Annotated in this window: 50 protein-coding genes and 4 pseudogenes (2 of these 54 running past the window's edge); 5 read left to right on the forward strand and 49 right to left on the reverse strand. The window is 38.7% G+C overall.

Features of this window, described 5'->3' with window-relative positions; all coding sequences use genetic code 11:
• From ACFVS1_RS11710 to ACFVS1_RS11885, 36 genes and pseudogenes are all read right to left on the reverse strand, one after another.
• A protein-coding gene (locus ACFVS1_RS11710; protein ID WP_387547469.1) for an AMP-binding protein crosses the window boundary here: on the reverse strand, positions 1-1029 show its 5' portion. Its footprint begins 540 nt before the window's first position; 1029 of the gene's 1569 nt are visible here — the first part of the coding sequence; the start codon lies at positions 1027-1029; its stop codon lies off the left edge, out of view.
• A 42-nt stretch (positions 1030-1071) separates the two neighbouring features.
• Positions 1072-1530 (reverse strand): SRPBCC family protein, encoded by a 459-nt coding sequence (locus tag ACFVS1_RS11715; RefSeq protein ID WP_260399857.1) that lies wholly within the window; start codon positions 1528-1530, stop codon positions 1072-1074.
• Between the two features lie 466 nt (positions 1531-1996).
• Positions 1997-3262, reverse strand: coding sequence for a benzoate/H(+) symporter BenE family transporter (locus ACFVS1_RS11720; RefSeq protein WP_387547472.1), 1266 nt, complete (start codon positions 3260-3262; stop codon positions 1997-1999).
• Positions 3263-4246: 984 nt separating this feature from the next.
• Entirely contained in the window at positions 4247-4609 is a 363-nt protein-coding gene (gene hxlR, locus ACFVS1_RS11725; RefSeq protein WP_352920981.1) for a transcriptional activator HxlR, read from the reverse strand.
• Positions 4610-4906: 297 nt separating this feature from the next.
• Positions 4907-5341, reverse strand: coding sequence for an OsmC family protein (locus ACFVS1_RS11730; RefSeq protein ID WP_387547476.1), 435 nt, complete (start codon positions 5339-5341; stop codon positions 4907-4909).
• A 337-nt stretch (positions 5342-5678) separates the two neighbouring features.
• Positions 5679-6569 carry an aldo/keto reductase gene (locus ACFVS1_RS11735; RefSeq protein ID WP_387547479.1) on the reverse strand — a complete coding sequence of 297 codons (891 nt, stop codon included), beginning with the start codon at positions 6567-6569 and terminating at the stop codon, positions 5679-5681.
• Positions 6570-6813: 244 nt separating this feature from the next.
• Positions 6814-7530: an SDR family oxidoreductase gene (locus ACFVS1_RS11740; protein ID WP_387547482.1), complete on the reverse strand. Its 717-nt coding sequence runs from the start codon at positions 7528-7530 to the stop codon at positions 6814-6816.
• Between the two features lie 99 nt (positions 7531-7629).
• Positions 7630-8142 (reverse strand): type 1 glutamine amidotransferase domain-containing protein, encoded by a 513-nt coding sequence (locus tag ACFVS1_RS11745; protein ID WP_063597012.1) that lies wholly within the window; start codon positions 8140-8142, stop codon positions 7630-7632.
• Between the two features lie 74 nt (positions 8143-8216).
• Positions 8217-9383, reverse strand: coding sequence for an iron-containing alcohol dehydrogenase (locus ACFVS1_RS11750; RefSeq protein ID WP_387547486.1), 1167 nt, complete (start codon positions 9381-9383; stop codon positions 8217-8219).
• Between the two features lie 107 nt (positions 9384-9490).
• The gene (locus tag ACFVS1_RS11755) at positions 9491-9994 is read right to left on the reverse strand and encodes a hypothetical protein (RefSeq protein WP_387547489.1); all 504 of its coding nucleotides are present in this window, start codon (positions 9992-9994) and stop codon (positions 9491-9493) included.
• Between the two features lie 78 nt (positions 9995-10072).
• Entirely contained in the window at positions 10073-10969 is an 897-nt protein-coding gene (gene gnd, locus ACFVS1_RS11760) for a phosphogluconate dehydrogenase (NAD(+)-dependent, decarboxylating) (RefSeq protein WP_387547492.1), read from the reverse strand.
• 29 nt (positions 10970-10998) lie between these two features.
• Positions 10999-12519 (reverse strand): glucose-6-phosphate dehydrogenase, encoded by a 1521-nt coding sequence (gene zwf / locus ACFVS1_RS11765; RefSeq protein WP_387547495.1) that lies wholly within the window; start codon positions 12517-12519, stop codon positions 10999-11001.
• A gap of 893 nt (positions 12520-13412) precedes the next feature.
• A pseudogene (locus ACFVS1_RS11770) lies at positions 13413-13562 on the reverse strand (YitT family protein); the annotation flags it as partial.
• Between the two features lie 194 nt (positions 13563-13756).
• A complete protein-coding gene (locus ACFVS1_RS11775) occupies positions 13757-14017 on the reverse strand; it encodes a hypothetical protein (RefSeq protein WP_387547498.1) in 261 nt (86 codons plus the stop codon).
• A 15-nt stretch (positions 14018-14032) separates the two neighbouring features.
• Entirely contained in the window at positions 14033-14791 is a 759-nt protein-coding gene (locus tag ACFVS1_RS11780; protein ID WP_387549321.1) for a response regulator transcription factor, read from the reverse strand.
• Positions 14778-16037, reverse strand: a complete 1260-nt coding sequence (locus ACFVS1_RS11785) for a sensor histidine kinase (RefSeq protein ID WP_387547501.1) — start codon at positions 16035-16037, stop codon at positions 14778-14780. Before ACFVS1_RS11785 ends, ACFVS1_RS11780 begins: the two co-directional genes overlap by 14 nt.
• A 75-nt stretch (positions 16038-16112) precedes the next feature.
• Positions 16113-16370 carry a hypothetical protein gene (locus ACFVS1_RS11790; protein ID WP_387547504.1) on the reverse strand — a complete coding sequence of 86 codons (258 nt, stop codon included), beginning with the start codon at positions 16368-16370 and terminating at the stop codon, positions 16113-16115.
• A 109-nt stretch (positions 16371-16479) separates the two neighbouring features.
• Positions 16480-16914: a GlcG/HbpS family heme-binding protein gene (locus ACFVS1_RS11795; protein ID WP_387547507.1), complete on the reverse strand. Its 435-nt coding sequence runs from the start codon at positions 16912-16914 to the stop codon at positions 16480-16482.
• Entirely contained in the window at positions 16901-17266 is a 366-nt protein-coding gene (locus ACFVS1_RS11800) for a glycerol dehydratase reactivase beta/small subunit family protein (RefSeq protein WP_387547510.1), read from the reverse strand. The genes ACFVS1_RS11795 and ACFVS1_RS11800 overlap by 14 nt, the downstream gene beginning before the upstream one ends.
• The gene (locus ACFVS1_RS11805) at positions 17263-19101 is read right to left on the reverse strand and encodes a diol dehydratase reactivase subunit alpha (RefSeq protein ID WP_387547513.1); all 1839 of its coding nucleotides are present in this window, start codon (positions 19099-19101) and stop codon (positions 17263-17265) included. The genes ACFVS1_RS11800 and ACFVS1_RS11805 overlap by 4 nt, the downstream gene beginning before the upstream one ends.
• Before the next feature lie 4 nt (positions 19102-19105).
• Positions 19106-19549, reverse strand: a complete 444-nt coding sequence (locus ACFVS1_RS11810; RefSeq protein ID WP_387547516.1) for a diol dehydratase small subunit — start codon at positions 19547-19549, stop codon at positions 19106-19108.
• Between the two features lie 10 nt (positions 19550-19559).
• Positions 19560-20138, reverse strand: a complete 579-nt coding sequence (locus ACFVS1_RS11815) for a propanediol/glycerol family dehydratase medium subunit (RefSeq protein WP_387547519.1) — start codon at positions 20136-20138, stop codon at positions 19560-19562.
• A gap of 14 nt (positions 20139-20152) precedes the next feature.
• A complete protein-coding gene (locus ACFVS1_RS11820; protein ID WP_387549323.1) occupies positions 20153-21817 on the reverse strand; it encodes a propanediol/glycerol family dehydratase large subunit in 1665 nt (554 codons plus the stop codon).
• Between the two features lie 257 nt (positions 21818-22074).
• Complete coding sequence (locus ACFVS1_RS11825) at positions 22075-22326, reverse strand: hypothetical protein (protein WP_387547522.1); 252 nt, start codon at positions 22324-22326, stop codon at positions 22075-22077.
• Between the two features lie 762 nt (positions 22327-23088).
• Complete coding sequence (locus ACFVS1_RS11830; RefSeq protein ID WP_387547525.1) at positions 23089-24780, reverse strand: L-lactate permease; 1692 nt, start codon at positions 24778-24780, stop codon at positions 23089-23091.
• Between the two features lie 598 nt (positions 24781-25378).
• Complete coding sequence (locus tag ACFVS1_RS11835; protein WP_387547528.1) at positions 25379-26155, reverse strand: IclR family transcriptional regulator; 777 nt, start codon at positions 26153-26155, stop codon at positions 25379-25381.
• A 72-nt stretch (positions 26156-26227) separates the two neighbouring features.
• Positions 26228-27007 carry a fumarylacetoacetate hydrolase family protein gene (locus ACFVS1_RS11840; protein ID WP_387547531.1) on the reverse strand — a complete coding sequence of 260 codons (780 nt, stop codon included), beginning with the start codon at positions 27005-27007 and terminating at the stop codon, positions 26228-26230.
• A gap of 16 nt (positions 27008-27023) precedes the next feature.
• On the reverse strand, positions 27024-28220 hold the full coding sequence (locus ACFVS1_RS11845) for an NAD(P)-dependent malic enzyme (protein WP_387547534.1): 1197 nt from the start codon (positions 28218-28220) through the stop codon (positions 27024-27026).
• 186 nt (positions 28221-28406) lie between these two features.
• Positions 28407-30587 (reverse strand): malate synthase G, encoded by a 2181-nt coding sequence (locus ACFVS1_RS11850; RefSeq protein ID WP_387547537.1) that lies wholly within the window; start codon positions 30585-30587, stop codon positions 28407-28409.
• A gap of 294 nt (positions 30588-30881) precedes the next feature.
• Positions 30882-32348 carry an FAD-linked oxidase C-terminal domain-containing protein gene (locus ACFVS1_RS11855; protein WP_387547540.1) on the reverse strand — a complete coding sequence of 489 codons (1467 nt, stop codon included), beginning with the start codon at positions 32346-32348 and terminating at the stop codon, positions 30882-30884.
• On the reverse strand, positions 32349-33707 hold the full coding sequence (locus ACFVS1_RS11860; protein WP_352920999.1) for a (Fe-S)-binding protein: 1359 nt from the start codon (positions 33705-33707) through the stop codon (positions 32349-32351).
• Between the two features lie 2 nt (positions 33708-33709).
• The gene (locus tag ACFVS1_RS11865; protein ID WP_387547544.1) at positions 33710-35038 is read right to left on the reverse strand and encodes an FAD-binding oxidoreductase; all 1329 of its coding nucleotides are present in this window, start codon (positions 35036-35038) and stop codon (positions 33710-33712) included.
• 72 nt (positions 35039-35110) lie between these two features.
• Positions 35111-35797 (reverse strand): FadR/GntR family transcriptional regulator, encoded by a 687-nt coding sequence (locus ACFVS1_RS11870; RefSeq protein ID WP_387547547.1) that lies wholly within the window; start codon positions 35795-35797, stop codon positions 35111-35113.
• 702 nt (positions 35798-36499) lie between these two features.
• Positions 36500-37072, reverse strand: coding sequence for a DJ-1/PfpI family protein (locus ACFVS1_RS11875; RefSeq protein WP_336866263.1), 573 nt, complete (start codon positions 37070-37072; stop codon positions 36500-36502).
• A 54-nt stretch (positions 37073-37126) separates the two neighbouring features.
• Positions 37127-37840 (reverse strand): iron-sulfur cluster assembly protein, encoded by a 714-nt coding sequence (locus ACFVS1_RS11880; RefSeq protein WP_387547550.1) that lies wholly within the window; start codon positions 37838-37840, stop codon positions 37127-37129.
• Between the two features lie 75 nt (positions 37841-37915).
• On the reverse strand, positions 37916-38941 hold the full coding sequence (locus ACFVS1_RS11885) for an amidohydrolase family protein (RefSeq protein ID WP_048689574.1): 1026 nt from the start codon (positions 38939-38941) through the stop codon (positions 37916-37918).
• Positions 38942-39464: 523 nt separating this feature from the next.
• Between ACFVS1_RS11885 and ACFVS1_RS11890 the strand changes: the two genes are divergently transcribed.
• Positions 39465-41483 (forward strand): sigma-54-dependent Fis family transcriptional regulator, encoded by a 2019-nt coding sequence (locus tag ACFVS1_RS11890; protein WP_387547553.1) that lies wholly within the window; start codon positions 39465-39467, stop codon positions 41481-41483.
• Positions 41484-42096: 613 nt separating this feature from the next.
• Here ACFVS1_RS11890 and ACFVS1_RS11895 read toward each other — a convergent pair.
• The 6 genes from ACFVS1_RS11895 to ACFVS1_RS11920 form a co-directional block, all read right to left on the reverse strand.
• The gene (locus ACFVS1_RS11895) at positions 42097-42243 is read right to left on the reverse strand and encodes a hypothetical protein (protein ID WP_387547556.1); all 147 of its coding nucleotides are present in this window, start codon (positions 42241-42243) and stop codon (positions 42097-42099) included.
• An 18-nt stretch (positions 42244-42261) separates the two neighbouring features.
• Complete coding sequence (locus ACFVS1_RS11900; RefSeq protein WP_352921010.1) at positions 42262-43287, reverse strand: LLM class flavin-dependent oxidoreductase; 1026 nt, start codon at positions 43285-43287, stop codon at positions 42262-42264.
• A 156-nt stretch (positions 43288-43443) separates the two neighbouring features.
• Positions 43444-44451: an LLM class flavin-dependent oxidoreductase gene (locus ACFVS1_RS11905; RefSeq protein WP_387547560.1), complete on the reverse strand. Its 1008-nt coding sequence runs from the start codon at positions 44449-44451 to the stop codon at positions 43444-43446.
• Between the two features lie 31 nt (positions 44452-44482).
• On the reverse strand, positions 44483-45448 hold the full coding sequence (locus ACFVS1_RS11910; protein ID WP_387547563.1) for a TIGR03571 family LLM class oxidoreductase: 966 nt from the start codon (positions 45446-45448) through the stop codon (positions 44483-44485).
• 20 nt (positions 45449-45468) lie between these two features.
• On the reverse strand, positions 45469-45792 hold the full coding sequence (locus tag ACFVS1_RS11915; protein ID WP_352922566.1) for an ArsR/SmtB family transcription factor: 324 nt from the start codon (positions 45790-45792) through the stop codon (positions 45469-45471).
• A 472-nt stretch (positions 45793-46264) separates the two neighbouring features.
• On the reverse strand, positions 46265-46630 hold the full coding sequence (locus tag ACFVS1_RS11920; protein WP_387547566.1) for a winged helix-turn-helix transcriptional regulator: 366 nt from the start codon (positions 46628-46630) through the stop codon (positions 46265-46267).
• A 222-nt stretch (positions 46631-46852) separates the two neighbouring features.
• Here ACFVS1_RS11920 and hxlA point away from each other — a divergent pair, with 222 nt between their 5' ends.
• From hxlA to ACFVS1_RS11935, 3 genes are all read left to right on the forward strand, one after another.
• Positions 46853-47500: a 3-hexulose-6-phosphate synthase gene (gene hxlA, locus ACFVS1_RS11925; protein ID WP_387547569.1), complete on the forward strand. Its 648-nt coding sequence runs from the start codon at positions 46853-46855 to the stop codon at positions 47498-47500.
• Between the two features lie 6 nt (positions 47501-47506).
• Positions 47507-48064: a 6-phospho-3-hexuloisomerase gene (gene hxlB, locus ACFVS1_RS11930; protein WP_387547572.1), complete on the forward strand. Its 558-nt coding sequence runs from the start codon at positions 47507-47509 to the stop codon at positions 48062-48064.
• Between the two features lie 137 nt (positions 48065-48201).
• Positions 48202-48918, forward strand: a complete 717-nt coding sequence (locus ACFVS1_RS11935) for a 3-ketoacyl-ACP reductase (RefSeq protein WP_387547575.1) — start codon at positions 48202-48204, stop codon at positions 48916-48918.
• A gap of 172 nt (positions 48919-49090) precedes the next feature.
• Here ACFVS1_RS11935 and ACFVS1_RS11940 read toward each other — a convergent pair whose 3' ends face one another.
• The 5 genes and pseudogenes from ACFVS1_RS11940 to ACFVS1_RS11960 all read right to left on the reverse strand — a co-directional run bounded on the left by ACFVS1_RS11940 (position 49091) and on the right by ACFVS1_RS11960 (position 54173).
• A complete protein-coding gene (locus ACFVS1_RS11940; protein WP_387547578.1) occupies positions 49091-49222 on the reverse strand; it encodes an IS3 family transposase in 132 nt (43 codons plus the stop codon).
• A gap of 388 nt (positions 49223-49610) precedes the next feature.
• Positions 49611-49799 (reverse strand): annotated as a pseudogene (locus ACFVS1_RS11945) (IS3 family transposase); the annotation flags it as partial.
• Positions 49800-50414: 615 nt separating this feature from the next.
• A complete protein-coding gene (locus tag ACFVS1_RS11950; RefSeq protein WP_387547581.1) occupies positions 50415-51503 on the reverse strand; it encodes a GerAB/ArcD/ProY family transporter in 1089 nt (362 codons plus the stop codon).
• Between the two features lie 26 nt (positions 51504-51529).
• A complete protein-coding gene (locus tag ACFVS1_RS11955) occupies positions 51530-52609 on the reverse strand; it encodes a Ger(x)C family spore germination protein (RefSeq protein ID WP_387547584.1) in 1080 nt (359 codons plus the stop codon).
• Positions 52610-52637: 28 nt separating this feature from the next.
• Positions 52638-54173, reverse strand: coding sequence for a spore germination protein (locus ACFVS1_RS11960; protein WP_387547587.1), 1536 nt, complete (start codon positions 54171-54173; stop codon positions 52638-52640).
• A gap of 377 nt (positions 54174-54550) precedes the next feature.
• Here ACFVS1_RS11960 and ACFVS1_RS11965 point away from each other — a divergent pair.
• Positions 54551-55082 (forward strand): annotated as a pseudogene (locus ACFVS1_RS11965) (MDR/zinc-dependent alcohol dehydrogenase-like family protein); the annotation flags it as partial.
• Between the two features lie 267 nt (positions 55083-55349).
• On the opposite strand, the gene ACFVS1_RS11970 reads toward ACFVS1_RS11965, so the two are convergent.
• Both ACFVS1_RS11970 and ACFVS1_RS11975 read right to left on the reverse strand, forming a co-directional pair.
• Complete coding sequence (locus ACFVS1_RS11970) at positions 55350-56330, reverse strand: SDR family oxidoreductase (RefSeq protein ID WP_352921031.1); 981 nt, start codon at positions 56328-56330, stop codon at positions 55350-55352.
• 1107 nt (positions 56331-57437) lie between these two features.
• Positions 57438-57671 (reverse strand): annotated as a pseudogene (locus ACFVS1_RS11975) (VOC family protein) (it continues 122 nt past the right edge of the window).

Raw genomic sequence — 57671 nt, forward strand, 5'->3', positions numbered from 1 at the left:
ACCGTCTGGATCTGCTTTTACCAGGCGAATATTTTGATGAATCCCCGGTTTACCTGCACTGCCTGGCTTTTCATGTACATCAGGGCAGATGGTAAACGTATATACCTCCGTACTGCCGTAATGATTTACAAACAGTTTTGGTTTAAGTAACTCCACACATTGATTTACTAATGTAGTGGTCATTGCGGCACCAGCATACCCGATTTTTTCAAGCTTGGTAAGGTTATACCTGCCAAAATCCGGGTATGATAACATATCATGAAAAAGCGTCGGAACTAAATAAAGGGATGAAATTTCTTCTCTTTCTACAATTTCAAGCGCCTCACCAGCATCAAAGTCTAAGTTTGATAAAAGAGCAAACTTTCCATTTAAAAAAGTCATAGAGAGCAACGAACGAACACCCATTGTATGATAAAGCGGCATTACTCCTAATGTACTTTCCCACAACTGGTACTGGTTTTGGACGATATGTGCCATAGCCGAGGCATATTCATTCCTATGCGTTCGTGGCACTCCCTTTGGACGTCCTGTTGTACCGGATGTGTATAGCATTATCGATATATCATTCTCATCTAGAATTGGCCTTTGATAGCTTCCTGGGCTTCTGTCTACTAGTTCCGGATAAGAAATATCCATACCATTATCATTATCAACACCAATTAAGATTGGTCTTTGGAGAAAGTTCGCACCTGCCACAGCACTTTGACTGGTTGATTCAAAGATGATGGCCTTCGCTTCTGAATCGTTTACACAATACTCGACCTCTTTGGCGGATAAGCGGTGGTTTATTGGAGTATAGATTGCACCAATCTGTTGTATTGCCCAGTAAACCATAACATTTTCCTGTCTGTTCTTTAAGATGACAACAACACGGTCCTGTTTTTGAATGCCTAAACGCTGCAGAGAGGCAGCAACTTTTTCTACTTCATTTTGTAATTGGGCATAAGTATAAGATTTCAGGCCTTGAACGAGAGCGATTTGATTTGGATAGCGTTCCACCGCAAAATCCAATAATGTACCTAAATTCATAAAAAAATCTCTCCTTTCTCCCCTTGATGGTTCACTACTTATTTAATTGGTAACTTCATCCTTTTTTAATTCTTTCCCAAATTTTTTGAAGAAGTCTTTAATAACCAGTTTAGATACGCCTCCTAGCATTCGTTGACCGACCATCGCAACTTTTCCTCCCACTTCTGCTTCAAAGCTGTAAGAGAGAACAGTGTTGTTTTCATCTACTGATTCAAGAGTAATATCTGCGACGGCTTCTATGCTTCCAGGCCCTCCCTCACCTTTAACGATCATTTGATAAGAGATCGGTTTATTAATATTCGCTAATTCAATTGTTGTAGAGTAATCACCTTTCACCGATGCAACACCCATTGATATTTCAGCTTCATATTTATTTTCTTCAACTAACTCCAATTTTTTGCACCCCATGATGCATCTCTTAAGCACCTCTGAATCTAATAACACATCCCAAGACTGTTCAATTCCTGCTGGCAAATTCAAACTCCCTTTACCTTCCATCATAAACTCCTCCTATCCTATCTTTAACAACGTTTTCAAGAAAGCGGTTTCAAATAATGATAAATAATAAATGAAAAAAAAGTATTGCATTAATAAATGGATTGTTTTAATAGTGATTTTACCTTCCATTACTAGCATAATAATCTATAAACTTACTTTCCATTTTCAAAATCTTGTTTAAATCACTTAAAATATTTCTTATTATTTTGAAAATTCCATATTCACCTTCTGGAATTCCGCACAGGCTTTTGGCTTTAAATTTTTTTTAGCTTAATATAAACCAGCCTTGGCGAATACCATTTACGCCAAAGTTTTTCACTATGCCAATATGTTCCCATAACCAATGGAAATTAAAGAAAAGACTCCAGTTCAATTACCATTATTCTGATAGAGTACCTCTTTTTAATTTGTCCCTTTTAATGGATATAGTCCAAAGGGGAGCTTCATAAATCCCAAGCCCTTTATATTACTATGCAATCTTTGCTCCATCTTTTTTTGAATCCATTTTACTTTTTGCTTGGCTGTAGTCGTCTCGATCAAGTAATAATGAAACGACAAATCCTACCAATAGAGCCCAGAAAGCTGAACCAACAGTAAATACTGTTACATTAGAAATGGCTATAAGAAATGCTACCATGGCTCCATTTTTAAATTTCCCGTTGAAAGCTCCGGCAAATGTACTTATAAACACGTTAAAAATAGCAAGACCGCCGAGCACTGAAAGCAATTGACCAGGAACCACCGCCGAAACTGCAATAACCATCCCGGCTACTAAACCAAAACATATCCAAAGTAATCCATCAAAAGTTGCTGCTACATATCTCAATTGTTTATCCTCACCTGCAGCATCGCTAGAAACCATAGCAGTACTTGGTCCAGCTATAACAGTTGGGTGTCCTCCAAAAAGGGAGTTAATGATTGTACCAATACCTGGAATAGTAAACATTGCATTGATAGGAGGTTTATATCCTGTAGCAAATAGCACCCCGACAGCCTGCATATTCTGAACACCAATTATCAGTATAATTAAGGGCAACGTTAGTTCTAATGTCGCTTGAATACTAAAATGAGGTACTACAAATATAGGATGAGCAAATGAAGGTTGTATCGACCCCCAGTTCGTTTGCCCAAGAGCTGTAGCGATTATCCCTCCTATTATTATTGCTCCTAGAATAGGCGGGAATTTTCTTGAGAATTTTTTCATCGCCATCAAGAGGAAGAAGACTGCAAAAGAACTCCCTGCAACTGCTGGTGCCTCTATAACAGCCTGTATTGCTTTGATACCAAAAGATAGCAGAACACCAGCAATCATTCCTAACATTACCGGAAGAGGAATTAATTCTATTACCTTCTTGATTACCCCTGACAATCCAAGAATTGTAACTACTATTCCAGCAATAATAGATGCGCCAACTGCCTCATTAAAGGGTATATGATTTAAGGAATTACCTATTAATATTGCGCCAGGTATGCTATAGGCCACCACAATAGGTATACGATAGCGGAGTGACAAGATAATCGTAAATATACCTCCCGCCGTATAAATAATAAACAACCAAGAAATTGCCTGCTCAACAGAAAGATTCCCTTCTTTAGCTGAATTCATTACAATTAAACCTGGCCCCATAATGCTAAACAATGCAGCAACCAAACCCGTTCCAAGAGCAGCGGGGGTTAAATTACCAAAAAAATCAATAATGTTTTTCCTAACGTCTGTACCTCTTTCGATACTCATTTTGGAAACCTCCTTTTTTATCATTTCATTGGATAGAAAAAGATTCTGTCCCCAGACCAGCTCCTCGGACGGAATCTAAAACGGAAGACGATTACTTTTGGTCATTAGCTAACGAGATAGTGCCCAGAGATATACGTTTTCCTTTTATCGTCCACGTTGTCATCCCTCCTATTTAATGAATCCCCCCCAAAAAAAGAAAGCGTTTACAAACAAAGGCAAGGAAAATCTTATAAAGATATTTGAAGCAGAGTTAACCTTCCCTAATAACAGAATAATCAATTAATATATATCAGTCTTTTAAAATCTTACTTTTCTTATTTCAAAATAAATCTGTCAAACAAAACTTTCCTCTTCTTTAGTACGCTATTACTGACAGTACGTGAAAAACATACTTCTCGCTTTGATCAGAGCACTCTAGTAATAAAGGTTTTTCCTATTACACAGCTTCTTATCATAGTATTAATAGACAACTTCTTGAATTATTGAGTTCTAAATTATTATGTAAATACCAGTTATATATATATATCTAAAGGCATTATAAAATGGTACTCAGCCGACGTAATTACATATTAGCTTTTTTTCTTCGTCTACAATTTTGATATCCAATACCCTTGTAGTACGACCCTTATGCAACGAATCAAGGTAAAATTAAAAGCTATGAGACCAGTAGATTACCGGGTTCATGTGTCTAACTTTTTGGGTTCACTTCAAAATGGGTTCTTTTTATTTAATGGAATATCAACATTAGGGTTTATCAGAGCCAAAACTAAAAACACCGATCCGATTATTCGGATGGTGTTAAAAATCTTACTTGTTTGTGAAAAAGCCAAGGTCAGCGACTATACAAAAATCGCTAACCTTGGCTTTTACTAGCTGATTATAAAATGTTGTGCTTTTCTCTACCTTAATTTGATACGTGACCATATGAAGGTAAAGAAAAAGGAGAAAACATCCATGAATAAGAAAGATGGGATCGTTCTTCTACTAGATATCCTCTTTTCTTTTTACTTGGCCCCCAACGATATTCTCCATATAATTTTTACCCCAATTATACATCGAATCAAGAATCGGCATCAGGCTTTCTCCTTGTTCTGTCAGAGAGTATTCCACTTTGGGAGGTACAATTGGATAGACTTCGCGATGAACAATAAGATCTTCTTCCAGCTCTCGAAGCTGGTTAACGAGCATTCTTTGAGTGATGCCCGGCATAAGAGCCTTCAGTTCACCAAAACGCTTGGTCCCCTGCTTGCCTAGGTGCCATAAAACAAGCATCTTCCATTTCCCCCCAATAACAGAAAGGGTCAATTCCTTCTCACAATTGAATGTTTTATTCTGTAGCCTTGTCATTCAAATCACCTCCAAATATAAATCCTGAATCACATAGTATACTTTTTAACACTATGTAAAATTAAAGTACGTACTTATAAAAACATTATACTTAGTATACGATACATTGTACAGTCAATATGAATTTCTTGCTGTGCAATGATTGAGTTGAAATACCAATATTAAAAAGCCCAATTTCTCAGCATTAAAATTGAGAAATTGGGCTTTTTTCCATACTGTAGATAATGCCTAGATGTGGAAGAGCAATAAATTTGAACAAAAAAGTGTGATTATTTCTACATCTTTGGGTGAATCATATCATTTCACAGAAACTTTACCTTGAACTTCAATTTTAACATCTGCTTTTTTCAATATATTTCCGACATCGCACCCTTTATCTGCTGCTTCTATCGCTCTTTGTGCAGAATGAATTTGTTCTTCTGTCGCGCCAGCAGATAAAACGATGTGAGGATAATGGATAATTTTAAACTCATCATCAGATATACTTGCCTCAGAGTTCACCGTAAGTTCCGCCACTTGAAGTTTTTTGCTTTCAAGCACAAATGTTAGTGTTGCCGCATAACAAGTTGTTACAGAAGCAACGAGAATCTCTTTTGGATTTGCTCCGTTCCCACTACCTCCTAATGATGTTGGAATAGCGATTTTTGTATCAAGATACTCCGCTTTAAGGGTTCCATTCCCTGTTACCCCACCATCCCAAATTGCATTCACATTTATTTTCATATCAGCCATAATTAACACTCCTTCAATATATTAATTGTATATATATCTTGCCTATTCACGTATGTTTTTACTCGATGGATATCGCAAACACTTCGTCAAAAGACAAGAAGAACATTTTTTCGTTTTAATTAGTATCTACCAGTTATCGCGACTGCATCTGGAATAGCCAGTCAATGTCCATATTGCATCGACGCTCATACTAAAAAAGTCTTGGATTAGCTGTTGTAGAAGGTCTAGTCAAAGATTGGGAAAGACAGTCTGTATGGAATAAATTCTACACAGTTTTTTTAAAATTCCTATTAGATTGTCAGCAACTCCAACAATATTCTCTCTTTAAAGTGAATTTTTAAATAATATCTAATGGCATTTTCCTAGTAGGTTTAGGAAATACTTGATCAATTCTTCTGAGATCTTCTTCAGTAAACTCAATTGTTGCTGCTTCAGCATTTGCTAAAACATGTTCTTCTTGAACCGCTTTTGGAATAGAGATGACGTTATTCGAACGGATGGTCCAAGCAAGAGCGATTTGTAATGGTTGGACATTGTATTTGTCAGCAATATCATGAATAGTTGGATCATTTAATAGCTGTCTTCTTAAAGAGCCTCCTTGAGCAAGGGGACTGTAGGCCATGATTGGCATGTTATGTTCACACTGCCATGGTAAGAGATCGAAGTCGATTCCTCTTGAACCTAAATGGTATAGCACTTGGTTCATCACGCAATTTTTTCCATTCGTAGTGTTCCATAGCTCTTCCATATCAACCGTGTCAAAATTTGAGACGCCCCATCTTAAAATTTTCCCTTCTTCACGTAGTTTTTCCATTCCTTCAATTGTTTCCTCTAAAGGAACACTTCCTCTCCAGTGGAGAAGATATAAGTCCATGTGGTCTGTTCCTAGTCGTTTTAAGCTGTTTTCACATGCTTTTGAAATCTTATCTAAACCTGCATGATGGGGATACACTTTTGAAACTAAAAAGACTTCATTTCTGCGCCCGTTAATGGCTTTGCCAACTAAGCGTTCAGAGTCTCCATTTCCGTACATTTCAGCAGTGTCAATAAGTTTCATACCCATTTCTAAGCCGAGCTGCAAGGCTTTTATTTCTTTGTCTCTCACTTGGGGATTTTCCCCCATGTACCATGTTCCTTGTCCTAGACTAGGTAAAGAAGTGCCGTCAGGCAGAGTTACCACGTGCTTGGCTAATGCATTTTTGATTTCCGCTCTTTTCTTTTCTTCCATTAGGCTCAACCCTTTCTTTTAATGTATTTGGGTATCATTAAAGCAGAATGTTAACGTCTCTTCGTATAAAGTACACATATATTTAGAATATCCGCAACCAAAAAAAATCCTTCTTTGTTGCATGATATGGCCATTTCTGCTTCCGTCTGTGCAAAAAAACAAAGAAAGTGAGGATGGTCTATAAGTGTCTGACACTTTGAGTCAACCTCACCACTATTTATCAATCGACTTTGATATCAAAGGATTAGATCAAATGAGCTCCTCCATCGATAAGAACCGATGTGCCAGTTGTAAACCCATTTTTCACTAGGTAAACATAGGTTTCAGCAATATCATTAGGTTGAGCAACACGTCCGACAGGTAATTGCTTAGCAATCCCATGGTACATATCTTGTCTTTGATCTTCTGGCATTCCGCCGTAAAGAGGAGTGTCAACGATACCAGGTGATACCACGTTTACTCTGATAGGTGCCAGGTCTACTGAAAGTCCTCGTACTAATCCATCAATTGCTGAATTAATGGAAGCTAGAGTCGTTGCACCTTGAGGAGGACGCACACCATATACACCAGAAGTTAATGTTATAGAACTTTCATTATTCAAGTATGGAAGAGCAGCGCGAACCGAAATATACTGCCCCCAGAACTTACTATCAAAAGCCTCTCTTACGGTTGCAACAGACAGTTCGCCAAAGTGACCCATAGCGCCTTCACCTGCAGTAACCACCAGGTGATCAAATTTCCCAACCTTCTTGAAAAAGTCTGCAACCTTTTCCTCGCTGCGAAAGTCGATTTCATAGCCCTCTACGTTACCACCAAGCTTCACTTTTGCGTCAGATAATTTTGAAGCAGAACGGCTAGCAATAATAACTTGAGCGGATTCATCGAGAAACGCCTTAGCAGCGGCTAAACCAATACCAGATGTACCTCCTAAAACAACCACTCTTTTTCCTTTTAATGACAACGCAATTCCTCCTTTATTCATACGTTTGTTTAACCAACTTGCGGATTCTGATTAAAGAATACGCAAGTTAGATATATTTACGTTTTTACATCACCATTGTTATTTAGCTAAAAGTTTTAGTGATTCACGATTAAATGCTGGAATATCTTTTGGTTCTCGACTTGTTACAATATTTTTGCTGATGACAACCTCTTCGTCTTTATAATTTGCACCAGCATTTTTCAAATCGTTGCGAATGGATTTATAGCCAGTGATGTCGACACCTTTTAAAAGGTCTGTATCGATTAACACTTGTGGTCCATGACAAATGGCAAAAACGGGTTTTTCGTCTTGGATAAATGCTTTTGCAAATTCCCCAAAACGATCGTCTTCACGCAATAAATCGGGAGAGAACCCACCAGGGATAAGCAACGCATCAAAGTCTGCAGGATGAACTTCATCAATGGATTTATCAATTTTTACGGTTGTGCCTTTTTTACCAGTTACTTCGTTACCGGATTGTTTGTCAATCGTGATAACTTCATGACCAGCTTCTTTAAAGGCTTGTACTGGTTCAGTGTACTCCACATCTTCAAATAGGTTTGTTATAAGCGTAGCGATTTTTTTACTCATGTTCATTAACCTCCTTAAAATCATAGAACAGAAATAAAAGTATTCATTTCCGTACCATGTTCTGATTATCTTCATTAGAAGTTGATTTTATCTCCGTTGTAAGCCGCAATATAGATTTTTTTCATATCCTCCACCGATACTTCTCGTGGATTGGATGGAGTACAAGGATCCTCCACCGCTCCTGCTGCCATCTGGTTCAGGTGTTTTTCAAATTCTGCTTCTCCCACACCAAATTCCTTTAGTGTTAATGGCAGGTTCAAAGATTTGTTTAAACGACGGATGAGGTCTGTTAACGAGTCAATCAATTCGTCATCCGTATTTCCGGTTAAACCAAGCATCCTTGCAATATCCGCATATCTTGAGCTTTCCACCTTTCTATTAAAATCAATCACATATGGCAAGTAGAGTGCATTTGCTGTACCGTGTGGAATTTCAAAAATGGCTCCGCTCTTATGGGCTAAGCTGTGGACAATTCCTAAAAATCCGTTGGAAAAGGCCATGCCAGCTATGGCCTGGGCATAATGCATTTCTGCCCTTGCCTGTTTGTCACCTACTGCGGATTTTTCAATATTTTCTACCACTTGCCTAATCGACTGCATAGCCAGCGGATCAGTAAAAGAGTTGTGCAGGGTGGATACATATGCCTCAATCCCATGTGTCAAGGCATCCATCCCCGTATAGGCTACAATCGAAGCAGGCATGGAATACGTCAGTTCAGGATCAACGATTGCAATATCAGGCGTGATTTCATATCCAAAAACCGGATACTTGACGCCCTTTTCATAGTCCGTAATAACGGAGAATGGAGATACATCACTGCCTGTTCCGCTAGTAGTTGAAATGGCAATAAAGCGAGCTTTTTGACGTAATGTTGGCAGTACATTTGGAGCTTTGATTTGGTCAAACGGCAGTTCGGGATTTTCATAAAAAATCCACATCAGCTTAGCCGCATCAAGCGGAGATCCGCCGCCGGCAGCAATGATCCAATCCGGCTGGAATTCTTCCATCTTCTTGCCGCCGTTTTGAGCGGTTGTAATAGATGGATCGTTTTCAACACCCTCGATTAGTTGCGTCTCAATGCCTGCCTCTCGTAAATAAGTTTGGATTTTATCGAGATAACCGGATTTTTTAATCGATTGACCGCCAATAACAACCGTCGCTTTTTTCCCTTCAAGGGTTTTTAAAACTTCAAGGGATCCTTCTCCAAAATAAACATCTCTCGGAATAGTAAATCTATTCATATGTGTAAATTCTCCTTTTCTGTGGTGAAATTAGCAACTTTAAGGTTCCCTTATCCATTTTTAAAAATTGAGTACGTCATAAGTGTTTCCCATCATCTTAAATGTTACTAATGAACAAACTCAGGTTCTCCCTCAACAATGGTGCTTACTATATCTTCTACTTCGATTTCGAGTAATTTCTCCAAGAACCTTATGGTCCCTATTACTGCTTGAATATCCCCCTCTGTTTGTACGTCTTCCATTTTCTTTTGAACAATCAGTTCATTTATAACTTGTTTGAAAGCCTGGGTCTTTATAAGCCATTCTCCAACAAGGTTCTTTGTTGCGTCTTTCTCGCCTGCATTTTTCACTGCAAATAAACTTTCCGTTTTTGTTTCTACGAGCGTTACGGAACCAAAATCGGAATCCATACGGATGCGAAAATAATTCTTTCTACTGTCATAATATCTTTCTTCTTTTAATAGAAAATACTCTATCCCTACTGTGATTTCAAAAAAGGGTTCTGTCTCTGTAGGATAATGTTGTTCTCTTACATCAACACTTTTGACAACGTCTAAATACGTCTCCAAACCATATTTGGTACTAATGATTTTTGCATCCATTACGTTCATGATTTCACTCCCTTTTTCACCTTGCGGATTGTTTTAATATATAATCATCTTGTTTACTAAAATCCATCCCCTATTAACCTAATTGCTTTTTTCAACTGCATGTCCACCAAACTCGTTCCGAAGGGCAGCAACCACTTTCCCTGTAAAGGTGTCATGATCTAAAGAACGGTAGCGCATCAAAAGAGACATGGCGATCACTGGAGTAGCTGCCTGCAGATCCAAGGCCGTCTCCACTGTCCACTTTCCTTCTCCTGAAGAATGCATGGTTCCTTTGATTTGTTCTAAGTTTGCATCTTTAGAAAATGCACGTTCTGTTAAGTCGATGAGCCATGAACGAATGACTGAACCGTTATTCCATACTCTTGCCACTTTTTCATAGTCAAAATCAAACTCACTTTTCTCCAGTACTTCAAATCCTTCACCAATCGCAGCCATCATCCCATACTCGATTCCGTTGTGGACCATTTTTAAGAAATGGCCGCTGCCTGATGGACCAGCATATAAATATCCTTTTTCTACCGCTGTGTCTCGAAATATGGGTTCAACCATACTCCAAACTTCTGCATCCCCGCCGACCATGTAACAAGCTCCGTTACGCGCTCCTTCCATTCCCCCGGATGTACCAACATCCATAAAGCTTACACCAACTTGCTTTAGCTGGCCGTAGCGGCGAATAGAGTCCTTATAATGAGAATTACCAGCTTCGATTATGATATCGCCTTTACTCAAGTATGGAGTGATCTCATTTATAACTGAATCAACAACAGCGTGCGGAACCATGATCCAGATAATTCTGGGGCCGTTCAGGATTTTAATAAGTTCCGTAAAACTCGATGTTTCTATAGCACCGTACTTACTGATTTCTTCTACAGCATTTACATTTAAATCGAAGGCGGCTACTTCGTAGTTGTGGTCAATTAGATTTTTCCCTAAGTTTAACCCCATTTTCCCTAACCCGATTAATCCAACTTGCATCCTCTTGTCCTCCAGTACTATTCGTGTTGTTATCGTATTTTTAATGCTTTTACTGATTGATCTTTAGAAATCATCTTATAATTAGACCCTTGGAATTCCCACCAATAAAACCCATCCTCTTTTAAAAGTTCATCCGAAGCACCCGGCCCCATCGAACCTGAACGATACAAATGTAAGGGGACTGTGTTTTCCTCAAACGCTTCTAAAACTGGCTGCACCCATTTCCACGATAATTCCACTTCATTCCAGTGGGCAAAGAATGTCGAGTCACCGCGTAATGCATCAAAGATTAAGAGTTCATAAGCTTCGGGTATGTCTTTTGCTCCTGTTGAGAAGTCAATTGAAATAGGCTCAATTTTCCCGTTTTTTAGCGGATTCTTACTATTTAATTGCAACGATATCCCTTCATTGGGATTGATATTGACAATTAATAGATTTGGTTCCGTTTGTTGATCGGATCCATACAATTCCCTCACTGGATTTTTAAACTCTATGACGATACGTGTCGACTTTTCCTTCATTCTCTTTCCTGTACGGATATAGAAAGGAACTCCACCCCAAAAATCATTATCAATCCATAATCGGGCGGAAACAAAAGTATCATTGACAGAGGAAGAATCAACCCCAGGTTCCTCCCTGTATCCAACCACTGGCTCATGATTCATTTCTCCGGCATTATATTGGCCACGGACAACTTGAGAACCGACATCCTCTTTCTGCAAAGTCCGCAATGATTCCATCACCTTTCTCTTTTCATTCTGGATATCAGCAGCACTTGTCGTTTTTGGTAAATGCATGGCCGTCATCATCAACATTTGCAGCATATGATTCTGGAACATATCACGGATGGCTCCGGCTCGATCATAGTAGCCCGCTCTATCTTCTACTCCAACCGTTTCACTAGCCGTTATTTGTATATTGGCTATGTGCTGTTTATTCCATAAGGATTGAAGCACAGGATTGGTAAATGCCAATGCTTCGAGGTTTTGAACCATTGTTTTGCCAAGATAATGGTCTATCCGGTAAATTTCCTCTTCGCTAAAGGATTTGCGTAGCCTTTGATTTAAATATTGGGCGGAAACCATATCATGCCCAAACGGCTTTTCAATAATCAGGCGTTTCCATCCATTGGTCGTTCCCAATCCACTTTCTTTAATATTAGAGGCGATTACATCGAAAAACTCGGGTGCAACAGACAGATAGAATAATCGATTTTCAGGAATGTTTAACTCCCGTTCACGCCTCTGAACCAAATTAAGCAGTTCTTGATACCCTTCCACATCCGTTACATCTAATTGGCTGTAACGAAACGCGTCGATAAATTCTTTTAATTTAGCTTTATCTTCGATAAAGCGTCTAGAAAATGTTCTTAATGAATGTTCTACATTTGTTTGAAATGTACCATCCGATAGTTCTCTCCTGCCTAACCCAATAATTGAAAATGACTGGGGCATCTTCTTATCTAAAAACAAATTAAAAAGAGCCGGATAAATTTTTCTTTTAGCCAAATCACCCGTTGCTCCAAACAAAACAAAGGTCATAGAATCCACTTTTCATTCCTCCATTTTTCAAAACTCTAATACTTGATAATTGTTGGTTATGGTAACCATATAAGGCACATCAAATTTTTTATAATCTAAATGATTGCAGACTTTCGCTACCCTGCATCCGCTTTAGACACATTATTATTTCACCCAACTTGCACCATGAAAATGAATTTCTGGAAATGGTCATGGCCACATTGAGGACATTAATCATTTGTAGTGATCGTTAAACATCTTTCGCAAACTTTTCGATATTTTGCTTTTTTCCTACCCTCATCGTTTTATTCCTTTCTGCATTCATTAATAGACGATCTATCTTGAATAATGCGTATAACTTCCACTTAACAACTGTATTGGATTTTGTTACAGTTGAGGAAGATTAGATTTATCTTAAATCCGATCTTATTTTCAAAATACAAAGGAGAATTATTCATTCCTTGTTAAAAGGCCTAATGGTATATGTCCCTTTTCATCTTAACAATTGACGCTAAAAAAGATTGGTTACTGCATTGATGTTAGTATAATATCTACAACAAATAATAAAAAGTACGCACTTTTTTATTATATAGTGTTTAAAAATATACTTAGTATACATTTATATACTATAAGGGGTTGTGAGATTTTCAATTAGAGGATTTAAAATAAAAAGATCTTCGTTATTTACGAAGATCTTTCAAAATTGCCTTGGAGTCATTATTTAAATAATAGTTTTATCGACTTATGATAAATAATAGAATATCCATGGGTTCACGACTCGTTGTAATGTTTTGCTTACTGCTGACTCTTTGATTTTGTCGTTTGCACAGTCATTTACAAAAGCTTTGCGAATTGGTCTATAACGGGCGATATACACAAGTATCAACATTAGGCTAAATAATATAAGCAAATATTAAGCTTTATTATTTAGAAGGATTTGCTTTCGGTAGTATAAGCGACCTATCTATACCAGATGTTTCACAAACATAGGACGCCTCCATAATAGCTGAAGGATCTGCTGCTAAAACGACACTTTTTAATTTGGAAAAAAGAAACCTGTTCGTAATACAATAATCATCATCTCACCTCAAAATATGTATTATTTATGATTCCTTACTATAAAACAGTTCAGCTAAAATCCTTTATAACACAGGAATATTATTATTTACCTTTTTCCAGATTGTACTCCTTTATTTCCCTTATGCACTGGATCTTGCAAATAAAAAGACCACAAGTCTTGACTTATTAAAAGTCTACTTGTGGTTTTTTAAAAATCCCCACTTTTATTTTTTTGCGGAACAACAGGATAGACTTTTATTACGAGCGCAGAATATTTACTTAGCAAATTGTTCCTTTTACCCGAAGGCGCTACTGTAAGTTTTTGAGGTTGCATCAAGCAACCGTTATGCAGGCTCGATACCTGCTCTAAATCGAGAAAAAAGGATGTTTTTTTCTCCATGCGTGACCGCACCAGCTGACGATCCAGCCGGTGTGCCACCTGGTAATTCAACTCTTTCTTTTGTTCCATTGCAATAAATCTACTTTACATCACAAAATTATTGAATGTATTGATTCTTTTCTTTCTTGACAAAAGAGATTTCTGCTGAAATTGCGTAGGTGTGATTCCTTCGTATTTTTTGAACACCCTAGCAAAATAATTGGAATCGGTAAATCCGCATTTCTCGCTTATTTCCATTACAGTTTCCCTACTGTAGCTAAGATGCTGTTTCGCTTTTTCCAGCCGACGGGACGTTAAATAGTGAATGATAGTGTAGCCCGTTTCTTGTTTAAACAGTCTGCTGAGGTACTGACCGTTAAGGTAAACTAATCTAGATAATGAGTCTAAGTTTAAATCTAAATGAAGATGGTTTTCTATATATTCTATAAGGGTTACAACATCGTCATGCGTGCAGGATGCTTTTAAAGAGGGTGGAGCCGGGCTTTTTACCACCGGTATATATTTAATTAATGTTTGTCTGATCTCATTCTGATGAGCTGGTTTTAATAAATAATCATCTGCTTCCAATTTACTCGTTCGGTTGGCTAAGTCACACTCATCATACGCTGTAAGGAAAATGATGCGACAGTCTGGAACATCGTTTTTGATTATTTCCGCTGCTGCCAAGCCATCCATAATAGGCATTTTAATATCCATTAGAACGATATCCATGCGATTTTGCTTCGCCAGGTCTACAGCATCCGCTCCATTTTTAGCTTCAAATAAGTGGCTTATTGCGAGGTTTTCTCTATTAATCATCATCGTTAAGACTTCCCGTTCTAATGGTTCATCATCCACTATCATCACATTCAATACAAACTCCTCCTGAATTTGGAAGGACGAGCCGCACCGTTGTACCAACTTCTGGTTGACTTTCAATGGCAGTAATCCCGTACTCTTCTCCAAAATAATATTGAATTCGTTTTTGTACGTTATTCATCCCAATTCCTGTGGTATGACTGTTTTTTCCCACTCCTGAATGCGAAAAAATAGAGGCTACTTTTTCTTCCGACATTCCCACTCCTGTATCAGAAATTTCTAACACCACGTGGTTATCTACTAAAAATCCGTGAATATTAATAACCACTCTACTATCCTGTGGCTCAAATCCATGGATGATAGCGTTTTCAATTATAGGCTGGATAGAAAGAATGGGCATTTTTATGGCTTCTGTATCAAAGTCTATTATCTCTTCGTAATGAATTTGATTACGGAAACGAGATTGCTGAATATTCAAGTAATTCCTTGTGTAATCCAGTTCTTCCCTTAATGAAACAAGCTGGTCTATATTTCGCAGGCTGTATCTCATGATTTTAGCTAGCGAGTACGTCACATTTTGTGTCTGTTCCGCATTCTCTAAATAGGCAAGTCGTGAAATGGTGTTCAAAGTGTTAAATAAAAAGTGCGGATTAATCTGTGATTGCAATACCTTTAATTGTGTTTCCTGAAGGAGTTTCTCCAGTCTGGAACGAACCTTTATCTCTTCCATTAGTTTTTGATTCTTCTCATTTAGCTCTTCTTGTACAAAGTTATTAGCGCCCAATTTGACGATATAATTAGCAACAAGCTGCAGCATTTCTGTTGATGCTTCGATCTTTTTTTGACTTGTAAATTCAATCTTCTCAAAATAAAGTTGGAGGAGCTCTTGATCAATTGGCAAGTGTTTTGTTTTCTCTCGAATCTTGTCCAACTGCTTTTCATCTTGGTCTTCTAGTAACACCTGGCCACACAGAACAGATCCAAGGTGTTTATCGTTAAGAACAATAGGAGCAGCTATATCAACTAAGCCAGAATGGCAATAATGGATGCTTGGCTTTGCTTGTTTAGCCGCAATCAGTCCCACCTTTTTATCAGACCATACACAGCATCGCATTCCTTCCTGTGAGGAACGCATGTGTTTGCAAAAATTTGTGAAATTAGTTGGACTGGTGACAGGCACTCCTTGATCATCTGCAATGATGACTCCCAAACCAGTAACATCGGAAAATCGCTCCTGGATTTCCTGAAGAGTCTCAACATTCACAATGCTCCGTAATGTAAATGCATTCACCATGTACCTCCTCGTCAATTTACTTGATATTGTTAAATTTACACTTTTTGGAACATTTACACCTATCATTATAGCTTATTCCTCTCTAGCTAAAAAGTATATTGTCTCCTTCGATAAAGTGAAGGTAATGCACATAACGGGCCAATACAACGAAAGAGCTAATCCAATCATGGAACTAGCTTCTACAGAAATAGATGCCTTTTTACATTCTATTTCCATATACAAGGATATTATTTCAACTTTATCACCGGATTTTGTGTAAATCTTCATTTTTTGCAATCTCTTTATTTTGTCTTTTATTTCAAACATACTAACCAATTTAACTTTCATCAAACAGATGATATCCTTGGAACCAAACAGATTAAATCGTTTGCTCCAAGGATATTAAAATGGCTATATTAACTGGATGGCAGGTAGACCTCCAGTTAATACCATACGGACCCTATCCGATGAGACTAGAATTTAATTCTATATCATTCAGCACATTAATAGCCGCTTGGGCTACTTGTATATCCTCCTCGACCGAGCCTCCACTTACGCCAATTGCCCCAATAATTCGGCCTTTTTTGCGTAATGGAATGCCTCCGCCGAACACGACAACCCGTCCATTATTGGTTGTATTAATACCGTAAAGTTCTTTTCCCATTCCGGCTGCCTGAGCTAATTCTGCTGTGGGCATTTTCATTGCTACTGAAGTCCAGGCCTTGTTTTGGGCAATATCCACACTCACCAATAAAGCATCATCCATTCGATGGCAGGCTATGAAGTTCCCTCCTTCATCCACAATGCTAATGACCATAGGGATTTCGATTTCGTTTGCTACCTTTTCAGCACCCTCAATTAGCTTTTTTGCTAATTCTAAATTAATCTGCTCCATATTTTTCATCCTTTCCTATTAAAATGATTAAGGGTAAGCCTTTGAATAGACGAGCCGCGTTCTTTCCTAATCTGCGCCCATTTTGAAGGTTGTCCTGTAAATAGGGTTCTTCTGGTTTCAATTTTTCGTGATGTAAACATAAATCGCCATTTTGTTCAATGCCTATACCAACATGCAAAGGGGATATAGATGCTGCTTCCCACCCTAGTTCTATAAAACTACTTGCTTTGTTCCCCTCTTGAAGTAAGAATGGAACCCCTTCTTCTTCCAAGCCCGCACACACTTCTTGAATTTGTCTAGGGGAAAGTGCGCTGTTATATAAAATTGTAATGTATACGTCTCGTTTATTCATTTGAATACCTCATGCCTGATAGAGGATAAGACCAAACCGGTTGCCACCGCATTTCTTGGGCCTTCTGTACCGCGAATATTGGCAAAGCCGGCAACGATACCATACTTACCTAGTTCTTCTGTTAACATTTGTGGAATTTCAAAGTCAAGTGCCGATCCCCCCACCATGACAACAAAGGACAAGTGTTTTAAATTGCCTGTTGGGATTACCTGCTTAAGCGCACGCAGAGCATTCGTTAAAAATATTCTTCGTTTGGCGCTGCGGCGTATTTCCCTGACCTTTTCCATGGATACCTTGGTTGATAATGGCGTGAGATCTTTTTCTTCCCGAATGACTACTTTTCCGAAGGTGTACGGAGGAAAAGGCTCTTCAGAAAATAACATTGTTCCGTCTTCTAGTTGCATATGGAACAAGCTCAGCACTTTTCCTAAAGGGAATTTTTTTATTTTTTCAGCTAGTTCCTTGTCTCTCAATGCGAGTTCAGAATTAATCAGCATCGTTACCATGTCTCCTGCACCAGCCAAGTGGCTTGAGATGATGTTGCCGGATTCATTCATCATGGCAGCATCGGTTGAGCCACCGCCCATATCGAGAATGACAATTGGTTTTCTCGTGCCGGGAGTCGTTAAGGCCCCGCGGATGGCCATTTCCGCTTCAACTCCTCCCACTTCTACCTCGATGCCCATTTCTTTTTCCAATAAAGAAGCCACTTTTTGGACCGGCACTTTATCTGTTTTGACCATGGAGGCTAATGCGACGCCACTTTCCATGGAAAGCTCACCCGCCATGGAACCGCTAATGGAGGTCGGGATTACCGCATCAACCGCTAGGAGATCTGAGATGGTAATTTCAAGGGGTAATTGTCCTGTGAGTTGAGCTAAATCATGACGGAGCCCGTTAAACATCCCTCCGACATTAGTTCCTGTTTCTCCCTTGACGTCTATCAACGTTTCCAGTTCTTCATACTTTTTCATAATGGATTCTGCCCCATCGTTAATGGATACTTCTAGCTGCCGGTTGTTTGTCCCTATTAACATGAGTCGTCCCGCTTCTATTTTCCGTTCAACGACTTCCCCCTGCGGTGTCCGGATTACTACGGCAGAACGGTTGCCAACTAATGCTTTAGCGACTAAAGCGATTTGTATCGTCTGGTCCGGATCCAACTGAAAGACAGTAGAGAGTCCGTATGGATTACTTAATGTTCGAATGACATGACCTGGTAAAGCAACTTCAATCGCGGCCAACTTTAAAAGAGGAACTTTATCAATCAACGCAACCTCATCGACGATAGGAATTTTTTTGTACAGTCGATTGTGTATTAACACCCCATCATCCTTTTGTACAATTGCCCCGGTAACAGAAATTCCTACGCTTTTTGCCTGATTTAGACGGTGAGCCACCCATTCATAATCAAATAAATTAGGAATCACGGCGATATAATCCTGCTCTTTTTCTTCGACGTTCAACAATTGATCTATTAAAACTGTTGTCCCAACACCTAAACCGGCTCCGCCTGGGGTATCCGGATTATGGCCAATCATGGACGATTCCGTGATAATCGTTTCGCTAATAAGATCCATGGCCAAATCGCCAATGACTGGCACAGCATCATTCAATCTGATAAGATCAATATCCTTCAACTCAATATCTGCTTTTTTGACCGCTTCCTGCAAAGCAAGACGGATGCCCTTCACATTATCAGTCGTTCCTTTAATACCCGTAGTTTTGACTAAATGTTGGGAAAGAAAATAAGCATGGTCCTCCTCCACACACGCGATTGCCACTTCAGTGGATGAATTGCCGATATCTACACCAGCTAAAATTTTTTTGACCACACCTTTAGTCCTCATTCTTTAATCTTCCGCGTCTTTCGTACACATTTGCCGCTTCACGGATTAATTTTGCGTTTTCTGTCGCTCCGTATTCTTCTTCTAATTCATCGGCAATCGCTAAAAGCTCTTCTTTCGTAGAACGGTTCGGGCGCAAAGCATTATAAATTTCTAGTATACGGGCATCAGATATTTTGATCATTTCTGCTGCTCGGCGAAAATTTTTCGCGAGTTGTGTTCTTCCTAAACTTTCACTAATGTTTGCATGCATTTCAAGCGTTTTGGGGCTTATACGTAAATCAGCTCCTGTTATCTCTCCTTTTAAAGCAGCATCCAATGTTAAATCGTTATAAGCCTGTTCTCTAGGTGTAAACAATAAATCCGGCCTTTTTGAACCTAGTGGATAGTCTTCTTTTGTTAGAAATTCTATTTTTTCTTTCATTGTATTTTCCATGTTCATCCCCCTATTCTTTTATGAAAAATTCGGCTTTCAATTCAACTGGCTTCTGTTCTGGAACCAGTGACTGACACTCTTTTAAATAAAGCAAGGCAGCTGCCGCCTGATATTTAGGACGTGTCATTTCGTCATTTACTACCAGTACTGGATTAGGGCTTTCCCCTAACGCATACATGGCAGCATTCCGGCCAATTTCCCGGTACATGTCTAACGTAATGACTGGTGATTGAGGGAATAATTCAAGATTACTTAGCGGATCCAAATCGCGCTGGTGGATTACAATCGTTCCCCTCGACTGCAAGCCAATGCTGATACCTGAACCACTTATTTGGGCTGCTCCATGCGCCATAAAAGCTAAGTCAGCCGTTCGCAAGCTACGAATCACCCGAGGAACGGCTCCCTGCTCTTCAATTCCAGATAGGATTTCACGCAGAACCAAAGCGTGATCAACTTTCACGATTGTTTTATTCATCTCTTTTCCAAAAGCTGGGCCTATGGCTACTATCACTTCTCTTGCGTTCGTTCCTTTCGCTGGCGTCCCAATTTCTGCTAATTTCATTTCAAAAGAAAACGTTGGTACCGTCATGTTTGCTCCCTCCTTTAATCAAAGTCTTTCGGACTGATAGCTTGACGAATGTTTTTGATTTCTTCCCATCTTTCCGGACTAAGGCGATAGCCCGTTCCAGGTCCTTTATAGTCATTTTCATCATTGACCGCACTTATCACCACATTATCCTTATTGATAATGGCTGATGTATGCAAATAGTCACCAGCAACCCTTTGTTTTAACAAATCGAAAATCCGCTCAGCTGTTTGTCGATATCCGCGTTTCGCTAAAATAAGAGCGATGTCAAATCCTGAAATCCCATCCTGTAAAATCTGCTCGGCCGACTTTAAGTCCTCTACCACGTTTCTTGTCGGCATATCTTCGCTACTGTTGGCATAAGTGGCAGCTTCAACTTCTTCATCTGTAATGACCGGGAATCCTAGCTCATCAAAAATAGCTTGCAACGCTTTCGCCGCTTGATAACGGACTTTGATTACCTCTTCTTCGCTTACTGGTTTTAAACCGCCGTCCACCATCATGTCGCGCTGAAGAATCAAGTAATCATCCAGATCGCTAGAATCCATATTTGATCCTGCAAACATATCCTCGTTGTTCGGTACAGCACTAAATCCAGCAAAGATAAAATCTGTACCAGGTAGCATTTGGCACAGCATTTTAGCGCTACGTCGGATTTCCGAATGGGAAAACGTTTGGTCGTTTCCTGATGCTACTTCCATATCAAACAAGGTAGTCGCCAAATTTTCTGCTAAGACGGCGCGGATTCCGCTCGGTACAGAGGCTGGTATACCAATACAGCTAATGGAACCATTTTGTAGCCCTTGCACGCCTGCTCCCTTGGCCATCATCACGCAGCGAATTTCTAAATAGAGCATGGATTTTCCTTCTGCTCCGGCCATTTGCACTTCTGAACCTGTACCTGATGTAAAGCGCATTTTAGCACCGCGTGAAGCATATGCAGAGGCTAAAAATGATTTAGACCATGGGGTATCATCTCCGTCCATGAACACAGACTCTGTGCCATAAATTGAAATGGTTTCAGCGTAAGACGTTAATCCAAGCATGGCTAAACGAAGTTCTGTCGCTTCTTCTAATGAATCCTGTGTTAAGATTCCTCCTCTTGCGGTTTGGGAACCGACGAGTAATGCTAACGCATTGAAGGGGGCATAACGAACAACTCCAACAGTTGTTTCCTGTTCATCAAATCCGTAAACTCCCGCTTCTGCAGCATCCGCCGCCATGAGGACAGGATTATCACGCACGTTCGTGACATGACATTGGTTGGACGGCGTTTTTCTTGCCCTCATCTTTTGTAAAGCCATCATCATTTCCACGACATTCATATGATTAAGTACTTCCAACACTTTTGCTGGCGTGAGTCCTTTTGACAGCTCTGCGATTTCTGAACGAGGGACATTAATATCCACAAGTTTTCGGGCAATTTCCAAGCTGTCAAGAGCCATGATTTTTTCCGTTACGCTTGCATCAATCGTATAATCGGCAATAAACTGGTCGAGCATATCGAAGTCTTCTCGTCTTTTTTCATCCAATTCTACAATCGTGCCATTTTCTACTTTGATAGAAGGCTTTGGATCATTAGGACCTGTCATTGCAACAAATCCCATTTCTGGCCACTCTTTGACAAATCCATCTTTATTCACGGGTCTTTCTTCTAAAATCTCAAATCGTTTTGAACGCAGCATAAGAAATATCCCTCTTTCTATCATTATTTGGTTAGATAATTTTTTAAGATGAATGTGTTTCCGTAGAAGCAGCAATTTCTTCCTGAGTATTATTATTTTCAGAGAGGCAGTGTCTTTAGAAGGCAGGTACTTTCCAATGAGAGAGTGATACAGTCCTCACCCTATAATCGCCCCGACCATGGTGCGATTATAGGTACCCAAAAAAAATTTCGGGAAAAGCGATAGGTCCCCAGCCAACTAGCGCGGAAAATAATTTAGGACCGAAATCTCGTGCTGGTTTCAATGCCCCCAGTTAACGTACCAAAGGAAACACCGATTGCTGCGACAACCAGCCCTACGGCTAAAGGAAAGAACGCTTTTGAAGGAGCATATGAATTTCGTTCATCAATAAAGGCAAAAAGAGTGGCGATTATTCCCCTTTTAATGTTTTTATGGAACACACCTTCTTTCCATTTTTTAAAAGGCACCTCCATGAAGCGATGGGGCGTATCCTTGTTTCCTTCCATTGGAAGTTTGTTGCTCAACTAGCTGGCAAGGAGCCTACGTACTGCTAACGTAATAGGTTGAATATTTTCTTTTAACTATAACCTCCTCTTTTTTACTTTGATAAACTTATTATAATTTTCTGATTTTTAAACGTCCCTAGACATAACTTACATGTCCTAGCACTTTTTCTACTTTTTAAATCAAGGAAATTTATGAGTACCTAACTAGACATGTGTATATGGACCACTTTAAAAAAGAAGGTGTCTCCCTTATGCCATTTGGTTAAATATAAGAGGTTAAAGTGGTTTGTTAGTCTGCTACAAAAAAAGACGTGTATAAACGTTGTCTCACGTTCCGTACACGTCTCACCTCTTACTAAATAGAAGAAACTCGTCATATTCTTGAAAATTTTGCTGTATTTAGGACCATCAGTATAATTATTCCCATCACTCTCAAGACGCTATCTAACTCGGTGGTTAGTATTTATGCAAGCGGGTACACTAGAGCAGGTTGTGCATCGGGGCGAATGGCGGACAAACGGTTAAAAAGGTTATAAGAGAACAGCATTCCCGATTAGGTCTGGGAACCTAAAAAAGGTAATGTCTATTGCTGTTTCATCTAATTCATGTATTTTTACTTAACTCCTTCTCTTTATAAAGAAAAAGAAAAAAGGGGAGAACAAGTCATCTGGATGACATGTTCTCCCCTTTTTTGAATAATCACTTATTGTATTCCAAAGCCCAGCATTTCAGATGGAAGAATGTTGAGATGTAAGATCTTACTTAAGGAATCATCCAGGATAACACCCCATTCTGCAAATATGTCATGATTCCAACAATAATCACCAGTATAATACTATGTTTTATTGTGAAGCGAAACAAATCAGATTCTTTCCCTGCTAGGCCTACTGCGGCGCAAGCTACTGCAATTGATTGAGGTGATATCATCTTTCCGGTTACTCCGCCTGAAGAGTTCGCTGCCACTGCGAGCACCGGATCCATGCCTATTGAAGTAGCTGTAACTTTTTGCATGTTACCGAATAGTAAGTTGGATGAAGTATCAGAACCAGTAATGAACACTCCTAGCCAGCCTAGTATAGGAGAGAAGAAAGGGAATAAAAATCCTGTTTTCGCCAATACCATACCCATAGATGTGCTCATTCCTGAAGAGTTTGTTACATAAGCGTATCCTACAACAGACGCTATTGTGATAATGGGAAATTTAAGTTCGTTTAGTGTTTCACCGAATGTACCTATCCAACCCTTCCAAGAAATTTTTACAATATATTTCGTAATGATTGCTGCAATCAGAACCGCTGTACCAGCAGCACCTAGCAATTCCAGCTTGTAAAAGGCAGGTATCGTTTCTCCCGCAGCGTTTATAATCTTATTATTTAATAAAGGAACATTGGGTATAAATGATAATGCATGCCCTATGGAATTAATAGTTAATAAAACAACATTTGTTCCTTCATAGTGTCCTGTTAGAGCCTGCTTTATGGTTGGAATTCCCCAAAGGGAGATCACTCCCGTTAAAACTAGGAATGGTGACCACGCTTTAAAAATTTGTCCGCCTGTATAAGTTGGCTTGTGGCCAGAAGGTTCATTTACAGCAAGTGTTGCAGCCATTTCTTGTTCGGCTGAAAAACGGAAGATAGTTTTCGGTTTCCAAAATTTTAGGAAAACTGCTAAAGCAAGTAATGAAACAAGAGCCGATAAAATATCCGGAAGTTCTGGTCCAAGGAAGTTAGAGCTTAAGAATTGTGTTACTGCAAAAGTAATACCAGTTACTAAAATTGCAGGCATGACTTCGAAGGCTTTTTTAAAGCCTGCCATAATCACGATTAAATAAAATGGTATGACTACAGATAAAAACGGTAATTGGCGTCCAACCATTTTTGAAATCTCCATCGCAGAAATTCCGGTAGGTCCCTCAAGCGCGATAATGGGTGCTCCTATTGCACCGAATGCAACCGGTGCTGTATTGGCAATTAAACACAAGCCAGCTGCATATAAAGGATTGAATCCAAGACCAACAAGAAGTGCAGCAGAAATGGCAACAGGTGCACCAAAACCAGCGGCTCCTTCAAGAAATGCCCCAAATGAGAACGCTACCAATAGTGCCTGAAGACGGCGGTCTTCCGTAAGTGAAACAACTGAATTACGAATAATATCAAATTGTCCTGTTTTTACGGTTAATTTATAAAGGAAAACTGAACTGATAATGATCCAACCAATAGGCAAAACCCCGTATACTGCTCCGTGTGTAGCAGACATAATCGCCATTTGTGTTGGCATTCCAAATGCAATAACCGCCAATATCAAAGCAATCAATAGCGTCGTGATCCCTGCCAGATACCCTTTCATTCTCTTCACTGCCAATGCCCAGAAGAAATAAAGTATTGGAATTACTGCTACGATAGCGGATAGAGCGAGGCTATCTCCTACCACTGTAAAGTTTTGTGTATATGTCATATTGTACCCTCCAATTTATAGTCCCTGAAAGTAACCGCTTACATATTTTTCATTAAAATATGCTACCATTCCTTCTGCTCTAATTTACAAGAAAGTGAAAAAAATGAATTCACTGAAAATATTCAAAATTCCGTGTTGTAAAGTCCGGATGTTTGTGATTTTATCTTGGTTGCGTAATGATAAAATCATTATGGTGCTTGTCCGGTAAAGGGCCTATAAATTGCCTTAAACCTTTAGTTACTAAAGGACATTGCGACTAGGGTGAGATATACAAAAAGAATCACGCTAGCAAATCTGCTGTCTTTTCTACATAATATTTCACTTAACACTTCAATCGGCATCATAACACTCTATAAGACAATTCCCCCTTTCTGTTTCGTATTAAGAAACAATGTTTCTAAAAGTTTGCGATAAAACTCCATTGTTATGTAACTATATAAGTAGTTGTTCTATAACAAACACTAATCCTATTTCAATTATACAAATTATTGGTAAAATTTTAATATTTTTAGAATATTTTAAAAATAAAGTTCACAAAAAAAAATTTGCCCGATATATCTTTTTTTCAAAAAAATCGGGCAAATTTTTATAGTCGTTTTCAAGTAGTTCTACTTTCAAATCCAAGCCTTGTCGAAATTTTTTTTCCAATTTGAATCATTTGTAACTGTAGGAGATCGATCCGCTGATCAGTCATGCGCATTGTTGGACCAGATATGCTGACAGCAGCAATGACTTTCCCCGAATGATCGAAAATAGGAACGGCAATACATGTAATTCCGTATTCATTTTCTTCTAGATCCAATGCATAGCCTTTAATTCTAACCTGAGAGAGTTCTTGAAGGAAATCATCTTTATTCGTAATCGTTTTGTCAGTATGCCTTGGCATTCCCTTTTGCTCAAGAATGTTAAGCACGACATTAGATGGCAAATAAGCAAGAATTGCTTTGCCGACTGAGGTGCAATGCATGGGTGCTCGTTTTCCAACTTTAGAGTGCATTCGCAGCGTTTCGTTTCCTTCTAGCTTTTCTATATACACCACTTCACCTTGGTCATAAACAACTAGATGGATAACCTCATTTGTGGTATTCTCCAGTTCTTGCAAGTATTGCCTTGCTTCCGATCTCAAATCAATTGATTCCAGCAATTTGGAACTAACCTCTAAAAACTTATATCCCAGCTTATAACGTTCCGTTTCACTATCTTGCTCAATATACCCATACTGCACTAATGTTGATAGTATCCGATAAACTGAGCTTTTATTTATATCTATTTGTTTGGAAATCTCTGTTACACCTAAGCCACCCTTTTTTAAACTCACAATAGTAATTATGTCTAATGCCCTGCTCACAGATTTCACCATATTCTCTCTGTCCAAAATTACTCACCTCTGTGCATCCATAATAGACTCATTATAGCACATAGTTTTCACCAGGCGTTTTAACCGTACCTAATACGCTCTTGCACCTTCTTTAGCAGTAACAAATGTATTTCGAAGATTTCCAATTTCCTTTATTTCACATTCTATAACGTCGCCAGCGCCGACCAACTCTGCTCCGACAGGACTACCTGTTAAAATTACATCTCCCGGTTTAAGTGTCATAACTTTTGTCAGATAGGAAACCATTCTGCGAATTGGAATAATCATCAGTTCAGTTGCACTGTTTTGTTTTTCAACATCGTTCAGTTTTGCTTTGACCTTTACATTAAAAGGATCAAGTACGGTTTCAATAACAGGACCTAATGGAGTGAACGTGTCAAATGATTTACCAATTGTCCAGTGGCCATCCTGGTGGAAAAACTGAGGTGCTGTTACGTCATTTCCAACTGTGTATCCAAAAACATAATCCAGTACGTCGGATTCAGGCACATTTTTTGCCTCTTTCCCGATGACAATCGCTAATTCGGATTCAAACTTTACTTCCTTGATACCCTCTGGAATGATAATTTCTTCTTCAGGTCCAATCACTGATGAAGTTGGCTTAAAGAAGAATACCGGAATTTCCGGGAGCTGTTCCGGAAGATCTTCCACATTTGAAACAAAGTTTGCACCGATACCAATGATTTGATTTGGTTCTAAGGGTGCAATAGACTTAACTTCACCCTGAGAAAATGTTTGGCCTGTATACTCCCAAGCACCAAAAATATCGCCCTTAATTACCCTTATTATTCCTTCTTCTTTAACACCTGTATGAATGGAAGAATTAGCTATAAACCTAGTAAACTTCATTGTTTTATTGCTCCTCTCAGACTTCTATTTCGGTTTTTTTTCTCGCAACACCAGACTGTATTGCTGCCTCTGCTACAGCATTGGCGACAGATTCTACTACTCGGTTGTCGAAAGCATTTGGTATTACATAATCATGTGTCAGTTCTTGCGGCTGAATTAAGTTTGCAATTGCATAAACCGCTGCCACTTTCATTTCTTCATTAATTTCAGAAGCGAACACCTGAAGTGCCCCTTTAAAAATTCCTGGAAACGCTAGTACATTATTTACTTGGTTAGGTAAATCTGAACGCCCTGTACCAACAACAGCTGCACCGGCTGCCCTTGCTTTATCCGGCATTATTTCGGGTACAGGGTTTGCCATTGCAAAAATAATGCTGTCTTTGTTCATAGACTGTACCATGGCGGTATTAACTGCATCAGCAGCTGAGACGCCAACAAAAACGTCAGTACCTTTTATAACATCCTCCAATGCACCGACCAGCCTGTTTTTATTAGTGATTTGAGCTATTTCTTCCTTCATCGGATTCATTCCATTTTCGCGACCTTTATAGATGGCTCCTTTTGTATCGCACAAAATGATATCCTGAACACCCATGTTGAGCAGCAATTTTGAAATTGCGATTCCTGCAGCACCTGCACCATTTACAACCACCTTAATTTCTTCAATCCGTTTATTTACGACTTTTAATCCGTTAATTAACCCTGCTGCTGTAACAATCGCAGTTCCATGCTGATCATCGTGAAAAACAGGAATGTTCATTTCCTTTTTCAATCTTTCCTCAATAATGAAACAATTCGGAGCTGAAATGTCTTCTAAATTTATTCCTCCAAAAGTAGGTTCCAAGGCTTTGATAATTGAAATAATTTCTTCTGCGTCGTTTGTATTTAGACAAATAGGAAATGCATCAATATCCGCAAATGCTTTAAATAATGCTGCCTTTCCTTCCATTACTGGCATCGATGCTGCTGCTCCGATATTTCCTAGCCCTAAAACAGCCGATCCATCTGAAACAACTCCTACAAGGTTCCCTTTAAGTGTGTATTGATAAATCTTTTCGGGATTTTGGAAGATTTCTTTACAAGGCTCAGCTACTCCCGGTGAATATACTAAACTTAAATCATTTGCGTTTTCTACAGCTACTTTTACATTTACATTTATTTTCCCTTTAGACCTCATATGAAGGTCTAGTGCATTTTCCCGAAGGTCTTTCATAGCTTCAACTCCTCCAATCTGTTTTCACCTTTTAATAATGAAAGTTAGTTGTTGAAACTGCAGTACTTTCAGGAATTCTGTAATCTCTCCATTTCAACAGAAAATAAGTTCTTCAATTAAATTAGCCATATACTCTTTACATTGTAGTTCGGGACATTCTAAAAAAATAGAATGTCCCCTAGTTGTTTATTGTTTTATAGCAAACTTTGCTTTTGCTTCAATGCGGCGACGATGCAAGATTGGTTCGGTGTAGCCACTTGGCTGATTATAACCTTCAAAAATCAGGTCACAGGCTGCTTGAAATGCCACCGAATCATCAAAATTCGCAGACATTGAGCGATATGCAGGGTCTCCAGCATTTTGTTCGTCGACTACTTTAGCCATACGCTGAAGCGTCTCTACCACTTGTTCCTTTGTTATGATACCGTGGTGTAGCCAGTTCGCCATGTGTTGGCTGGATATACGTAAGGTTGCACGATCTTCCATTAGTCCCACGTCGTTGATATCAGGTACTTTCGAGCAACCAACTCCCTGGTCCACCCAGCGAACAACATAACCTAGCATAGTTTGAGCATTGTTATCAATCTCTTCCTGTATTTCCTCCGGGCTCCAATCAGAATGTTTCGCAACTGGGAATTGTAAAATGTCATCCCTCAAGTCTCTAGATTCACTGATCTTTTCATTTTGTATCTTCGTTACATCAACTTGATGGTAGTGCAGTGCATGCAATGTAGCTGCAGTAGGTGATGGAACCCACGCCGTAGTTGCACCTGTTTTTACATGACCAATCTTTTGTTTTAACATCTCATTCATCAAGTCCGGCATAGCCCACATACCTTTTCCAATCTGGGCACGCCCCTGGAAGCCGCTTACAAGTCCTGTATGAACATTCGATTGTTCATAGGCTTGCAACCAAGTAGATGATTTCATTTCACTTTTTCGAATCATAGCTCCCGCTTCCATAGAGGTATGGATTTCATCACCAGTACGGTCTAAAAATCCGGTATTTATGAATACTACCCGTTCCTTAACTTCGCTTATGCATGCTTTTAAGTTTAAAGATGTGCGTCGCTCCTCATCCATAACACCAATTTTTAGAGTATTCCGTTTTAGACCGAGCAATTCCTCCACTTGATCAAATAGATGGTTGGCAAAAGCGACCTCTTCTGATCCATGCATTTTAGGTTTAACGATGTAAATAGATCCTTCAGATGAGTTTTGGTAAGGGCCGTTTCCTAAAAGAGTATGTTTTCCAAGAAGACTAGTGATGATTGCATCTAAAATTCCCTCTTGGATTTCCTCCCCATTTTGATCTAAGATTGCATTATTCGTCATTAAATGTCCTACATTACGAACAAACAAAAGTGAACGACCTGACAAAGACAATTTTTCTCCCGTAGGGGACAAATAAATGCGATTAGGATTAAGAGTTCTTGTCGTTGATTTATTGCCTTTTATGAAGGTAGCAGATAAATCTCCTTTCATTAATCCTAACCAGTTACGGTAAACCAGAACTTTATCCTCGGCATCTACCGCCGTAACTGAATCTTCACAGTCCATAATCGTCGTTACTGCTGCTTCTAAAAGAATATCTTTAACGCCAGCCTCGTCAGTTTTTCCAATTGGATGACTGAAATTGATTTGAATTTCAAAGTGAAGCCCATTATTTTTCAAAAGTACAGCACTTGGATCTTGTGGTTGTCCTTGATAGCCAGTTAATTTCGATTCGTCCTCAAGTCCTGTCGTTCCTCCATTCCGGAGTGCAACATTCAGCTTTCCAGACTCAATTGTGTATTTCACAGCATCTTTATGAGAAGCTTCCCTTAAAGGAGCTGCTTGGTCAAGAAACTCCCTTCCAAACTCAATAACCTTAGCACCACGAACTGGATTGTAGCCACCTTCTCGATGTGCACCATCTTCTTCACTGATTGCATCTGTACCGTAAAGTGCGTCATAAAGGCTTCCCCAGCGTGCGTTGGCGGCATTGATTGCATAACGAGCATTATTAACTGGAACAACCAGTTGCGGTCCAGCTTGGATAGCGACTTCGGCATCCACACCTTCAGTGGTGATCTTGAAGTCTTCAACCTCTGGTTCAAGATATCCAATTTCTTTTAAAAATGATTTATACTCTTCAAAATCAAAGTCATTATTATTTTTTCGATACCAAGCATTTATTTGATTTTGAATCTCTTCACGATGTGCCAATAATTCCTTATTTTTAGGGGTTAAATCATTGATCAAATCTTCTAAACCAGACCAAAACTGATCACGATCTACTTCACTACCTGGTAGAGCTTCTGAATTAATAAATTCATATAATTCCGTTGCAACTTGAAGATTCCCTGAATTAATATATTTTGTCATAATGAGTTCCTCCTTGAAAATCAACGTTTTGTTTTAGATAATTCTTCTCTGGAAAAAAGTAATTTGTTCTCTCTAGGATGTAATTTTCTTAAACACTCTGTTTTGTTTGTTATTACAAAACACTGTTTCTTAATCTGTGTATAAAAATGATAGCACGATACCTGATGTGAATTCAATTATTTTCATAATATTTTTACAATTTGTATTTACTTCTAAACTTTAGCAAAAGGGCTTTGCCACAAAATAAATTGGCTTCATCTATTGTATGGACTGCGCCTTACCAGACAAACATATTTAAGATATAGCAGCTGCCTCTTTTTCTTTTAAATCTCTTTTTATCTCAACACAGCGTCCCGGCATTGGGAATAATTTCCCTGCATTTAAAAGGTTATGAGGATTGAATACTTCTCGAATATCTGTTTGTGCAATAATCTCTTCATCAGAAAAGACGAAACGCATTTCCTCTATTTTTTCAATCCCCACTCCGTGTTCACCTGTAATCGTCCCCCCAACATCAGCACATGCTTTTAGGCAGGCACTACCAGCTGCCAGGGCCTTTTCGCTTTCCCCAGGGATTCTGGCATCGAAAAGAACAAGTGGATGTAAATTCCCATCACCCGCATGGAAAATATTAGCGATTCGCAAACCATATTCTTCGCTGATTCGATTGATTTTGTTTAATACCTCGGGCAATTTGCTTCGTGGAATGACACCGTCCTGTACTAAATAGTCCGGTGAAATGGCTCCCATGGCACCAAATCCTGTTTTACGATTGGCCCACCATCTACCTCTTTCGAGTTCATCCCGTGCTACCTTCACTTCAAGTACATTTCTGTACTTACACACTTCCAAAATGTGATTAATTTGCTCTTCAATACCTGCTGAGATTCCATCCACTTCAATGAGTAGGACAGCCTCAATATCACTTGGATGACCTACTGGAAAAGCAGCGGCCTCCACTCCCTCAATCGCTGTTTTATCCATCATTTCAAGGGCTGCAGGTACGATTCCTGCTGAAATTATATCAGACACGGCCTGACTTCCGTCCTCCACTTTATCAAAGTAAGCAAGAACAGTTTGTTTCGCTTCGGGTTTTTTCAATATACGAACAGTGATTTTCGTTACAATGCCTAATGTTCCTTCAGAACCTGTCAACAGACCGAGCAAATCATACCCAGGAGAATCAGGAATTCCATTTTCACCGATTTCTATAATTTCGCCGTTAGGCAGTACTACTTCCAGTCCTAGAATGTGATTCGTGGTTACCCCATATTTAAGACAGTGAGCCCCTCCAGCATTCTCTGCGACATTTCCGCCAATTGTACAACAATATTGGCTAGAAGGATCCGGAGCATAGTAATACCCTTTATCAGAGATAGAGTTCGTGAGTTTAAGGTTGATAAAACCAGGCTGTACAACAGCACGCCTATTTTCGAGATCAAGGCTTAATAGCTTCTTCATCCTGACCAGACTGATAATGACTTCTTCATTTAAAGGTATAGCACCGCCGCTTAATCCGGTTCCAGCGCCACGGGCTAGGAACGGCAGATTATTTTCGGAACAGTATTTAACTAGTTTGGCTACTTCCTGAGTATCTTTTGGAAACACAACCGCTTTAGGTAAGTGTCTATGAAGCGTAAATCCATCGCTATCATAGGCAAGCAGATCCTCTTTGTGAAATAGAATTGAATTGGCATCGCCAACAATAGCCTCTAAATTCTTTATATGCCGATCATTCGATTTTATTTTTTTCCTTGCCATTTACTGTCCCCCCTTTAATTCATCCTCTTTTTGATAAGCCCAATCCAGAAGCTGAATTGTATGGACGACTTTTTGATTTCTACCATACTTCTGTACCCCCATTGCCATCTGAAGCATACATCCTGGGTTACCCATTGAAATCATCTCAACATCGCCTGGCACATTCTGCATTTTGCTTTCTAGCACGGCACCGGCCATTTCTGGATTAGTGATGTTATATATACCTGCACTCCCACAGCAGCGATCTGCGTTTGGCATATGTACCATTTCAACTCCTGGAATACTGACAAGGAGGTCTCTCGGTTCCTGGCGAATCCCTTGACCATGTGCTAAATGGCATGCGTCATGATATGTGATACGAGTGTTCAATTCAGCTTTTGGTATTTCATAGCCTGTTTCATGAATATATTTAGAGACGTCCTCGACCTTCGCGGAAAATTCTTCAGCTTTATCATGCCATTCAGGCTCTTCACGAAACAATTCTGCATATTCCTGAAGCATACAGCCGCATCCTGCTGCGTTAACGATGACTTTATCAGCATCCTTAAACGCTTCGATATTCTGTTTCGCCAGCTTTCTTCCAGTTTCACGGTCACCGGCATGAACATGTAAGGCTCCACAGCAAGTTTGGTTTTGCGGAATTGTCACATCATTTCCGTTTCGTGTTAAAACATTAATCGTGGACTGATTAATATCACTGAACATAACGTCCATCACGCAACCTGTCATAAACGCCACTTCTGCTTTCGTTTCTCCTATTGCCTTGATCACTTTTTGATTTTTGTATTTTTTGCGTACAGGCTCTTTAATTTCAGGCATAATTGCTTCCATCTCAATTAAATGCTGTGGCATGATATTCATTAACCCTGTTTTGCGAACCACTTTTTGCAATCCGCTCTTTTGATAGAACTTTAATAAACTCCCCACTGTATTCATTCGGTTTTGATGCGGGAACATTCCTTCAAGTACTATTCTACTTACTTTCCCTTTCACTCCTGTCAATGGAATTGCCTGTCGAATTTGTCCGCGAGCCTCTTCAATTAATCCTCCGACATCTACATTCGCCGGACAAGCAGTGGTACATGCACGACAGTCAAGACAAGCAAAAACAGGATCCATGAATTGCTCGTTCACCTCAAGCTTTCCTTCTGCTACTGATTTGATAAGATGAACACGCCCACGGGGAGAATGCTGTTCCTGGCCTGTCAGCTCATATGTTGGGCACGATTCCAAACACATACCACAATGTACGCAATCTGCCCATTTGTTTTCATCAGGCTTATCGCTCCATAGATAGTTGCTTAAGCTATTAGATGTACAAGATGGATCTTGCTTTATATCCACTTCTCTCAGACTCACTATTAAATCCCCCCCACGAATCTTTTATTATTAAGTACTCTATTCGGATCGATCTTTGTTTTAATTCCTTCTAACAAGAAGAAATGTGATGGTTTTTCACCCCATACATCAATTTGCTGACGAAGCTTTAAAGGCAGATGTTTCACAATCACATAACCACCCAATGCTTCGACGGATTTTCTGAGCTTTAATATTACCTGTGTTAGGTCTTCGTCGTCAGTTCCCCTTAAATTAACCTGGCATATTCCATGACCTAGTCCACCATGCGCTTCTACTGTAAGAGTACTAGAGTGATGTAAAATGTGGCTTTCTTTAATGACCTTCAAAACATCTAGGTTAACAACGCCTATTTTCAATGCCGCTTCTATCTGATTTCCTCTAGCAAGTGCTGCTCCATTTGGAGAAATCGAATAAAATTTGTCCCAAAAAGCTTGAGCCTCATTTTGTGAAAGCACTGTCATTTTTGCGTTGGAAGGTTGGATGTTCTTTACAAAATCCTCCTGGTAATGAACAGAGCTCTCCACATCTTCAAATGAAATTGCTAAGGTATAAACGTTTTGACCCATTAACCTTTCCGATAAAGCTGGATTTAGCAGTTCCAAAGCGATTGGTTCCATCACTGAATCCAACAACTTAACAACTAGTGACCGAACTTCTTCGAGATTTCCATCGGGAAACACTAACAGTCCAAGGCTTTCGTACTTTGGCATTGGTCTAAGCTTCAAAGTCACTTCAGATAAAATACCAAGTGTACCCATCGATCCTATAAAAAGTTTGTTCATATCGTACCCAGCCACATTCTTTACTACATTTCCCCCAGCTCTTATGATATTGCCATCCGGGTAAACCAAGCGAAGTCCTATTACCACATCTCTGGAAGAGCCATAACCCAATCTTTTGGGACCGCTTTCATTTGAAGCGATGATTCCGCCAATTGTCGCATCTTCAGGCCATACAGGGTCCAACGAAACCATCTGATTATGCTGTGCCAAATATTCTTGCAATTCTTTAAATGAAGTACCTGCTTTAACCGTTAATGTCATATCTCCTACAGTATGTTTGACAATTCCTTTATATTTCGATAATGAGAGTAAGATATCAGCTGTTTCAATCAATCCTCCAAAACCTCTCTTGGTTCCGCCTCCTACCACCGTTATTTTTTTCCCTTTTTCGTTTGCATACTTTAAAATACTTGCTATTTCTCCCTCTGTTTTCGGGTAAACCGATACCTGACCACCATTCCCAAGTGGATGGCTTTGGTTTTCCTCATCAACTATTTGCACTTCAGGTAAAAATGACTTTAAATCTGATAGAAGATCTGCTACGATCAATACCTACGCCTCCCTTTTGTTTCGCAATAACAAACATCGTTTCTGTAATGTTGCAAAAAAACATTTTAAACTTCATACCTTTTGTAAAATATTGTTTTGTAAAAGTTCTTCAACATAATGTAAGTGGTTAATCATCGACTGATTAGCTTTTATAGGGTGCCCCATCTTTATTGATTCATAGATTTTATCATGTTGTTCATCAATCGTCTTTACGATGCTCTCATTCTCTTGAATATACCTGTGAAAATCAATCATTGCCTTCTTCATGGTGGTTGAAATGGTTTGCACTAATTGGATCAGGCTTTTATTTCCTGTCGCATTAGCAATCGCCATATGAAAGTGGTAGTCCGATTCCCAGCCATTGATGCAAAGGTTTGAAAGGATTTCTTCCATACGTACCAAATCTTGTACCGACCGATTGGAAGCAGCCATTTCCGCAATACCGGTCTCTAATATTTTCCTGACTTGAAATAAGTCACTTATGTCTTCACAGCTGGGGATTAACATATGGTTGGTAAACAATTTTGTGGAATCAAATTCGCAAATGTATGTACCTTCCCCTTGTTTCACGTAAACAGTACCTTTTCCTTTAAGTGTAGTGATTGCATCTCGGACAGCTGAACGTCCAACACCGAATAAATCACATAATTCCCTAACGGAAGGTAGCTTTTCACCTGACTGGAATTTGCCAGACTCAATCATCTTCTCTATTTCTTCTTCGACTGTTTCCGACACTTTCTTGGTGAATATTTTCCCCACATTTACACACCCACCCTCTATCTTTTCAGACATCACATATCCGATAAGTTATATTATTACATTTATTAAAACACTTTCCAATATATATTTCAACAAAAAAATTAGAATTTAACAAATAATCAAAAAATTATTTATTATAGATTATTGTAGACATATACCTTTTTTAAAGTTTATTTCTAATTCCAGAGATTTATTTGGAGAAGGTTTTTGAAAAAGAACGCCATGCAATTCATTTGTGGAAATCAGATGTATTTGGAGAGTATATAATAGAAGAAACTCGTCATATTTAGAGGAGTTTTTGCTGAATTTTGGGCTCAATTAAATGGCGCTCTTTTAAAAGATCCATATCGATAATGGTTTAAGGATTGAAGATATGAAAAATTGTCCAGATAAAAAAAAGATATTTTCCCTCATATCTGTATGTTCAAAACAAAATAGGATTTCAATTATATCATTTTTTAATATATACTCACTAAGGAATTTGAGCCATGATAATTTTATCAATGAAAAACTTCTTGAACATCTAATAACCAGTTTATAAAATGAATGTAATGATAAATTCAAAAAGATAACAAATTCTGCCATAAATATTGTCCAATATAAAAAGGATTGCCAGTGGCAACCCATTTTTCTCAATATTAGTATTCTCACCCATATTGGCCTGAAAATAATGGAAGAAATGTTTCAGTCCTTTTGACTTATTTAAACTGAAGCTTCTTTTTTAACATTTAGCAATTTAAAGAATTCTTTCATAAAACCTGGGAGATCTGGCCAAGCATGTCCTGACACGATATTGCCATCAACATGAAGCATTTCTTCCACGTATGTAGCTCCTGCAGCTTCTATTTCGGGTCTACATGCCGTATAAGCTGTCATCTCCCTGCCCTTTATATATTCTCTTATCGTTGTTAATACCAGTTGTCCGTGACAGATAACTCCAAGTGGTTTATTTTCTATTAAAAAATGGGCGGTTATATCTTGTACTTTTTTATTCATACGAATATATTCAGGAGCACGGCCCCCCGGAATAATAAGTGCGTCATAATCAGTAGGGTCAATCTCATCAACCGAGGCATGAGATTCAATTTTATAACCCCATTTTTCTGTAAACGTTTCCATTTCGGGCAAAAAATCATGAACAACTGTCTGGAGACTTTTTTTCACAGGCGAGGCAATTGTGCAATTAATATTTTCTTCTATACATCTATAATATGGATAAAATACTTCCAATGCCTCTACAGCATCACCAGTTATAATAAGAACGTTTTTACTCATTTTTCATCACATTCCTTTTCTGAAATTTTTTAAAATTCATAAGCATCCTTAAAATTATATTTTCGTCAATGTACTTTCATCAGCGGAAGGCAGATTATATCGAGCCTCTAATAAACCGCGACAATAATGAGCATTAAACTCCATATTCATTCGTGATCCTTTGGCACCTCGCAGATAATCAGCAAACCCTTCTTCAGTTATCACTTTATCTTCAGGAGTTGTTATAGCTAGTAGATTTAAGTGATTCGACGTTTTTTTCATTTCTAGGTATTTTTCTCTAAGTAACTTCCCTTCTAAAGATAAAGGCAGTTCATATAGCTCTTGGAGAGATAAACTGATGATTTCTTTCTTTGACATGCCATTTTGAAGTAAATATCTTATAAGTTTCTCTTGCCTTGCATAGAAAGCTTTTATCTGGAAAGTCTTACGTAATTCATCAAGATCTCCATCAGATAAACTACTAAAGGATTCACTAAAGGATTTACCTGAAGTTGCTCCTTGGTTGATTTCATCCGAAGCACAATGATCTAATAAAGTTACTTTAACTTCATTTACCCAGTCTAATTCAGCCACATATTTCAGTATATCTTCGGCCATGATATAGGCGAAGTTAGGTGAACACCAGTAAGTTGGTAATCGAAAAACTACTTCTACATCATTTTCTTTTATTACCGTGTGATCGATAAATCCTAATTCAGTTAAAGGCTGATCCAATTCTGGATCATAAACTTTATCAAGCATGCTATAAACCTGTTTTTCTTTGTTCATAAAGTTCGATGCACCTCTCTTTTTCAATGATTGAGGCAAAACTTTAACATGACTCAACTAGTCTATTGATTGAGATTAAACCATTATATGTGAAGCTAATTCGCATTTTTGCAACTTCGCTTTTTGAGCCTCGATATCAATATTATAGAGTCTGGCTGCATTACCACCTAGAATTTTCTTTTTTACATTCAAATCAAAAGTTACGCCTGTTTCCTGTTGGATATCTTCAGGAAGCTCAAAATCTACGAATTTTTCGATAAGCCATTTTGGTTCCCATATTCCATAATCACTCCCGAAAAGGATGCGATCCTCATCCAGCCAGTACAATAACTCACTTATGATTTCTGCAAAATAACGAGGACGTTGATGGATAAGTGATATGGCTACAGCTAATCCCCCGTATACATTTTTCTCTTGTGTTGCAATCCAACAAAAATCTTCCAGTCTAGGCAACCCAACATGCTCTACGATAAAATTCAGTTCTGGAAAAGTACTTGCAGCATCATCAACGTCAGCAACATCAAAAGCGTCGCGATTAAGCGGTGTGACCGTTGGACCTTTATGGATATGAATATTTTTTATTCCCAGATCAAGGCATTTTTGCAGATAACGCTGAGACCACGGATCAGACAGCTTATACCCTTTAGAATCGCCATACCAATCAGCTGTATAAAGTTTTATACCTTGCCAACCGTATTTCAATTTCATCGCTTCTAGATTTTCTAACCCGCGCTCACCATGTCGAGGATCAAGCGTCCCATTACATATAAAACGATTTGGATATTTTTTTGAAAGGGCATCATTCACATCAAAATCTCCAAACCCGTTTTTGTAAAACTCCTTAAGATATACCGGTTGAAAAATAGCCATATCAGCATATCCTTTTACAATGACATCCTGTACCAACGTTTCAGAGCCATATTTCTCAAATTTTTCCCTTGGCCAAAAATATTCTTCAGGACTCAAGTTCTTATGATAATCATAGAAACAACTAATAAACTGTTCACCATGTATGTTTAGCTGGTTTTCCTTGCTTCCATCCCAAATTGCCACATGAGAATCAATAACAAAAATTTCTTCCCCGCTTTTCGTTTTATACAACATTATCACCCCTTCAAGTTTCGCCTTTCTCTTTACTTCATTGCAAATACTGTGCCAAAACTTCCTTCTTTACTATCAAAAATTAGTAAAGGTTTCTTTAATACAAGCAAGAGTGCCTCTATTCCGATATTTATCAGGCTCTAAATAATTGGAAATTTGGAATGATAACTATAGATTTAAATAAAAATATTGAAAGTTCTGTATTTTTAATCTAATGACATATGGTGCATAAAGCGACACTGTCTCTAAAAGTGACGATCGTAATTAAGCAAAGTGCGACACACCTAACTTATAAGTTTGATTAAATACAGAATAGTAGATTATATTTTGAGAGTGGTACAGCATAGAGGAGATTAACGATATTGATAATTTAGATAATTGGTATATAATATGTGTAACTATATTTCCAACGTGATAGAGATCTTTTTATTATCAATCACTTAAAAGTATTGTAAGCGTTTACTGAAAGGTCAGGGTGATTTCAGAAACATGGCACGTACTTACATTAAAAGGAAGGTACCGTATGAAGAACCCATATATTTCGTTGGATATTTCCTCTTCACCGAAGACTGAAAAAGATAGAATCGAAAGAGCCTGGGAGAATTTTATATCCGGCCAAAATTTAGGATCTGAAGTGAGATCCTTAACTTATCAATCTTGGGAGCGCTCTATTCGTCATGGAGTACACCCCACCAAAGGGAGAGCCCCACTGGTTCTGTCACAAGATGAAATACAAGAATATCAAACAACCCACACGTTCTTTTCTATTTCAGAATCCCTTCTACCAAAACTTAAAGAATCAGCAATAGATTCAGGTCACTTAATTGTGATTTGTAATCATAAAGGAGAATTATTATATCTAGATGGAAATGCCTCACTCAAAAAGAAAGCCGAAAATATGAATTTTACAGCAGGGACTTCATGGTCAGAGAGCAATGTAGGGACAAATGCTATGGGCACTTCTTTGGCTACAGGAGTCCCTATGCAAGTCTTCGCGGGAGAACATTTTTGCCAACCTGTTCACAATTGGGTATGCTCAGCCTCGCCGATTAAAGATCCTGCAACACAAAAGGTTCTTGGAGCGGTCAACTTAACGGGTATTTGGGACGTGGTACATCCCCTCTCTCTATCCGCTGTTGTTTCTATCACTCAAACAATCGAAGAAAAGCTCCTAAGCCGGCTCAAATTTGAACACTTTTTGCTACTTGAACATTATATTGAAACAACTCGTAAAAACCCCAGTAAAATAGTGGCTGTGCTCGATCGTGGACATCAAGTCATTAAAGCCTCTACCCAATGGTATGACAAAGGTTGGATTGATTACAATAACCGATTAATAAATTCGTTATCAGATTGCAGTGGCACAGAAGGCATGAAAGACGGCTGGATTCTTGAGTCAGTCCCTTTCTATCATCAAGGATTCCCTATTGGTTTTATCATACATGCGATTTCAAAAGTCAAACCTTTAAATAAAACGAGATTTAGTACAAAGTACTCCTTCATAAATATGATTGGGAAATCTCCGGAATTCCAATCTGTTATCGATGAGGCGCATACAATGGCCAATCTGGATTTACCCGTTTTAATTGAGGGAGAGAGCGGTACCGGAAAAGAGTTATTTGCCCAATCCATACACGCTTATAGTCATCGATCTGAAGCTGCTTTTGTAGCTGTTAATTGCGGGGCAATTCCAAAAGAACTCGCAGCAAGCGAATTATTCGGTTATGAGGAAGGCACTTTCACAGGAAGTATAAAAGGTGGCCGTGCCGGAAAATTCCAACAGGCTGAAGGAGGAACAATTTTTTTAGATGAAGTTGGCGAGATGCCACTAGATTTACAGGCCATGTTTTTGCGCGTGCTTGAAGAAGGAGAAATTGTACGAATGGGTGGAAGAGAACCGATAAAATTAAATGTACGGGTAATTGCGGCAACAAATTGTAATTTAAAAAAAGCCTGCGAGGAAGGTACTTTTCGTAAAGACCTTTACTACAGACTTAATATCCTTTCCTTGCAAGTCCCCCCACTGCGCGAAAGAACAGGGGATGTCCCCTTATTATTAAATCATTTTTTGACAAAAACCTGTGCAGAAATTAGGAGACCACCACTTAAAATAGGCGACCAAGACATGTTTGTCTTAGAGCAGTATGAATGGCCTGGGAATGTACGTGAATTAAGGAATTTTGCCTACAAAGTGGCCATAAAGGCAAATGGCAATATAATCACAAACAGTGATTTCCCAAAAGAAATCGAACTAACTAAAAGGATAATAAATTATTCGGCGACAGATCATTCACATCAAAAATTGAATAATAAAGCACAGCCATTAATACTTACTAATCCATCCTCATCCCACGAAGAATCAGTGAATTATCCAACCTCTTTAAAGCAACAAGAATTGCATATGATTCTTATGGTACTTAATGAGGCAAATGGCAATATTACAGCGGCTGCTAAAAAACTAGGCATTCATAGAAGCACAATTTATAGAAAGCTCGGGCGGAATACTAAAAATGAAGGTTCAATGGATAATGAAAAGCCTTGATATCCTTTCATGATTTCAGTGTGTTTATTGGGAAAATTATAAGTTCTGCCGTTTTAATTCCTTATTTCACGAATGATATGATAATTTAAAATCATCAGTATAGTCAATACTATTTCTTCAAAGGGAAAAAATTATATATATTTTCTGAAGTAAATGATGAACGGTAGAATTTCCACTTCAAATAGCACCATGATACTGAACTGCACCCAAATTGTTAGACAACAACGAACAATTGGTGGTGCCCAGTTTTTTTGACTAAATATACGATAGATTAAAAATCATCGAACTATGGCTGATTTTCTGCTCTAATACTCAATAAAGGAGGGAAACCACTAAGATGGTTTCCCTTTAAAATGTTTCGTCTTGTTTAGTATAAGGTATATTCTTATACTTGCTGAGCAAGGACAATTATCATCACGATTCCCATTTTTTGTTCAAGGAAGCAGAGATGGAATGAGATAAGTGAACTCCTTATACAATAGGAAAACCTGCCAGGGGATGCCAGTATAGAACTCCTACATTTTATCAGAAATAGCCAGTTCTTTTTGAACTTTTTTAGATAATGTTGTACGGATTGTCTTCTTCATCGGTGTCCGCAGCATCCCATCACCCATCACAGGAACACGATTGCCGACACGCTCATGGATGGCTGATTGTTATCATCACGGATTGATCCGTTCCAAAAGCCGCCGACAGAAATATGGAGATAATCCAGGTCCTGTTCCGCTAACTTGTCCAATAATTGCATCGTTTGTTCCATGGTGAGGCCAGTTTTGACCTATTTTAGCTGAGTAATTTCTGCCAATATTTCATAGGAATGAAGGCGGGCCTTATGATCGTAAACCTGGGCGATTGCCATAATTTCATCGGCTTGACTTTCATCCAGAAACCTTTCCAGCTTTTCTTTTACGATTTGAGGACTGCCGACAATCGAAGTTCCTAATTGATTCTCAAGGGCAGCTATTTCATAGTCGCTTGCTAAATCATTAATATTATCCACTGGCGGCTGCAATGGGACTTCCTTCCCGCGCATCAAATTCAAGAACTGCTGCTGCAATGTTGTAGCGAGCCGCTTTGCTTCTTGATCTGTATCGGCCGCAATGATGTTTAGCCCTACCATTGCATGAGGCTTGTCCAATACTTTAGAAGGCTTAAACGAACGGCGGTACAGCTGGATAGCCGGCAGTGTGTTATGCGGCGAGAAATGGCTCGCAAATGCAAACGGCAGTCCAAGCTCTCCTGCCAGCTGGGCACTGTATCCGCTCGAACCTAACAGCCAAATAGGTATGTTTAATCCCTCACCCGGAATTGCTTTAACATGACTATATCCTTGTGCCAGGGAAGGGTCAAAGTAATTCCGGAGCTCAGCCAGCTGTTCAGGGAAATCTTCTCCTGAACTTCTCAAGTCACGTCTTAATGCACGTGCAGTAAGCTGATCAGTGCCTGGTGCACGGCCCAAGCCAAGATCAATTCGTCCTGGATATAATGATTCCAGAGTACCAAATTGCTCAGCAATAACAAGTGGTGCATGATTCGGCAGCATAATGCCGCCTGAACCTACCCGGATTTTTGATGTACCTGCTGCAACGTGGGAAATGACTACCGATGTTGCAGAGCTGGCGATAAATGGCATATTATGATGCTCAGCGAGCCAATATCGGTTATACCCCAGCTTTTCAGCGAGCCGGGCCAGCTCCAAAGTATTGCGAAAAGAATCAGCCGGCGTCCTTCCATCTGCAATTGGGGAGAGATCCAGGACCGAGAATGGAATATCCGTAATTTGTTTTGTATCATTTTCAGGCATATGATCATCTTCTTTCTTTAAAAATTTCGTTTCAAACCTATAAAAGAATTTACAGGTTATATTCTTTGTCTTCTCTTACTGCTTCAATCAAAATCACATTAATTTAAAAGATTTAATATCTGCAGAAAATACATTCTTTATTAGACTAGACACTTTTTAATTTACTGCAGCCTGAGCCAAAATTTCATAAGAGCGCAGCCGTGCCATATGATCAAAAATCTCTGTATGAGCCATAATTTCATCAGCGCCAGTCTTTTCTATTAACTCATGGAGCTGCTGCTTCACACCTACAGGGTCCCCGATGATGGAAGTGTAAAGCTGTTCTTCAACCGCCCTGCGTTCATTATCATTCCAAAGCTTGTCCATATTATCAACAGGTGGCAAAATGGGCGAAGGCTGTCCGCGGGTTAACAAAAGAAATTTTTGATACATCGAAGTGGCAAGCCTTTGTGCTTCCTGTTTCTCATCAGCAGCCACCACTTGAACGGCTAACAGTACATAAGGCTCCTCCAAAAATTGAGACGGACGAAAATAATCCCGGTACAGTTTTATGGCCTCCATCATGTTACCTGGAGCAAAATGTCCCGCGAAAGAGAATGGTAACCCAAGTATTCCAGCCAATTGTGCACTATAAAACCCTGAACCTAACAACCAAATTGGCACATTTTTTTTTTCGCCGGGAATGGCGTGAATGCTAAATGAACCATTCTTAGTGGCTGTTCCTGTACCATAAAGATATGCGATTAGCTCCTTAAGCCGGCCATCAAATTCAGTTTCACCAGCAACCCGCTGCCGCAATACATTTGCTGTATATTGGTCGGTGCCAGGTGCCCGCCCCAATCCAAGGTCGATTCGGCCAGGGAAGAAAGTTTCTAATGTTCCAAATTGCTCAGCCACGGAAAGAGGAGAATAATGGGAAAGCAGCATTGCGCCTGATCCAATACGCATTTTTTCCGTGACAGAGGCTACTCGTCCAATTACGATCGGGGATGCTGAACTCGCCATTCCTTCCCAATTATGATGTTCAGCAAGCCAAAACCGTTTATATCCCCACTGCTCTGTTTTCTTTGCTAGATCAAGCGTGTTTTGAAGGGAAAGTTCGGCTGATCCTCCCTCGACAATTGGGGAGGGATCTAGCACTGAAAGTTCTACTTTCTTTGTCATAATTCTTCCTCCCTTTATACAATATAATTTATTAAAGCTGGCCTGTACCTTTATGGGTTGGAAAGTAGGGTAAAACAAATTCTCCAAGTTCCTGGATTACTTCATCTGGAGGGCGCTTGGAAAAATACAGAACAAACGCCAAATGGTTGACACCAATCGCTTGAAATTGATGAAGTAGATCAACTAAACCGTTTCTTCCCACGGAATAGCCTAAGGGTATGGGTACAGGCATTTCATCGGGATTTTCCAATAAATCGATGAACAAGCTTTGAGAGAAGGGTTTAAATTCTCCTGGAGCATGAACTTCAGTTAAAGCACGATAGTCCTGGATAAGCTGCGCCTGTTGAATAAAGCCTCTTGGGTATTGAAGCCACCCATCCCCATTCCTGGCTATCCAATTGATAGATTGATTGCTAAATCCAGTCACCATGGTCGGAATCGAAGATACAGGCTTTGGGATTAACCTCATATCTGTACCATCGATAAGCCCGGCGTGGCTGTGGATTGTCGGCTGATCTTCTTTTAACAGCCGGTCGAGAATTTCGAAATTTTCTTTAAATAACGGACCGCTTTCTTGCTTAGATATTCCTAAAGCTGTAAAGTCTTTTTCCCTGTCCCCTGATGCCACTCCCATAATCAATCGACCTGGAAACAATTGATCGATTGATGCAGCTTCCTTGGCTACCCTGACGGGGTGGCGCAAAGGGAGAACAACACTTCCTGTCACTAACGCAATGTGCTTCGTATAGGCAGCAAGATACGTCAAATAAATCCATAAATCGAACTTTTGGCCGTTATCATCAATATTCAAATTCTGCATCGTAATATCACGAAGCCATAATGAAGCAAAGCCATATTCCTCAATTTTACGGGCAAGCTCCAGCTGATTTTCCATAATCGGATTTTTAGACATCCTGGCAGTCGGGAGGGTAAATCCTAGTGTCATTTTGTCTTTCTGGTACATGCTGTTATAGGCACGATGATTTTGAAAACTCACTCTTGATCCTCCTTAAAAGGTTATATTTTTAAGCCTATATACTTTTCAAACTGATTAACGGTTTCCTCATTGCGTCGATAATAAGTCCATTGTCCGATTCGTTTCATTTCCACCAGACCGCTTTGCAATAGGATAGATAAATACTGGGAGGTAGTGGACTGTGATAGTCCTATTTTGCTGCGAATATCACTAACGCAAACCCCGCCATCAAAGCCTTTTTCTTTGATAACATGGGCCTGCGGGGAAAAGTTATTATCAGGTTCTTTCAACATTTGCAAAATATTTACTCTTATTTGATTTGACAAAGCCTTGAAAATTTCAACTGCCTGTTCGTCATTTATCATATTTGATTCCCGATTCAACGTGCCCGCCCCTTTCTGATCTTACTAAAATCTATTTTGCTTGGAATGCGTATAAACTAATCGAACAAAAGGAAATTGATAATTTGCGATATTTCTATATTATTCCCCTTTATACCCAAAATCAAATTTTATGCTTTAGACAGTGCTAGGAAACGGCTTTAAAGGAACTACACAAACTAGCTTAGAGAGAGAGGCTTTTGATAGTAAGTTCTGGGGGCAGTATATTTCGGTTCGCGCTGCTCTTCCATACTTGAATAATGTATTATTTATGATTCCTTACTATAAAACAGTTCAGCTAAAATCCTTTACAACACAGGAATATTATTATTTAACTTTTTCTAGATTGTACTCCTTTATTTCCCTTATGCACTGGATCTTTCAAATAAAAAGACCACAAGTCTTGACTTATTAAAAGTCTACTTGTGGTTTTAATCCCCTCTTTTTAGAACGATTGCTATTTAATAGACGCACTCATATTGGCAGGAGTATCCATCACATTCTCCATATAGTTTTTACCCCATTTATACATGGAATCGAGTATTGGCATTAAGCTTTTTCCTTGTTCGGTCAAAGAATATTCCACTTTTGGCGGAACAACAGGATAGACTTTTCGTTCAACAATGAGGTCTTCTTCTAGCTCACGTAATTGGTTAACAAGCATTCGTTGAGTAATGCCCGGCATAAGAGCCTTCAGCTCACCAAATCGCTTCGTGCCCTCTTTTCCTAAATGCCACAAAATCAGCATTTTCCATTTACCGCCAATAATATAAAGCGTTAATTCTTTTTCACAATTAAACATTTTATCCTGCATACGTGACATTTGTTTCACCTCCACTTCTATATAGAATAACCCATAGTATACTTTTTAACACTATGTAAAAATAAAGTGCGTACTTTCACACTTTTAATATACACATTATACTAACATTGTACCATTGTTAACAAGAGCATTGGTTACGGTTGCCAGGAGAAATGAAAGTGAGCAATGGGCATAATTACTACTGTGCAACAAACTTAAAAAATTATGAGGAGTGAATCATAGATGGAATTACAATTAGCATTAGATTTAGTCAACATTCCAGAAGCAATCGAATTGGTAAAAGAAGTAGAAGAGCATATTGATATCGTAGAAATCGGAACACCGGTTGTGATCAACGAAGGTCTCCATGCTGTAAAGGCAGTAAAAGAAGCATTCCCTAACTTAAAAGTATTAGCAGACCTGAAAATTATGGATGCTGCTGGATATGAAGTGATGAAAGCTTCCGAAGCAGGTGCTGATATCATCACTATTCTTGGAACGGCTGAAGATATGTCGATTAAAGGTGCTGTAGAAGAAGCGAAAAAACAAGGTAAAAAAGTCCTTGTCGATATGATTGCGGTAAAAGACCTTGCTGGACGTGCTAAAGAAGTGGATACTATGGGCGTGGATTATATTTGTGTCCACACGGGTTATGATCTTCAAGCAGTCGGAAAAAATTCTTTTGAAGATCTACAAACCATCAAAAGTGTGGTTAAAAATGCTAAAACGGCCATCGCAGGCGGCATTAAATTAGAAACACTTCCAGAAGTCATTAAAGTAAATCCAGACCTTGTCATTGTAGGCGGCGGGATTACTGGACAAGCTGATAAAAAAGCTGCTGCTGCCAAAATGCAACAAATGATCAAAGAACGAACTGTTACAGCAGGTTAACCTAAGATGCAGACCACTCAATATTTAGCAGAAATCTTAAAAGAGCTTAATCATTCAGCTGACTTAATCGCAGATGAAGAAGCTGAAAAACTAGTCAACGGGATACTTGAATCGAAAAAGATTTTTGTCGCCGGTGCAGGCAGATCAGGATTCATGGCCAAATCCTTCGCCATGCGGATGATGCATATGGGAATTGATTCTTATGTAATCGGTGAAACTGTAACTCCCAACTTTGAAAAAGAGGATATCTTAATCATCGGATCCGGATCCGGGGAAACAAAAAGCTTAGTCTCCATGGCTGAAAAAGCAAAAAGCATTGGTGGTAAAATTGCAACTGTCACGATATTCCCTGATTCCACTATTGGACAGTTCGCAGATATCACCATTAAATTGCCTGGATCCCCGAAAGACCAATCAGAGGGCGATTATCAAACCATCCAACCAATGGGCTCACTATTTGAGCAGACCCTTTTACTTTTTTATGATGCCGTCATCTTGAGATTCATGGAGAAAAAGGGATTAGATACCAATAAGATGTATGGCAGACATGCCAATCTTGAATAAAACATAATCCTAATAATGTAATAACCAAAAGACCGCAGACATACTAAAGAAACTTTGCGGTCTTTTGGTTAGTCTTTAAAACATTATTTTGTTATTATTAACCATTTTTCTAAAATATTTTAAAAAGGAATGATAGCATGATTTCATTAAAAGGAAAAACTGCTTTAATTACTGGGGCAGGCAGAGGAATCGGGCGTGCTACTGCGATTGCTTTAGCAAAAGAAGGAGTTCATTTAGGATTGATTGGATTAACGATGTCAAATCTTGAAAAGGTAACCGCGGAACTAGAGCAATATGATGTGAACGTTTCAGCAGCAACAGCAGATGTGGCCGATCTTGAAGCAGTTCATCAAGCTGTTGAACACATCAAATCAGACCTAGGTTCTATTGATATTTTAATAAACAATGCAGGTATAGCTAAATTTGGCGGTTTTCTTGATTTAACTCCTGAAGAATGGGAAAACATCATCCAAGTAAACTTGATGGGTGTATATAATGTAACAAGAGCCGTTTTACCTGAAATGATTGAAAGAAAATCAGGAGATATTGTGAATATCTCCTCAACTGCGGGCCAAAAAGGGGCACCTGTTACAAGTGCTTACAGTGCTTCTAAATTTGCTGTTTTAGGACTAACGGAATCACTCATGCTAGAGGTAAGAAAGCATAATATCCGTGTAACGGCCTTAACACCAAGTACAGTTGCAACTGATTTGGCCATTGAATCCAATCTTATTAGTGGAAATCCTGAAAATGTTATGCAATCAGAGGACTTAGCAGAGCTGCTTGTAGCCGGGTTGAAGCTTCATCCAAGAGTCGTAGTAAAGACTTCAGGATTATGGTCAACTAATCCTTAATTTGAGAAGCGATCGACTCTTCTTGTCTATATTGGATAAGAAGCAGGAACCTAGTTGTAAAGTGTACCCTTTGTAAAGGACATTTTAAAAAAGGGGATTAGGCAGCCTGAAGAAGATGATCTCTGTATTGTGGAGTGCCCCCTGTCAAATAGACAGAAATAAAAAAGACCAATTAATCAACCTGAGTTCTATATTGATATGGACTCAGGTTGTTTAATTTTTTCTGGAAGCGATGATGGTTATAGAATCGAATATACATACTTACAGCACCTCGACCTTCTTCAGAGGTACCGAAAGAGTTCATATAACACTCCCGATTTTAAGTGGCTGAAGAAATTCTCCATACAAGCGTTATCCTAGCAGTTTCCCTTTCTTGACATACTGGATTGCATTTTATATTTTTTCAAATAGGTTATTGTATTGTTGGGAAGTGTACTGGTACCCCTGGTCGCAATGCAGAAGAATTCCTTAAACACTCCGTTTTTTCTTTGCTTTTTTTATAGTTATCTATTACAAAAATTAAGTCGTTTATTGGCTGACTTGATAAGAAATGATTTCATTGTTATAGAGGTCTTTTAAGGCGGATAGAAAAAGTCCCTTTCTATTAAAAATCAAATATGTAATGTCATTTACCCATTTCTCATTAATGGTCTGGGTAGTGAAATCTCGTTTTAACAAATTATACAATTGAATTACCTTTTCTTTAGATGGATAGGGGCGGTGTTTTTTCTTAGTAATAGAACGAATTCTCGCCTTCTCATTAAGCGGTGAACACGCATTAGACTTAGGGATAACCCTTTGGTTAATAAGCTTTCATGGATCTTTGGAGCCCCATATCGTCCCTTACTTTCCAGGTATATGAGATGAATTTCCTTCGTGAGTTCTTGGTTTTCCTGTTCGTGATTCGGTTAAAGTAAGAAGTTGAAATCTTAAAAATGGCTAAGGCCATATTCGCGAAAAAGTAACCGAAACAGATCTTACCGAATTTATTGTGGAACACAAGAAAGAAACAATATCCTGTATAGAAGATGTGTGAAATACTAGAAATCCCAAGTAGCAGCCATTATCAGTCCCTTCAAATAGTTTAGTCGTATCAAAGGTTTTCCTTCTGTATGGCAGCTAATTCCTTTGGAGTCATGGACTCTTCCCTTAAACCGAATGGAGTATATTCTTTAACCCATTTATAAATGATCTTCTGATACGCCCTATTCGTTGCATAATTCTTTGACCGAATTACCCAGACGGACACATCCTCTCAAAAATCATTCTAAGGACTTAACTAAAAGTGGCCATGAAACTATACTAACTCCACATCAGTGTGACAAATCCCGACGCAATAAGGCGAACTAAAACCTCACTTAGTTTAGGACCATCCATTGTAATTTCTGTCATTTGGAATGGATCACCTTCCCAAATGTAAACGGCAGACCTTTTCTGTTGAATCCTAACTAAACGATCTACCCAGAATGTATGATAAGTTTCTAGAGCTTTCCATCCTACTTAGTTATTTTATGCTTAATATGAATGTACAAAAAGAGAAAAGGGGTATATAGATACACAAAGTAAAAAGCAATGTTTGAATACATTTCATTTAATCGCTCTATTTGACTCCTCTCTTTGAGCACATTAGCTATAATAAAGAATAGGATCAGTACAATGAACAGACTTATACGTTGTTTCACATTTATTACTTTCTTAATAGCACGACAACCTGCCCATATTTTCACACTGATATTGGGCACTATGAGAAGTAACCAAATTGAAACAGCGATAAATTCGACTCTTTCTATTAGAGGGAATTTCGCAATTTTCATTTGAGCTAATGTTGGCCATATTGTATGGTTTAATTGTCCTTCACTAAAGAAAACAAATGTGATGAGTGCTACTATTAGATAAAGTAAGCTTGAGAACAAAAGTCCAAAATGGGCCCATTTCTGTGATCTGTTTGGATTTTTTATGAATGGGTAGAACATGAATAAGGTCTCAAAGCCAACATACTGAAACAACATAGCTTTAGAGGATGATACGATTTCCTTCAGAGAGTGGTTAAAGACGGGTAATAAATTGTGAAAATTGGCAAATTCCAACGAAAAAAAATTAAGGGGAAACAGGATAATAAAAGGTATGATAGTTCCCCAGAAACACATTCCAGTAATCACGCGGAATCCACCGGATACAACGTAATAAATGAGGACTAGAAGAATGAGGCTTATTTGCCAGGTCTTCATTAAGGGAAACAGCCAAACTTGAACAACTTCAATATAAACACGGAAAACAATTAACGCTAATATAAGAAAGTAGAAAATCACGAAAATATTGAACAGTCCGCCAATCCATTTTCCAAAGCATATTTTGTGAACATGTATGACATCATTTTTAGCAATTCCAAGAATACGATAGATCATCCAAACTAGTATATGAATGCTTATACTTGATAAAATGATGGATATCCATGCATCATAACCTGCGTCCTTCGTTATATCTCGTTGAAAACTCATGATTCCTATGCCAACAATATTCGTGTAGATCAGAAAGAAAACGTAAAAGGCAGATACTAAATGTCGTTCGTCTAGTAATGATTTCACGTGGCTCCTCCTCTTATCATGCAGACTTACTCTTCAATACCTGTATTTAGGATGTCAATATTTGTGTGAACAGTGGTTTTTACTTTTGGATATATGTCCATAAACCGTTGATAGTCCCAATTTCTTGAGTTGGCTTTAACCTTTTCTCCCAACCCAATGGGATCTACATTGTATCCTTGTGCCAGTGAAATTAAATGTTGGACCTCTTCCTTAAAGTGTACATTTAAAATTCGTTCCAATTTTACAATATCTTTTTCTTTTTTTAAATCAAACCAGGATGATGCTTTTTCAATCTCTGCATGGATGGTTAAATCAATGAATATACTCGGAATGCCTTCGCTTTTCTCAACTGTATATGTAGTTTTTGCATCCAGGTTTTTCAAGAGAATAAAACCTTCCTTTTTATTTTGCGTGATTTTGGTTTTATATTGTCCATTTTGAGACCCATCTACTAATGTTTTTAGAATTAAGGACTGTCTTAAATTAATATGATTTATGTACTTCCCGTTTTTTAATAAAGCTAACCCGTCAATTTTAATTTGATTTTCCTCTAGGATAAAGTAAGGTAAAATTTGATCCCTCCCTTCTTGATGATAATGGTTCAAAAACATGTGCAGATTCATTTTTGGCAAATTACCACTTTTTATGTTTTGATTGATTTTTTCACTTAAATGGAATGAAAGATTCACATGTTTACTGGATTGAAGTATATCTTCGGCTGTGTTTTCAGCAATTCCCAACTGCATTCGACTCGCTGTATTTGGATTTCGGGCAAAATTAGTGATAACATCTTCGATCCCTTGTGTGGCGTATTCCTTGCCGAACAACAAAAAATCTAATTTTCCTGTCTCAATAGGATAGGCTGATTTTGCATTCATTCTCGGGATTATGTCTTCATATGAATCGGACACCGTTTTATAAATCTTCAATTTGATATTTCCCTGCTCTGCGAAAGTAGGATAAATAGCAATTCCTTTAACTTTGCCTTCTTCCCGATCATATCCTAGAGCTTCAATTATCTGAACTTCATCAATGATCCTCTCATGTATACCACACCCTGATAAAAAGAAAGTTAAGCTAAAAGTTAACAGAAAACATAATTTCATTTACTTCACCTTTATGATCCTTTCCTGATTATTCATCAAAATCACTTTTCTTTTTTTTGTGATTATGTGGGTGGTATCTCCAAATTGATTTAGGACGTAAATAATTTGGCCTTTTGGATGTTTTACTATAAGGGGCACGAATCAGGCTGTCCGTTAAATCCTCACGCCTAAAAGGATAAAATGGAACGGTATAGGGTGTTCCTAAAGATTCTAACCGTGTAAGGTGAATGATTAAAAAGGCAATCCCTATAACGATACCTAGTCCCCCCCAAATGGATGCGAAGAGAATTAAAGGAAAACGTAAAAAACGTATAGTGTTCGACATTTTATAAATGGGTGTAGTAAAGGATGCTAAGGCAGATAAGGCGACTATAATGAGTAAGACATTACTTGTAAGGGACGCCTCAACTGACGCTTGGCCGATAACAATACCGCCCACTATTCCCAATGTTTGTCCTACCTTTGTAGGTAACCGGACTCCCGCTTCACGTAATAGTTCAATCGTGAATTCCAGAAAAATCACCTCTAATACCGGCGGAAATGGGACATTATAACGAGAAGTACTAAGTGAACCGAATAAATCGTTTGGAATCATCTCGTAATGGTAAGTGATAACGGCTATATAAATAGATGTTCCAAAAATGGAGAAAAGGACACTGAATACCCGTATTAAACGAAAAAAAGATGCAAGAACCCATGGGAGAAAGTAATCTTCAGGTGAAATAAAATAATCAATGATCGTAGAAGGACCTGTAATGACATATGGCGACCCACTACTTAAAACAGCTACTTGTCCGTTAATAAGAGCTTGAACCGCCCTATCCACACGTTCAGTTGGCAGAAGCAAAGGAAACGGTGTAAGGGAATTATCTTCTATAAATTGATGCAGCAGAGCAGTATCAAAAATGACATCAAAATCAATATCTTGAAGCCGTTGGGTCATGGTATTAACATGCTGCTCGCTCGTAATCCCATCAATATGAGCAATAATAACCCGAGTATTTGAAGTAGAACCAATGATTAGTTCCTTCAAAATTAAATCAGTTGTATTTATTTGTTGTCTTAATAAATGTATATTTACATCAATATTCTCAAGAAAACCAATTTGTGGCCCCACCACACTAAACTCATTTTCAACGTTATTTTGTTCACGCAATCCAGCTTTATCATTAGATAAGAGAATTAAAGCAACCCTTTGATCATTTTCCTTCATTTGAAGTATCGCATACCCTTTAAGTAACTTTGATTCAGCTTCGTTCCGATTATCCGTTATTATAATATCTTCTATTGCGATGATTTTCTTTATATCATCAATTTTCTCTAGCCTGTCTAGTTCAAAAGGGGTTTCTCGGAAAATCATTAAAATTTTCAGTTGGAGTTGTTGTTGATCGACCAGTGTATTGTAGTAAGAAATGATTAAATGTCCCGCTTCATCCGTAAGTGGAAATTGTTTAAAATCACTGGATTTTTTAACCTTAGCAAATAGCTGGCCAATATCTTGTGAATTCTCAGTCACGGCCTTTTTGTCTATATTATTTCTAATCTTTCGTTTTTTGAAGAACATCTAATCACCTCCCTATTAAAAAGGAATTCATATCCTTCTATATTATGTGAAAGCATCCCCATATTTATGTAAATCCGTTTTATAATAAGTAAAATTACCCTCTCCAGTTTACATAATAAAGCTTAGAGTAAGCAAAGGACCATGATCCTAATAGAAATAATCCTGTAGGGGTAGGGTCGGACAGCAAAACACAAATTTACAAAGTTAAAACTTTTTCAAAATAAAAAGAGCCAAAAGGCTCTCTTAAATCAACGAATGGATTTTAAACTCTAATGCTCCCCTCAATTTTATACCTAATTCAGTTAGACCTTTTTTAGTTGCTTCATTAACGTGCCATTATCTAAATATGCATTTCCACCGTCAAAAATTTGCATATGATGAAAGACGCAGAACGTGTGATAGCTGTTGATTATATCGAATTAATCATGCTAAAAAAATGAGCAATGTTGAGGTTTTTGAATTTACAGAATATCCAGATATGGGTGAGAATTTGAAGAAATCACCCATGGCGGGGCAGATTAGTCATTGATTGTGTAGGTATGGACGGGAATAAATCACCTTTGGAGATTCTTGAACAATAATTAAAGTTGCCAAGGTAGAACCCTCGGACCTATTCAAATTTCTACAAAAGCTGTGCAAAAATATGGAACGGTCCAATTAATGGGTGTTTAAGGGGGCAACTTTAATGTGTTTCCATTGGGTTGGATTAGAAATATCAATCTGAGAATGGGGCAGGCATCATTCATACTAAATTATTTGAAAAAATAACGAATAACGAGTTTGACCACACACAAAGTGGCCCTTGGATAAGCAAGTCATGGTTATCAAATGTTTAATAATCGTGAGGACGACTGTATAAAAGTCGTTTTAAAACCGTTATCCTATTTTCTTATTAGTTTAAATGGATGAATGGAAAGTTTGCATAATTGCGAACCCTAAGCGAATGTTGAATGACTTCCACACTGTGTATAGAAGTCTTTTTGTCTGTTATTATTAGATTATTGGATAATTCAGCTCGTAACTTGGATAGCAATAGTATGGTGGTCTAAGTGCTATTTTAGACATTGGCCAGGAATCCTCCATATAGACCATCTTTACTTTTTCATTTGAATGGTTTACTAGCAATAGCTTTACTTCTGGATTAAATTCATATCTCAAAATGGTAACCCCCTTCCATTAGGAATGTGTGGATTCTCCCCCATCAACATGAAGAACTTGACCAGTAACAAAACGAGAATCATCAGAAGCAAGATAGACAAAGGTTGGTGCGAGTTCGAATGGATGGGCAACTCGTTCCATTGGATTAAATGCTCCATATACAGCGACTTGGTCTGACGAGAAACTTGCTGAAATAAGCGGGGTCCAAATTCGGCCGGGGGCGACGGCATTGACTCGGATCCCTTGTTTCACGACATTTTTAGCCAAGGCACGTGTCCAACCAACTATTGCGCCTTTTGTGGCCGTATAATCAATCATTTGCTGCTCACCTACATACGTCACCACTGAAGAAGTGCCAATGATTGAGCTGCCTGGTTTTAAATGAGGAAGCGCTGCTCTTGTTGTGTAAAAATGAGAGTATATATTAACTTTGAAGGTGTCATCGAATTGCTCATCTGTAATGTCAAGCAGACTTAGTTGTTGGAATTGAATACCAACGTGGTTACAAAGAATATCGAGACGTCCAAACGTATTTACAGTTTGTTCTACAATGGAGATACACTGTTGTTTGTCTCGCAAGTCACCAGGCATTAGAAAACAACGTTGTCCGAGTTGCTCAATCCTCGTTTTTGTTCTATTTGCATCCTCATGTTCATCTAAGTATGAAATAGCAACATCTGCGCCTTCTTTAGCAAACGCAATTGCTACTGCTGCACCAATACCACTGTCCCCCCCTGTAATAAGTGCTACTTTTCCTGTTAACTTTCCACTCCCTTTATAGTTCGGGTTTTCGATAATTGGAAGGGGTACCATCAATTTTTCCACTCCGGGATGGCGCAGCTGGCGCTGTTCAGGTAAACTTATCGGGATTTCTTCGTAACGTGTGATTTTCCCATAGTTAGGGTACATGGGATAAGGGTGAGTTTTCATGTTCGCTTTAAACATTTGTTGCATTTGCTTTATTTGGTCTAATTGACGACTTTGATCCTTTTGATCCATGGAAACCTCCAATAGAAATAATTTCCTTCTATAGAATGTTTATGTTGTTTACTATAAATAATGTAAAAAATGCGAAAAAAGTGGTTTACTTTCAAACAGAAGCGTATTCTTCCTCAAAAGAGACACCTTTTTTCTTTATTGTACTGACCTTTAGGCGCCACCAGATAGTTAATTGTTCAGTGGTTGCTGGATGGTTCTAGTTTACATTAAACGAACTCATAGGAAGAAAACCCCCGAAACATTTATTTCAGGTGTTTTCTTTATTTTTTCTATTTTTGATTATGTAAAAGCTTATAGCAAGGATTCTAGATTTAGAAAATGAATAGCTGCCTTGCCTAGAAGCAGCTTGTTAGTTTCTCTTCTTCTTTATATACTACAGGTTAATCGTTTATTGGCGCGATACGCTTTGTCAATTATCCCTCTACCAATGGCCTTTTCTATATTCCGATAACTGTGATTACGGTGCGACAAGAAGTCGAGTTTATATAGTGTGGCTCAAGCCACTAGTTTTGACGCAAAAACTATCCCCGTCCAATGCTGCGGGCCTGGTAACAGGCTCGTGGGTTGGCATGCGGAAATTCGGAAACAGAGAGTCAGTGCACGACTCGGACACTGTATTTGTCTATTTTTTATCGTTTATGCAGGATTTTATTATCAATGCTTTCGACTTATAAAGAAGCCTAGATGTAGATAAAAAAAGTGAACTTTTATGGAATCTCTTGTTGAATTATCCTGCCCCGTTAATGCTATTAAAAACGTTACGAACCATATAAAAGCAATACCAAAATTATTCAAGAATCGCGCCCGAGAACGAATATAAAAACTTGGTGGGCAGGTTTTCCCGAATTTATACATGTCTACTTCTGTGGGCGCAATACACTGTCACTTTTTATTATTAATAAAGAAAGTTTCATCTCCATTTGGTGGTTAGGAGCTTCTCTTGTCTCCATTATGGAAATTGGGGTGATTATCGTGGAATTTCTAAAAGAAGTGTTGAAAGGGATTGCTTCCAGGCAATCTCATATCTCTTTCTCAGCAAAGAAAACCAACCCGCGTAAGAAACAAAAGAGTGGTTCCCGATCCATCTTTATTCACCAAACATGGATCCTATTTTGCATTCTCATCAGCTTGATGAATTCCGAATATATTCCCTTCGGTATAAATATAGGATCCTTGCCACGCCATTCCAGGCAGTGCATATTTGGGCAATGCGACCTTGCCGCCATACTCAAGAATTTTGGCTTCCGCTTCGTAATAATTATCGACACCCATTGTACAAGCATACCCATTAAGAGCTTGGCCTGCTTCCTGCGGGACTTTGACGCTGCATAAAAGCACCAT

It is taken from the genome of Peribacillus sp. NPDC058075 (assembly GCF_042885195.1).
GTDB lineage: Bacteria > Bacillota > Bacilli > Bacillales > DSM-1321 > Peribacillus.

Coding starts and splice junctions, on each gene's coding strand:
- ACFVS1_RS11715 (WP_260399857.1), bottom strand. CDS start 1,530: ATGATGGAAGGTAAAGGGAGTTTGAATTTGCCAGCAGGAATTGAACAG.
- ACFVS1_RS11720 (WP_387547472.1), bottom strand. CDS start 3,262: ATGAGTATCGAAAGAGGTACAGACGTTAGGAAAAACATTATTGATTTT.
- hxlR (WP_352920981.1), bottom strand. CDS start 4,609: ATGACAAGGCTACAGAATAAAACATTCAATTGTGAGAAGGAATTGACC.
- ACFVS1_RS11730 (WP_387547476.1), bottom strand. CDS start 5,341: ATGGCTGATATGAAAATAAATGTGAATGCAATTTGGGATGGTGGGGTA.
- ACFVS1_RS11735 (WP_387547479.1), bottom strand. CDS start 6,569: ATGGAAGAAAAGAAAAGAGCGGAAATCAAAAATGCATTAGCCAAGCAC.
- ACFVS1_RS11745 (WP_063597012.1), bottom strand. CDS start 8,142: ATGAGTAAAAAAATCGCTACGCTTATAACAAACCTATTTGAAGATGTG.
- ACFVS1_RS11750 (WP_387547486.1), bottom strand. CDS start 9,383: ATGAATAGATTTACTATTCCGAGAGATGTTTATTTTGGAGAAGGATCC.
- ACFVS1_RS11755 (WP_387547489.1), bottom strand. CDS start 9,994: ATGAACGTAATGGATGCAAAAATCATTAGTACCAAATATGGTTTGGAG.
- gnd (WP_387547492.1), bottom strand. CDS start 10,969: ATGCAAGTTGGATTAATCGGGTTAGGGAAAATGGGGTTAAACTTAGGG.
- ACFVS1_RS11775 (WP_387547498.1), bottom strand. CDS start 14,017: ATGGAACAAAAGAAAGAGTTGAATTACCAGGTGGCACACCGGCTGGAT.
- ACFVS1_RS11780 (WP_387549321.1), bottom strand. CDS start 14,791: ATGATAGTGGATGATGAACCATTAGAACGGGAAGTCTTAACGATGATG.
- ACFVS1_RS11795 (WP_387547507.1), bottom strand. CDS start 16,914: ATGGAGCAGATTAATTTAGAATTAGCAAAAAAGCTAATTGAGGGTGCT.
- ACFVS1_RS11800 (WP_387547510.1), bottom strand. CDS start 17,266: ATGAATAAACGAGACGTATACATTACAATTTTATATAACAGCGCACTT.
- ACFVS1_RS11810 (WP_387547516.1), bottom strand. CDS start 19,549: ATGGAAAATACAATGAAAGAAAAAATAGAATTTCTAACAAAAGAAGAC.
- ACFVS1_RS11815 (WP_387547519.1), bottom strand. CDS start 20,138: ATGACGGTACCAACGTTTTCTTTTGAAATGAAATTAGCAGAAATTGGG.
- ACFVS1_RS11825 (WP_387547522.1), bottom strand. CDS start 22,326: ATGGAAGGAAACAAGGATACGCCCCATCGCTTCATGGAGGTGCCTTTT.
- ACFVS1_RS11830 (WP_387547525.1), bottom strand. CDS start 24,780: ATGACATATACACAAAACTTTACAGTGGTAGGAGATAGCCTCGCTCTA.
- ACFVS1_RS11840 (WP_387547531.1), bottom strand. CDS start 27,007: ATGAAGTTTACTAGGTTTATAGCTAATTCTTCCATTCATACAGGTGTT.
- ACFVS1_RS11845 (WP_387547534.1), bottom strand. CDS start 28,220: ATGAAAGACCTTCGGGAAAATGCACTAGACCTTCATATGAGGTCTAAA.
- ACFVS1_RS11850 (WP_387547537.1), bottom strand. CDS start 30,587: ATGACAAAATATATTAATTCAGGGAATCTTCAAGTTGCAACGGAATTA.
- ACFVS1_RS11855 (WP_387547540.1), bottom strand. CDS start 32,348: ATGGCAAGGAAAAAAATAAAATCGAATGATCGGCATATAAAGAATTTA.
- ACFVS1_RS11875 (WP_336866263.1), bottom strand. CDS start 37,072: ATGAGTAAAAACGTTCTTATTATAACTGGTGATGCTGTAGAGGCATTG.
- ACFVS1_RS11880 (WP_387547550.1), bottom strand. CDS start 37,840: ATGAACAAAGAAAAACAGGTTTATAGCATGCTTGATAAAGTTTATGAT.
- ACFVS1_RS11890 (WP_387547553.1), top strand. CDS start 39,465: ATGAAGAACCCATATATTTCGTTGGATATTTCCTCTTCACCGAAGACT.
- ACFVS1_RS11895 (WP_387547556.1), bottom strand. CDS start 42,243: ATGGAACAAACGATGCAATTATTGGACAAGTTAGCGGAACAGGACCTG.
- ACFVS1_RS11900 (WP_352921010.1), bottom strand. CDS start 43,287: ATGCCTGAAAATGATACAAAACAAATTACGGATATTCCATTCTCGGTC.
- ACFVS1_RS11905 (WP_387547560.1), bottom strand. CDS start 44,451: ATGACAAAGAAAGTAGAACTTTCAGTGCTAGATCCCTCCCCAATTGTC.
- ACFVS1_RS11915 (WP_352922566.1), bottom strand. CDS start 45,792: ATGATAAATGACGAACAGGCAGTTGAAATTTTCAAGGCTTTGTCAAAT.
- ACFVS1_RS11920 (WP_387547566.1), bottom strand. CDS start 46,630: ATGTCACGTATGCAGGATAAAATGTTTAATTGTGAAAAAGAATTAACG.
- hxlA (WP_387547569.1), top strand. CDS start 46,853: ATGGAATTACAATTAGCATTAGATTTAGTCAACATTCCAGAAGCAATC.
- hxlB (WP_387547572.1), top strand. CDS start 47,507: ATGCAGACCACTCAATATTTAGCAGAAATCTTAAAAGAGCTTAATCAT.
- ACFVS1_RS11935 (WP_387547575.1), top strand. CDS start 48,202: ATGATTTCATTAAAAGGAAAAACTGCTTTAATTACTGGGGCAGGCAGA.
- ACFVS1_RS11940 (WP_387547578.1), bottom strand. CDS start 49,222: ATGAACTCTTTCGGTACCTCTGAAGAAGGTCGAGGTGCTGTAAGTATG.
- ACFVS1_RS11955 (WP_387547584.1), bottom strand. CDS start 52,609: ATGAAATTATGTTTTCTGTTAACTTTTAGCTTAACTTTCTTTTTATCA.
- ACFVS1_RS11960 (WP_387547587.1), bottom strand. CDS start 54,173: ATGTTCTTCAAAAAACGAAAGATTAGAAATAATATAGACAAAAAGGCC.
- ACFVS1_RS11970 (WP_352921031.1), bottom strand. CDS start 56,330: ATGGATCAAAAGGATCAAAGTCGTCAATTAGACCAAATAAAGCAAATG.